Raw genomic sequence first — 56,231 nt, 5'->3', positions numbered from 1 at the left:
TGTGCAACTTTTTCATTTGTAAATATTTAGATTCTTAATTCAACCAACGAGTTATGAATGGTAAATTCCATTTATTCTCTACCTTTGTCATACGATTTTTAAATATCCTATAATAATGAAGAAATTTATCAAGGGATTCCGGTTTACCCCTTCCAATTATCCGGAAGCAATAGAAGAAAAAATACAGAAATACAGAAAACAAGGATACAAACTGCCACCACGTAAAGTACTCCGTACCCCCGAACAATTGGAAGGAATTCGTGAAAGTGCCAAAATCAACACAGCACTGTTGGATTATATTGCCGGAAATATCCGCGAAGGAATGTCCACCGAAGAGATTGACGTAATGGTCTATGACTTCACAACGGCTCACGGAGCCATCCCCGCGCCGCTCAATTACGAAGGATTTCCCAAGAGCGTTTGTACGAGTATCAATGATGTAGTATGTCATGGGATACCCAATAAGAATGAGATTTTGAGAAGCGGCGATATTATCAATGTGGACGTATCGACGATTTACAACGGATACTTCTCCGATGCATCCCGTATGTTTATGATTGGCGATGTAAGTCCCGAAATGCGCAAACTCGTTCAAGTAACGAAAGAATGTATGGAAATCGGTATTGCTGCCGCACAACCCTGGAAACAGTTGGGCGATGTGGGCGCCGCCATTCAGGAACACGCAGAGAAAAACGGTTTCAATGTTGTCCGCGACCTTTGTGGACATGGTGTGGGAGTGAAATTCCATGAAGAACCGGACGTAGAACACTTCGGACGTCGCGGCAGAGGCATGATGATTGTACCGGGAATGACCTTCACCATCGAACCGATGATTAATATGGGCACCTACGAAGTATTTGTGGACGAAGCCGACGGATGGACAGTCTGCACCGACGACGGATTACCTTCAGCCCAATGGGAAAACATGATTCTGATTACCGAAACCGGAAATGAAATTCTGACATACTGATGGAACTGACTCTACTTATCTTGATTGCCGTTTCAGTGATAATCCTGTTAGCATTATCACTGACAAAAGGCAACAATCAAAAACAAGCGGAACAATTACAAATGGCTTTGCGCCAGCAAATGCAGGAAAACCGGGAAGAACTCAACCGCAGCATCCGGGAACTGCGTATGGAAATGACACAAACGCTCCATCAGCATATGCAACAACTTCAAGACGCCCTGCACAAGAATATGATGACCAACGGAGAGTTGCAACGACAGAAATTCGATACAATGGCACGCCAACAGGAGACCCTGCTCAAGTCAACAGAGAAACGGTTGGATGATATGCGACTGATGGTGGAAGAAAAGTTGCAGAAAACACTGAACGAACGCATCGGACAGTCGTTCGAGATTGTCCGTTCGCAGCTTGAAAATGTGCAAAAAGGACTTGGAGAGATGAAATCGTTGGCACAAGATGTAGGCGGACTGAAAAAAGTATTGAGCAACGTAAAAATGCGGGGAACATTCGGCGAAGTACAACTTGGCGCATTATTGGAACAAATGATGAGCCCCGAACAGTATGACGCGAATGTCAAAACGAAAAAGAGCGGAACCGAGTTTGTCGAATTCGCCATCAAACTTCCGGGAAAAGATGACACCAACAGTACGGTCTATCTCCCTATTGACGCCAAATTCCCGAAAGACATATACGAGCAGTATTACGATGCCTTTGAAGCAGGAGATGCCGCTTTGATAGAATCCTCCGGCAAGCAGTTGGAAAGTACCATTAAGAAAATGGCAAAGGATATCCGTGACAAATATGTAGACCCTCCTTTTACCACCGATTTTGCCATCATGTTTTTACCTTTTGAAAGCATTTATGCGGAAGTGATACGAAGGACAAGCCTTGTAGAAACGCTTCAAAAAGAGTATAAGATTGTAGTAACCGGCCCAACAACGTTGGGCGCTATCCTGAACAGTCTCCAAATGGGCTTCCGTACGCTTGCCATTCAAAAACGTACCGGAGAAGTTTGGACGGTATTAGGAGCAGTCAAAACTGAATTCGGCAAGTTCGGCGGATTGCTTGAGAAAGTACAGAAGAACCTGCAAAGTGCCGGCGACCAATTGGAAGAGGTCATGGGCAAGCGGACACGCGCCATTGAACGGAAACTGCGGCAAGTAGAGCAGTTACCACATGAAGAGAGTCAGAAAATCCTACCGATTGACGGAATAGATGATGAGTTTGCAGATGAATAAAGTTCAAAGCAATTATAACTTAATAATCAACCAATTACAGCATCTATATGCGCTACGTGCAGGACATATAGATGCTGGACGTAGGCTCTATATCTCCTGCAAGTCAGCCATATATGCGGTGAAATCAAGTCCTATGCTCCCTTGCAAGCACTGCCCGAAGCACAACATACCCCAATAATCCGGAGAGTATGGAACCCGACAATACCCCGAACTTAGCCTGATTCAGCAGAACCGGATAATCTGTTCCGAAGGAGAGATTGGCAATGAAAAGCGATACAGTAAAACCGATTCCGCCCAACAATGCAACTCCGGCAAGATTCGCCCAAGTCATCCCCTGCGGTCTGGGAGTCACTTTGAATCTGATAGCGAGCCAAGTAAACGAATAAATACCGATGAATTTGCCCAACAGCAAACCGATTGCTACCGCAATACTCACGTTGCCCACCAATTCTCCTCCACCACTAAACACCACACCGGCATTGACAAAAGCAAAAAGCGGAAGAATCAAGTAGTTGACCGCCCCGTGCAAATTGTCCTCCAATGATTGCAACGGACTAATCACACGGTCGGAAGCCGACTCCACCTCTTTCAGTTTGGCAATCTGCTCATTGGTCAGCACAATGCTGCCCGAATCCATTGTCGGAAATTCGGCTATGGTCTGGCGGATTCGTTCGATGTATTTTCCCACATTCAGGCGGGGCTTTGCCGGAATAACAAAAGCCAAGATAACTCCGGAGATTGTACTATGAATACCCGACTGCAAGAATAAATACCAGATAACGACCCCGATTACCAAAAAGAAGACCTTATTTGTCGAGCCCCGTCTCCCGATGAAATAGAGCAGGACATAAAGCAAGGCGGCTATCAAAAGATAACTATACGCCACATGAGAACTATAGAAAATGGCAATCACCAAGATACCGCCGATATCATCGACTACCGCAAAAGCCGTCAGAAAGATTTTCAAACTCAACGGAACGCGGTTGCCCAACAAGCTCAACACACCCAATGAGAAAGCGATATCCGTTGCCATCGGGATGGCAAGCCCCTGCCCGCCAAGATTGCCCGGCGGACAAAACAACGCATATATAACCACGGGAGCCAGCATACCGCCGCAAGCAGCGATAAAAGGCAACACTGCCTTGCGGAAAGAAGAAAGTTCGCCGACCAGCAATTCCCGTTTAATTTCGAGCCCCACCAGCAAAAAGAAAACCGTCATCAGACCATCATTGATAAATTCAATCATCCTCAGATTCTCTCCGCCATGCGAGAGCAAGTTAAAACCGCCAATCTGCAAATGCAACTCATGCGACAGGAAGGCCTGATAGACCGGAGCCACAGAAGAGTTGGCAATGATGGCTGCCGAAATAGCAGCCAAGAACAAAAGGACACTCGCCGCAATATTCATCGACGAGAAGTTACGCATAGTCCGAATAATAGTCATAACGAAACGTATTTTGAATATCAGACGCGCAATATACGGATTTTCCTAATTACTGTAGCTTCTTAAAGCAAGATTTTTCACCCAAAGCACAAAAATACCGGTCAAAATCAGATTCAGCACCAAAGTAAGAACAGAAATCACCAGTGCAGGCCCGCCTAAGTTATACCCCAATGCAATGAAAATAATCCCCGCTCCTACCTCACCACGAGTAAACATACCGATGGAAAGTGCCAGCCGTTCGCTCAGTTTCCTGTTGTGATAGAAAAGCATCGGACAAAGTTTCCCTATATTCGACAGCAAGGAAACAACGACCACATGAAACATAATCATACCCCACGACATCATTTCCTGCGACCCTGTCACAGAGTGTACTCCCTCATGAGCTTCCGCAAAGCTCACTCCGACAAAATGAGGCATACTCATACCTACGAGAAACATGAATAGAAAAGAGATTCCGGCAGACACCTTCCGTTCCACAGGAGTGTCGTGTTCTCTATGTTTCATTATCATTCCAAGCACAAAGGCAGGCAGCAGCACTTCGATATGAATGCTTCCTTCCTCGCCATACAGTTCTTTACTTCCCAGATAAAGAAGCTGAGTAGCCAAGAATACTATCAACGAATAAAAAAGAATAGCCTTCCAGTCCTGGCGCCAATCATATTTATTCAACCTCTGCCACCCGACAGCCAACAGCATAAACACAATCACCACCACAATAACCAACTGCCAGCGCATACCAATCATCATTATTTGAAGGGGAATCATCAGAATAATCGTATCCAAGTCGTCAAAAATCGCCAACACCTGAATCTTCTTGTAAATCCAACTGGATTTCAATCCGATAGCCGCCAGCATCGTAAACAGGATACCGGCCGATGTAGGAGCGGCAAAACGGCTCAGCAGCAGATTCTCTTTCCATGCTTCCCAACTATTCCAATAGTCAGGCGGCAACAGCACAAATACATAATAAAGAGCAATCATAAACCACGGCAAAGCTGCTGTCACCATCGCAATGAAATAATCCTGGGCGTAGCTTTTCCACCGCACTTTATCGAGCACAAACTCCCGCCCCACATTAATCATGATAAAACCCAGACATACATAAAGCAGCACATTCGATATGGACTTGACAGTTCCATAACCCTCTCCCGACATCACCGGCAGAAATTGTGAAACAATGAGCCCCAACAGAAGGAAGCCCGAAAAAGACAGAACTTTTCTCATATTTATAATTGTTTGTTTTCCCCGATATAAAAAACTAACCGCAAGTCAATTTGTTCAGAACATTCTCTGAAAAACTGCTTGCGGTTATATGCTTAATCCAGTTTCAACACGGCAAGGAAGGCCTTCTGCGGAACTTCCACGTTACCAATCTGTTTCATTCGTTTTTTACCTCTTTTCTGCTTTTCGAGCAGTTTACGCTTACGGCTGACGTCACCACCGTAACACTTCGCAGTAACGTCCTTACGGACTGCCTTAATGGTTTCGCGAGCGATAATCTTGGCACCGATAGCTGCCTGAATGGCAATTTCAAACTGTTGGCGAGGAATAAGTTCCTTCAACTTCTCACACATCCGTCTGCCCATATCGTATGCATTATCAATATGCGTCAAAGTAGAGAGCGCATCTACCGGCTCCCCATTCAGCAGAATATCGAGTTTCACCAGTTTGGAAGTACGGAAGCCATTGGGCTGATAGTCGAACGAAGCATATCCTTTGGAGATACTCTTCAATTTATCATAAAAGTCGATAACGATTTCTCCCAAAGGCATATTGTAATATATCTCCACCCGATTGCCGGAGATGTACTCCTGTTTCAGCAGTTCACCACGCTTGCCCAAGCACAACGTCATGATAGGCCCTATGTAATCGGTGGTAGTGATGATGGACGCCTTGATATACGGTTCTTCGATATGATCTATTAATGTAGGGTCGGGCATACCGCCGGGGTTGTGCACCTCCTTCATGTTCCCTTGCTTATCATATATATTGTACGACACATTGGGCACAGTGGTAATCACGTTCATGTCAAATTCGCGATCCAACCGTTCCTGCACAATCTCCATATGAAGCAATCCGAGAAAACCGCAACGGAATCCGAAGCCCAACGCCAACGACGATTCCGGCTGGAAAGTAAGCGAAGCATCATTCAGTTGCAGCTTCTCCAAAGAAGCCCGGAGATCTTCAAAGTCTTCCGCCTCAATCGGGTAAACTCCGGCAAACACCATCGGTTTCACTTCCTCAAAACCGGCGATAGCGTTATCGCACGGGCGGGCAATATGCGTGATGGTATCTCCCACTTTCACCTCTTTGGAGGTCTTGATACCCGAAATAATATATCCTACATCTCCCGTACGAAGTTCGTTACGGGGCACCATATCCATTTTCAGCACACCCACTTCATCTGCATCATACTCTTTCCCCGTATTGAAGAACTTCACTTTATCTCCCTTGCGGATGATACCGTTCTCAATCTTGAAGTAAGCAATGATACCACGGAAAGAGTTGAATACGGAATCGAAAATCAACGCCTGCAAGGGTGCTGTTTCGTCTCCTTCGGGATGAGGAATACGCTCAATGACAGCCGCCAGTATCTCTTCCACCCCCATACCGGTCTTGCCTGATGCGCGAATCACTTCTTCGCGTTTGCATCCCAGCAGTTCCACAATCTCGTCTTCCACCTCTTCGGGGTTGGCACTTGCCATATCACATTTATTGATGACCGGAATAATCTCAAGGTCGTGCTCAATAGCCATATACAAGTTGGAGATAGTCTGTGCCTGCACCCCTTGCGATGCGTCGACAATCAGAAGCGCACCTTCGCAAGCAGCAATCGAGCGCGACACCTCGTACGAAAAGTCCACGTGCCCCGGAGTATCAATCAGGTTGAGAACGTACTTCTCGCCCTTATATGCATACTCCATCTGGATAGCATGGCTCTTGATGGTAATTCCTCTTTCTTTTTCCAAGTCCATATTATCGAGCATCTGTCCTTCGGTCACCTGGATGGTGTTGGTAAATTCCAACAGACGGTCGGCCAAAGTCGACTTGCCGTGGTCAATATGAGCGATAATGCAAAAATTGCGTATATTCTTCATGCTGAATTCTTGTTATTTTATCTTTTTCGGTGTGCAAATATACGTAAATGACGGAATAAAAAAAAATGCGTTGGTAACATTCTGACAATGTGCCGACGCATTTTTCTTATTGCTTAAGTGAGTTGCCCGCTTAGATCAATTTGATGAAGAGTTCACCTTCCACTTCTTCCACAGAGATTTTATCTTCTCTCAATAACCAGCCAAATCCGAGGAACAGGTCTTTGTCAATCAACTTGGTTGCTTTTTTCAGTTGTTTGGCAGTCATTCCCTCTGTTTCATTCAGTGCATTCCAGATTTTACCTGCGATTACACCTGCTTTTTCTTTCAACATTTGCTTTGAAATTTTAATTAAACATGATTCAAATCATCCGGTCATAAAAACTTTCAGATTTTATTTCAGCAGCAAAGATAGTTATTTTTATGTTGTATAACACTTTATTATTCGATTTTTCACCGGTTTTGTAATAAAAAAAGCATTTTTGCTTCATTTAGAATGCTTTTCGAGGTATTCGGCCCATATTCTTGCCGCCTCTTCCACCATTTTTGTACACGGACGTTTGCTATAATACTGAGCCGTACGCTCTTCCGGTATGGTGGAAACCGGCTCTTTAGGTTTCAATCCCAACAACTCGCCGCAAATCAGCGACCCGTTCCGTTTTTTAAACTCAGCCGCCAATTCCTGTACCACGGCATAGTTGGCAGCCTTCCCGGCGCGGTCTGCCGCTTCCGTTGCTCCGGTTTCCAACCCGGCAACGAGAAACATCCCGCAGGCAGCACCGCAAGTTTCACGCATCCTGCCTATCCCGCCACCAAACGAGGCACTCATGCGCAACGCCTGTTCTTGAGTAAAACCATACATATCCGCAAAGGCGGCAACCACCGACTGCGAACAGTTATATCCGCTTTTAAAAAGTTCCACTGCTTTCTGTATTCTCTCTTCCATACTTGTTACGTTTTTCATTTTTCCGCAAAAGTAGCAATTTTCATGAAAACAGCAGCATGATATTCAGCACCGACACTATAATCGCAATCGTATACAGCACAAACGTACTCCAACGGCTGTTCACATACTCGCCCATCACCTTCCGGGAAGAAGTAAGCCCCACCTGCAAAAAGACCGTGAAGGGTAACTGGATGCTCAATACCATCTGCGAGATAATCAACCCCTTGAACGGGTCGCCGATAAAGAAAATCAGCAACAAGGCGATTCCCAACGACAAAAGTACTCCAAGCTGCGAATGGCTGTCCTTAATGTGATAAGACTCGCCAAAGATACCCGCAAAGATAGAGCCTGCCGCCATTCCGCTCGTGATAGTGGATGAAATACCCGCCATCAGCAACGCTAATGCAAATACGATGGCAGCATGGCTCCCCAGCAAGGGGTCGAGCAGCGATTTTGCCTGTTGCAGTTCTTCTACCAGAATACCACTCTTGAAGAAAGTGGCGGCAGCCAGCAAAATCATCGCACTGTTTATCGCCCAGCCGACAATCATCGAAAACAGCGTGTCGAACAGTTCATACTTCAATACTTTCCTTATCGACGCAGCATCTTTCTTGTTATACTCGTGACTCTGTATCACCTCCGAATGGAGAAACAGATTGTGGGGCATCACCACAGCCCCCAACACACTCATAATAATCAGCATACTCCCTTCCGGAAACGATGGGGTGACCCATCCTACCGCAGCCACCTGCCAGTCGATGTCAACTAAAAACAACTCATAAATAAAAGACAACCCGATGACGGAGACAAATGCGATGATGGCACGCTCTATCTTTTTATATGAATTGGTAAAAAGCATAACGAAAACAAAAAGGGTTGTCAATACAGCACCCCATATGATGGGAATGTCCAACAGCATCTCTAATGCGATGGCTCCTCCCAGGATTTCCGCCAGCGAAGTGGAGATGGAAGCCAACACTGCCGTACCCAATATGGGTCGGGACACCCATTTAGGGGTATATTTCGTAGCAGCTTCCGACAGGCAAAGCCCGGTAACAATCCCTAAATGGGCAACATTGTGCTGAAGTACAATCAGCATGATTGTGGAGAGCGTAACCACCCAAAGTAGCGAGTAACCGAACTCGGAACCGGCAGCAAAATTAGAGGCCCAGTTTCCCGGGTCAATAAAACCTACGGTCACCAAAAGCCCCGGACCGATATATTTAAAAACATCCAGTCCACCCAAATGGCGTTTATGATCGCTACGCTTTAAGTCTTGTAGAATATTCTTCATTTCTTGCATAATAGTTTATCCAATACAAATATACCTATTAGTAACGACTGACATCCGGTTTTGGTTCAAAATACCGACAAATAGGTATAAAAAAGACACGGTTCACATGAATTCCACATAGTCTTTCATTCGATAGAAACCATGTTGTCCATGTAATCCGTGCCTGAAAAAGAGAAGGGCAGTTTTACCACCCTTCCGATAAAAATAAACTATGTCTCAATTAATATCCCATCTCATGCAATGCATGACATAGCTGATCGGGACAAGATGTCGGTCTGCCGCCACAGCGCACACCTTCAAGTTTGGCAATCACCTCTTCCGCTTTCATGCCTTTTACCAAGCGTGAAATCCCTTGCAGATTACCGTTGCAACCGCCCCAAAAGGCTACTTCCTTCACGATGCCATCCTCTACCTTCAGTTCGATGTTCGTACTGCAAGTACCTTTCGTCTTATAAACATACTCCATGACGCTTATTCCTCGCCTTCAGGTTTCATGTTTGTATAGACAGTCTGCACATCGTCAAACTCTTCCAGACGTTCAATCATCTTATCCAATGTCTCGCGCTGTTCGGGAGTCACATCCTTCATATCGTTGGGGATGTAGGTAAAGTCTCCACCGACATCTTCAAAGCCACACTCTTCCAAGTGCTTTTGAATAGCTGCATAGCTCTTCGGATCGCCGTAGATAGTGATTGTGCCTTCCTCTTCATCCTCGTCATATTCATCCTCTACATCATAATCGATAAGGTCAAGAATGAGTTCTTCCATATCCAAACCGTCCTTCTTCTTGAAAGTGAACATACATTTGTGGTCGAAAAGGAATGCGAGTGAACCCATCGTACCCAAGTTGCCGCCGAACTTGTTGAATACCGAACGCACATCCGCTACCGTACGAGTCGTATTATCGGTCAGCGTGTCTACAAAAACTGCAATTCCGTGAGGACCGTATCCTTCGTAAGTCATGCTCTTGTAGTCGCTTTGGTCTTTACCCATCGCATTCTTGATAGCACGTTCAATGTTGTCCTTCGGCATATTCTCACGCTTACAGGTAGCGATAACCGAACGCAGCGTCGGGTTATTTTCCGGTTCCGGGCCGCCTGCCTTCACAGCGATGGCAATTTGTTTACCCAGTCTCGTAAATGTCTTAGCCATATGGCCCCATCTTTTCAGTTTAGCGGCCTTTCTATATTCAAATGCTCTTCCCATTGGTTTATATTTTTTATAATAACAATTTTAAGTTTATCCGATTATCTTAACTTAGCGCCTAATTTGTCTTCCAGATTCTTCACCAGTTTGGACATGATTTTGTCAATCATCTTGTCGTTCAAAGTCTGGTTTTCGTCCTGCAACAAGAAACTCACTGCATAAGACTTCTTACCGGCTTCCAGATTCTTGCCTTCGTACACGTCAAAAAGTTCCACTTCTTTCAGCAGCTTCTTCTCCGTTTCGTAAGCAATCTTCTCTATTTCGGCAAACTGCACATTCTTGTCAAGCAACAAGGCAAGGTCACGTTTCACAGCCGGGAACTTGGAGATTTCCTTGTAGCTGACCTTCACCGAACGAATAGCCTTCATCAGCTCCTTCCAGTTGAGGTCGGCAAAATAGACTTCATTGTCAATATCGAAGGCTTTCAGCAACTTCTTGGTCACTACGCCAAAAGAGGCAAGACGCTTGCCACCTTTGGTATTCACAGAAAGCGCGGCGACAAAAATATCATCAGTCAGGTTGCCCACTACCAAGTTATGCAAATCGAGTCCCAAGCGTTTCAGTATGTTTTCCACATACGCCTTCAACTCATATACGGAACTGTTCTCGTCAGCGTGCGCCCATGAGTTGGAAACTTTCTTTCCGGTCAGCCACAAGCCCAAATGATAGTCTTCCGAATAAGGAGCCAATACCTTTTCTTCATTCTTCTTGTCTCCGTCGAAATAATAGCAGTTGCCGAATTCAAAGAACTTCAAGTCGGCGTTCTTACGGTTTGCGTTATGAGCAATACTTTCCAACCCGCCGAACAACAAAGTCTGACGCATAGCGTTCAAGTCTGTGCTCAAGGGGTTCAGCAACATTACCAGGCGGTTTGCCGGATAGGTTTCCAGACCCTCATAATAAGCAGCACGAGTCAATGAGTTATTCAATATTTCATTGAATCCGCAACCCACCAACTGCTCAGCAACCAGATTCTGCAATTTATTCGATTTATCATGTTCTCCCTTCGTAGTCAGACTGGACTTGAGGGTAGACGGAATTTCCACATTATTGTATCCGTAGATGCGAAGAATATCCTCAATCACGTCGCAATCGCGCTGCACATCCACCCGATAAGGCGGCACAGCCAATGTCAGTCCTTCCACCGTTTCATTCGTGATTTTCATCTCCAGGCTGGTTACAATGCTCTTGATTGTTTCCACCGGAATCACTTTTCCTATCAGAGAATTTACCTTCTCGTAAGCCAAGTCAACGATGAAGTCCTGTGCAGGAGCAGCATATATATCTTTGATATCAGAAGAAATCGTACCTCCGGCAAGTTCTTTCACCATCAACGCTGCCAATTTCAGGCAATAAATCACACCGTTCGGGTCGATACCACGTTCAAAACGGAAAGACGCATCCGTATTCAAGCCATGACGGCGCGCAGTCTTGCGCACCCATGTCGGATGGAAATAGGCACTTTCGATGAATACATCCGTCGTAGCTTCGGTAGAGCCCGAATCCAGTCCGCCGAATACACCGGCAATGCACATCGCCTCTTCGCGGTTGCAAATCATCAAATCGCGGTCGCTCAGTTTCCGCTCCACTTCGTCCAACGTGACAAACGGTGTTCCTTCGGGCATTGTCTTCACAATCACTTCGCCGCCTTTAATCTTGGCTGCATCGAAGCAGTGCAAAGGCTGGCCGAAAGCATGGACAATATAATTGGTAACATCCACTACATTATTGATAGGACGTACACCAATCAGGCGCAATTTATTCTGCAACCATTCCGGACTTTCCTTCACGGTCACTCCCTTCACGGTCACTCCGGCATAATGTGGGCAGGCTTCCGTGTTTTCCACCTTCACTTCGATATTCAACTCATGGTTTTCGACCTTGAAATCATCTACCGACGGACGTTGCAAAACCGCCTTTCTGCCATTCTGAATGAGATAAGCATACAAGTCGCGGGCCACACCGTAGTGAGAGCAGGCATCCGCACGATTGGGCGTAATGTCCACTTCAAGCACATAGTCGCTTTTGATATTATAATAATCTTTGGCAAGCGTACCCGGAACAGCCTCTTCGGGCAACACGATGATACCCGCGTGGTCCGTACCGATACCTATTTCATCTTCGGCACAAATCATACCGGTAGATTCTACGCCACGAATTTTCGATTTCTTGATGGTAAAGCACTCGTCGCCGTCATAAAGTTTTGTTCCTAAGGTAGCCACCACCACTTTCTGTCCGGCAGCCACGTTCGGAGCACCGCAGACAATCTGTACCGGCTCACCTTCTCCCAAATTGACAGTAGTAATGTGCAAATGGTCGGAATTCGGATGTTCCACGCAAGTCAGCACTTCGCCTATCACAAGTCCTTCCAAACCGCCTTTAATGGTTTGCACTTCTTCCACACCACCTGTTTCCAAGCCGATAGAAGTCAACGCGGCAGCCGTTTCATCGGGCGTCAAATCGAAGTTGACATACTCTTTCAGCCAGTTATAAGAGATATTCATATGATTAATTTTTTATTGTTTCTCAAAAGATTCGCAAAGTTAATAAGTTTTTTCGGTTGACCGAAAAGGATTAAAAGAAAATTGAATATTCAATGTCCGAAGAGAAGCAATTATCCCCTCGCCCTAAAACGGTAACGGCCCATCTCCTCCTATCGGCGGGGCAAACGGATTGTTTGTCTGCGGAGCGAAATCAGGTGCCGGTGGCGGCGGTACGGAAGCAGGGCTTCCCGCATTCATTTTAGACACCAGCATCGTTCCGGCAGGCTCACCCGGCATCGGAATAACCATATCATCCTCCGGATTCGAGAATCGGGTAAACTCACCCTTAAACCGAAGCAACACCTCACCTACCGCACCATTACGGTGCTTGGCTATCACAATCTCTGCCATACCGCGCAAGTCATTTCCACGGTCGTCCTGATAAATTTTGTAATACTCCGGACGGTGGATAAAGCACACCATATCGGCGTCCTGCTCAATGGCTCCCGATTCGCGGAGGTCGCTCAACTGCGGACGCTTGCCATCGATACCTTCACGGTTTTCCACACCACGGTTCAACTGCGACAGTGCAATGATTGGAATATTCAACTCCTTCGCCAGTCCCTTCAACGAACGCGAAATGGTACTTACCTCTTCCTGGCGGCTACCGAACGCCATACCGCTCGCATTCATCAACTGGAGGTAGTCGATGATAATAACCTTTACACCATGTTCGCGCACCAGCCGGCGCGCCTTCGTCCGAAGCTCGAACACCGACAAGGAAGGAGTATCATCCACATAAAGCGGTGCATCAATCAAATCCTTCAACTTATAGTCCAACTGCTGCCATTCGTAATTGGCCAATTGTCCGCTCTTGATTTTCTCACTCGGAATCTCGCAGACGTTCGTAATCAAACGGTTCACCAACTGGACGTTACTCATTTCAAGAGAGAACAACGCCACCGGATTCCGGAAATCAACAGCAATGTTCTTTGCCATAGAAAGCACAAAAGCTGTCTTACCCATCGCAGGACGGGCGGCGATGATGATAAGGTCGGAGTTCTGCCAACCGGAAGTCATCTTATCCAACTTGGTAAAACCGCTTTCAAGACCGCTCAGACCGTCGGTTCGTGCCGCCGCTTTCTGAATCAGTTTATAGGCTTCGTCAATCACCGGATTGATTTGCGTATAATCCTTCTTCATGTTCTGCTGCGAAATCTCGAAAAGTTTGCCTTCGGCCTCCTGCATCAAGTCGTCCACATCCAATGTCTCGTCAAAGGCCTTGCTTTGGATGTTACTGGTAAATGTAATCAGTTCACGTGCCAGTGACTTCTGCGCGATGATGCGCGCATGGTATTCAATGTGTGCCGAAGAGGCGACCTTACCACTCAGTTGCGTAATATAAAACGGTCCTCCCACTTCGTCCAGTTCTCCCCGTTTGCTGAGCTGTTCTTTTACCGTGAGAATATCCACCGGCTTCTGATTCACGGCAAGGTCGGTAATGGCTGCATAAATCAACTGATGCCGATGTTCGTAAAAAGATTCGGGACGAAGAATCTCGCTCACCAACGAATAAGCATCTTTCTCAATCATCAAAGCACCCAACACAGCTTCTTCCAGCTCAGGAGCCTGCGGCTGGATACGACCGTAATCATTAACAGGTTGTACTTTAGACTTTGTATTGCGGGTATTTTTTCTCTGTTCCGCCATGAAAATATTTAATTATTTTACGATTTACTACTTACGATGGAATCTGCCCTCTCAACGCTGCATTCTTCCATTCGGGACGGCAAAGATAAAATATAATCGTGAAGAATGGATAAAGAGAAATGAAGATTTTAGTAACTTTGCACTCGAAAAAGAAACAGCGCAGGAGGAACTAAGACGGGCGAAAAAAGAAATACAGACCGAGAAGACAGGATTTCAAGTGCTGAAAGACCCCACCACCGACGGGACGAGATTGGTTCTCGCCATTGACCGAAAGCCTATTGCTGAGTGGTTCAAGGAACAGTTCGAGAAGTTAAGGCAGAACATACGCCGACCAATACAACCACAAAGGAAAAGCAGAGGAATTTTAAAACGAATAATTAACTGTACCTCAGCAATTGAAATCAAGACAACCAAATTATTGTGGATTCTTATAGGATAAACCAGTAAAAAGTAGTACCTTTGTAACTGATATAATAGACTTTATATAAAATGGCTAAGAATAAACTTGTAGTTCCTTTTTTGAAATGGGTTGGAGGAAAAAGACAACTTATTCCAGATATTAAAAAGATGTTACCCAAAGGGGTAGCGAATCGTCCCTACTATGAGCCATTCATCGGAGGCGGAGCTTTATTTTTTGAACTTCAGCCAAAACAAGCAGTTATAAATGATTATAACGAAGAGTTGATTAATGTTTATACGGTTATAAGGGACAACCCAAATGAACTTATTGAGGATTTAAAGAAACATAAAAATACATCAGAGTATTTTTATGAAATTCGCTCTATGGATAGGCAACCTCTTTTTAAAAATCTTACCACTATCGAGCGAGCATCACGGATTATATATCTCAATAAAACTTGCTATAATGGATTATATCGGGTTAATAATGCTGGGGAATTTAATTCTCCATTTGGGAAATATAAAAATCCAAATATTGTCAATGAGCCTGTGATTAAGGCGGTAAGTAAATATTTAAATTCTGTTCGGATTCAAATATCAAATGGTGATTATGAGGCAATTTTGAGAGATATACCAACAAACTCATTTGTGTATTTAGATCCTCCGTATCATCCTATTTCAGAAAGTTCTAATTTTACAGGATATGTGCAGGGCGGATGGAGCGAGAGAGATCAACTTAGGCTAAGAGACGTTTGTAATAGATTAAATAACAATGGCATAAAATTTCTCCTATCAAATTCTGCATCTAATTTCATAAAAGAAATTTATGCAGAATACAATATTCATGTAGTACAGGCAAGTCGTGCTATAAATTCAAATTCTTCTAAAAGAGGGCAAGTTGATGAATTTTTAATTAGCAATTATGAATAAATCCAAAAATGACATAGCATGGGAGAAAATTTTTGAGAAGTATTGCATCTTGGACAAACTTGCTAATAATGAACGTATATCAATTTCTTCAACAGAAATTAATCAGTTTAGAGAAGCTCGTTTAATGACAAAGTTTGACCATAGTTCTCAACTTCCAAAATTGTTTATAGATCATAACTTATCAATATTACCGACATCTAGAGGTACGTATGAAATCGGAAAATTTAAAACTTTTTGTGATTTCAATAAAGATGATATAGAGATAACTCCTATTGATTTTCCAACTTTCTTGGAAAGTATAGATTATAAAGATATTACGAGTGAATCAATAGCCATAAATTGTGCTTTTGTATCTAAGATATTGCATGATTTTACTGGAGAGGAAAATCTGTTACCTACCGTTTCCGGTCGGATGAGTTCTTCTGTCTTTGATTTTACGATTAATTCAGGACAAAACATTTTAAAAATTAATGTTGATAATTCACAAATTGAAATAGACGGAGGGTATGAAGGAGATAGTTCTTTAAATTTGATTGAAGCCAAAAATTATATTTCAGATGATTTTCTGATTCGACAACTATATTATCCATATAGATTATGGAGTAATAAAATTGGAAAACGTGTTCGTCCAATATTCTTGACGTATTCAAATGGTATTTTCCATTTGAGAGAATATGAATTTGTTACGCCTAAATTATATAATTCCATCCGATTAATACAACATAAAAAATATGCAGTTCAAGAAGGAGGAATTAATGTTGAGAATATACAGAACATTTTGGATAGTATTCAAGTTGTAAAAGAGCCTAAGTTACCTTTTCCTCAAGCAGATAGCTTTGAGCGAGTAATTAATCTTTGCGAACTATTAAAACAAAAAGGATTTATTTGCAAAGATGATATTACGCAAAATTATGACTTTGATCACAGACAAACTGATTATTATTCAAATGCGGCAAAGTATTTAGGATTAGTAGAAGTTGTTCGTGAGAATCAACAAATAGGGTGTATTCTAACTCGTGATGGCTCTCGTATATTTAATCTGCCCATTATTGAACGGCAATTGGAATTTGTAAAACTTATATTAGCTCATACGGCATTTCAAAACACTTTAAAACTGTATTTTGATAAAGGCAATGTTCCAACAAAGGGCGAAGTAGTTGAAATAATGAAAAATGCAAAATTGTATAATATTGATTCTGAACAAACATACAAACGAAGGGCATCTACTGTTATATCTTGGATAAATTGGATATTAGAACTAATAGAGTAATAATTTAAAGAATAAGAATTATGGCTTGTGAAAAACAACATCGTTATGATCCTCAGTACAATAATTTACCTGTCGATCAAGGTGTAGCAGGAAGACATCGTTGTGCTTATAACATCCCCATACAATAAATATATATTGTATGGGGATGAGTAAATTAGAAAAATCGTATATTTATACTTTAGAAAGAGTTATTTGATAGCATAACACCGCAAATCATTGAAATTTGCACGGTTGCTAACTCGTTACCATTACTTCTCAAATAATTCGCTAAAGAATTATTCTTCAATCAGTTAAGTCAAACCATTGAAAATCTAAAATAACAAATATCCTTATGATTACCTTCCCGAACATTAAAATAAACTTAGGGCTTTCCATCACAGAGAAACGCCCGGACGGTTATCACAACCTCGAAACTGTGTTTTACCCGGTAGCCCTCGAAGATGCTTTGGAAATCCGGACTTCCTGCGAACCGGAGAAAAAAATAGCCCTCCACCAATATGGAATGGAGATAGCCGGCAATCCGGAAGACAACTTGGTAGCAAAGGCTTATTCGTTGCTGGACAAAGAATTCCACCTCCCTCCCATCGAGATTCATTTATACAAGCACATCCCTTCGGGAGCGGGACTCGGTGGCGGTTCGTCCGACGCGGCGTTTATGCTAAAACTTCTCAACGAACAGTTTCACCTGAATTTATCTGATGAACTATTGGAAACGTATACCGCTACTTTGGGGGCAGACTGCGCTTTCTTTATCAAAAACAGGCCGGTTTATGCCGAGGGAATCGGAAATATCTTCTCGCCAATCGAACTTTCACTGAAAGGTTACCAAATAATGATTGTAAAACCTGACGTTTTCGTTTCCACCCGCGAAGCATTCGCCAGCATCCGTCCCCATCGTCCCGAACATCCGGTCAAGGAGGCCATCCGTCGTCCGGTTTCAACATGGAAGGATATTTTAATCAACGATTTCGAGGCGAGCGTTTTTCCCCAATATCCCATCATCGGAGAAGTAAAGGAAGAACTTTACAGACAAGGAGCGCTCTATGCTTCTATGAGTGGTTCGGGTTCTTCCGTATTCGGTTTGTTTGCACCAGAAACAACTTTGCCGGAAATTGCCTGGGGAAAGGGGTATTTCTGCTTCACAGGAAAGCTGTAAAACGAAGAGAAAAAAAGGCGTGATAATTAGAGAATCACGCCACCACCCATTTCTCAATATTACGCATTTGCGCATTAAAATTCACTCCGATTTTAAACAATTGATGCTTACTTCCTGCCTCAAAAGGAAATGTATAATGTTTCTCATCAATCTGTCGCAAGGCTTCTTCCGCTGTCCCATCCAATTTAAACTCCATCACATAAATAAACTTATCTGTCTGTAAAACCAAATCGATACGTCCTTCACTTGTATGATATTCCGCCTTTACATAAAATCCGACCAATTTAAATACAATGAAAAGCACATTCTGATAATGTAATTCCAAATCACGAATAAGTTCATAAGGAGTATCGGCAAAGAAACTCTGGAGACGACGGAAGAAAGAATCGTAATCTCCCGACTCTATCTCACGAACAAATTTCCGTATTTCAAACTCCGTCTCTACTACATTAGTATTTGCATAAAAAGGAAGCAGAAATTTAAAAAAACCTTCCTCTACTTCACGATTCGGAAAACCTAAACTATAAATTCCGAACTCTTCATCATATCCTTTGATGGTAAGATAACCACTTTGATAAATGACCGGAAGAGGATTTTCCGATGCCGCATCAATACTATTCAACACGGCAGCACTGGTTTCCTCCTGCGCCATACGTCCCAAGTCATAGCGATGTTTTTTCAGCAATTCCACCAGATAAGTAGGAGTTCCAGTCTCAAACCAATAACTTCCAAACTCTTTATATTTAAATGTATTAAGCAGGCTGAAAGGATTGTATATCCCGATAGAATTGTGCGTAAAATGATAACCGTCGTAGTACTCACGCAGTTTATTGCAAAGCACATCATAAGCCATATTCTCCGCATCCGCCAATTCATGCAGCTCCTTTTCCAAGTTCATATGAAGTTCCTGCTCTGAAATCCCACAAATATCCATATATTGGCTCCGCATCGAGATGTCTTCGAGATTATTCAAATCGCTAAACACACTCACTTTACCGAATTTCGTTACTCCCGTCAGAAACGCAAACTTAATACAGCCATCCATTGTCTTAAGTACACTATAGAAAGCCTTCATCGTATTACGGAATTCTTTCTGAAGTTCCTCGTTACCTATCGCTTGCAACATCGGTTTGTCATATTCATCAATCAGAATAACAACGCGTTGCCCCGTTTGCTTGCAAGCACGCTCAATAATGCCACGAAAGCGCAATGCAAAAGTCGTTTCCGAAGGAGCCGTGCCATACTGTTGCTCCCACTTCTCCAGAGTGAAATTCAGAATACTGTTCAAACTCTCCGGCGTGTCATACCTTTCCGTATTCAAGTCAATATGAAAAATAGGATACACATTCCAGTCTTTCTCCAATTTTTCAATGGCCAACCCCTCAAAAAGTTCTTTCTTCCCCAAGAAATAGGCTTCAAGTGTAGAAATGAGCAGACTTTTCCCGAAACGACGCGGACGGCTCAAAAAATAATAGCTGCCAGTCTTCACCATCTGATAAATCAAGGCAGTCTTATCAATATAGAAATAACCGTCTTTCCGGATTTTCTCAAAATTTTGGACGCCAATCGGATATAATTTCTGCAATTCTTCCATATCAATCATATTTTCCACAAAGCTACAAAAAAATCTATTTCAATCCATTTTATTCCTCCATATATTCAAATACTTTATTTTCCACGCATCCAACATCTTTTCGCAAGCATCCGATAAAGCAGAAATCACTTAATCCATTTTGTCCCATATTTTCCTTAATCCTCTCACCGCCGGACAACGCCATTCCAACGTTTTCAAACTTGCCTGCGAAAACTGTCGCCAACACTATCCGCAAAAAACTTATTACGTGAGTTTTTTGCATTTTTCGAGCACACAGTTTTTCATCCCGAAGAATCAACAAGCGTTTTATCACCTGAATACAAGCAAGTTAATAAACACATTCTCTCTTCTTCCCCGCCAACGTGTCCTCCTTTTAAAAGGACATAAAGACAAAAGGACACTATAGTACTACAAAAAATTCCGATGTCGACAACGAAGTCTATTAATTGAGAGAGAAATTCCGGAACAGGACTCCTGTATTCCTCCAATAATACGTAAAACAATATTACCAATATACTAAATAAATATATCATTGAAGACAATGCTTCCTACATATATTCAGTGTCATACGTTCGCCTAACTCGAGGATAAATCCTGACAATATTCGTAATTTCACTCAAGAGTGGTCCAACCATTTCACAACAAACAAAGCGATTTATGTTAGCGCAATATACAATTTCAATGCTCGTAAGATTACACGTCATTTAAAACCACTTAACAAAGTATAAATCAACAAGATACTCCATAACCCTTGTATTAAGATGAATAAATAACAAATACGGTTGTCTTTTTGTCCTTTTGTCCTTTTGGAAAGCCGGAAAAACATCGGGAGATTTGAAAAAAACATCTTAATAATTGAAATCAAACATTGGGAAGTTTCGATACAAATCTTCCGATGTTTTCCCATTTTTGCTATCGGTGAAACATCCTGTACAGGGCATTAATTTCCTGCTAACCGATATAGAAAAATATCAGTATCCAGAAACGCAAATCATGGGGCTTACAACTAACGTTATAAAAAAATATCAACGATCTTCACAGACCGTTGATATCGTGGGAAATTCACGTCGCATTCACCCTCCGACGCCAGGGGTAGATAGAAATGCACCGTTGTGCTGTTTCTAATCTACAGATGTAGGAAATCATGCATCTTATAGCAAGAAGTTAGGGACCTACATTTTTTTCATCTCACATAATGGAACACTCACGTGCTCATTCATCTCAACATTTATTTACACCTAAAATTTTATTATCGTATTATTAAAAAATCAATGTTTATTCAAAGTTTTTCATATTCAGCATTTTAATAAACAATGATGTATGTTCAGTCGCAACTCTTTCTATATTAAAAAAAGCATTTACTCTCATCAAACTATTAGAAATGATTTTTTGCTTCAATTTTTCATTATAAAAAAGTTCTTTGATAGCTTTTGCCGCCTGCTCTACATTATCCATTTCCACCAACAAACCATTTACTTGATCTGTTATTAAATCAGGTATAGCATCCACCTCCGTTGCCACTATTGCTTTACCCAATTTCATATATTCGGCAAGTACCAAACCGAATCCTTCCCAACGAGACAATAGTACAGCCTGGTCAAATAAATTAGCATACGCAATCGGATTATCCACCCACCCCGTTATTACTATTCTTCCTGTCAATCCGAGTTCTTCGGCCAAACGTTCAATCTCTCCACGTTGTTCCCCATCTCCGACAATCAGAAAATAGGCATTCGGAATCATATCTTTCAGTATAGCAGCAACTCTCACAAAAATATCAGGAGCCTTTTGTGCAGAAATGCGTCCGACCATTCCTATCACATAAGCATCATCGGGGATATCCAATAAAGTACGCGTAACAAGAGAATGTTTCAACAGTTGTTCAATATTCTCAATGGAAATTCCATTAAAAATAACTTTTATCTTAGAAACATTTGCGATATGCTTTTGGATTGCCGATAGCTTTTCATAGTTGGAAATAACGATATATCGAGTAGTAAGTGGTGCAAGCATTCGTTCAAGCCATAAATAGATGTGACTTTTCAAACTCGACCTTTTCATATTAAAAGCCCATCCATGCGGATTGTAGACAAGAGGAATTCCCGTACCTATATTGGCAATACGTCCAATACCACCTGCTTTACTACTATGACAATATATTATATCAGGATGATGGTAGTTGATTAAACTACGCACAGAACTTATCGCTTTGGCATCACTCATCGGCGATAGAGAATTGCACATATCTATTTGCACAAACTCATCAACCAACTTTTCATAGTCATCCTTAGAATAATCAAACGAACAGACTAATATATGCTCAAATCGATTTCTGTCCATATACGCCAAAAGCATACGTAGATAACAATCAACTCCACCGGCGCATTGAACAATATGAAATAAACGGATTTTATTCATCAAAAATCAAATAGAATAACTATTTCAACCTATTCAATTCCAATTCAAATTTTTCTACAACAGCCTTCCAAGTAAAGTTTTTTCGAACACTTTCATACCCTCCTCTTCTGACTTTCTCATAGCAAGGCAAATTTTGTAATACATCTATACATATAGCAGCAAATTCCTCAGCAGATGAAGATGTAAGTAGTTCTTCCCCATTCTGAAAAGTTGTTCCTTCTATTCCTTTACTTGTAGAAACGACTAATTTACCATACCCCAAAGCTTCTAAAACTTTAACTTTTACTCCTCCTCCGTGTGACAATGGTATTACAACCAAATCCGTACGTTCATAATAGCCTTCTATGCTATCCAAAGTACCTGTCACAATTATATTAGGATTTTTTTCTGATATTTCCATCAATTCTTTAGACGGATCTTTACCTACAATATAAAACTTGGATGCTGGTATTTCTTTCTGAACAAGAGGAAAGACATTTTTAGAAAACCAAATGGCAGCTTCTTTATTTGGTGGGTAAGACATTTTCCCAAAAAATGAAATAGCATTACAAGAATCTTTACTTTCTTTATACTCATGTATCTCTGTCCCTATAGGAACCAATAATGTATTAGACTTACCAAATTTTCTTTCAAAAAATGCTTTATCTTCAATAGAAACAAATGTAAATAACTTAACACTCATTTCTCTATAACATCTTTCTTCATAATAGTATAACCTTTTTGACTCTACATTGTAAATCAGTCTTTTCAACGGATTAGTAATACTTTTAGCCAAATTGTTTAATGTAGCATACTCTATATTATGCTGACTTAAAATCAATTTATTAGAATTAAGAATTCTACGACTTATATTACCTAACATCTGTGGAAATTCAACTATTACCCAATCTATATTTTCTCTTTCAAAACATACATTTATATCCTTCTTCATTGATGCAATCCATCGAGATACACATACAAAAGGACCTTTTATTAATTTAAACAAAGCAGCACCTTTATTTCTTTTGTACAAATGTACTTCTTTACAATATTTCAACAAATCCGCTCTATATTCATATTCATCATCATTATCTACCACACAGAAAAAGTATATCTCATTATTTTGTGAAAAATACTCCAATCTTTTCATTACTACTATACGCCCCCCAGTATTAGCAGGATATGGGCATTCCGATGAAATCCAAATCACCTTCATATCACCCTCTTTACTTTATTTAATTTTATATATTTATTTTCCATCAATCACATCCGAATCATTTGCCGAAGTCCCCCATTGCATTTTCATCTTTACAGGTTTATAATTATCCTTTATGCGTATATGCACAAAAAATAATGCAATTACACAATAATCTAAGACTGAAGAAAACAGCAATTGAATAACAATTAAGACAAATAATACTTTAAATAAAATATTTCCTTTCTCCAATTTCTTTACAGAATACTTACACAATCTTAGATAGTTTCTGATAAACAAAAACGTTCCTATTATTCCCCAATATATACTACTTTGCCCCAAAAAAGACTTTGCCGTTACCGCATTGTCATTTCCATTATTTACCAAACTAATTATTTCATCAGAACGCAATGGCATATTTATCATATCAATAAGGTATAAATTATTTCGCATCATTTCTGGAAACAAATACATATACGTTTGAAAACCGGTACCCAGTGGAAAACAGACACCAATAGAATATCCTATGAACATTGAATAAAACCGGGTAACTACAGACGTATAATTCTCCAAATCATTCATAGAACTTTCAATTAATTTTGGAACAATAAATGATAATATATACCCTCCCCCAATTAAAAATCCCATCATCACGAGTATCCCCTTAAAACTGAATATATATTTTATATTTTGGAAAAAAAATAAAACACCAGAAATACAAACAATAGCCAATAATGTCTTTGAACCAGATAGTGAAATATGTAACCCTGCACATATTAACACCAATCCTAACAAAATTTTATTTTTTCGTATATAATAGGTATAAAAAACAGATAATGCAAAAAATACCTCTAACATTAATGCTGTTGCAGAAGATTCTGGAGTAAGCAACCGAATTCTATAATAAATATCAGCGTGCAACGTATGAAGATACGTAAATGCATATGGAGACTGGTTAAATTCAATTAATAATATTATTGTTAACAAAATAAATCCCCCAAAAAATGGCTTCAAAATTCGTTCTATAGTGTAGTTTCCTGCAATATTTATCAACAATAACAAGTAGCAAATATATGCTTGGAAAGTAAGCCAAAGTTTTATAAACTTAGCGAACAAAGATTCCCCCAATTGTGTATAAGAAATACCCAAGATAGGATAGATAAGAAATGCCACTAAACTTAAAATAGTTGTGACTTTAATGAGAAAACTAAACTGTTGAACAAAGCTATCAGTTTTATTTATTCTGTTTGTTAAAACAAACAACACATATAAACAAAGACTGATACATGGCAACATTGATTCTCCAAAAGCCCCCAAGTATATAGATAAAGGCGAATCTGTATATAGTGTCAAATATATGAGAAAACTATATAACCAATATAGCTTATTATTGATTATCGGCATATTACCAATTATTCAAATCATCAATTCGTACATTATAGATTCTATGCAAAAGATTTTTTGGCATTGCATATTTTATAATACGACTAATATAAAAACGAAATACATCAACAAAATACAACTTATACCGTTTAAAAAAAGAATAATTAAATTTTTCATGAATACGTAATACTTCTTTTCGAGATTTTGAATAGTTATTATATGTTGCTCCATCATCCATTTCTACAATTGCTATCGCAACATCTATATGTTTATATTTTCTGCCCTCCCAATAATACCCCAATAAAAGATTATAGTCAGCAGCCAGTTTCCATTTTATATCAAACCCTTTTTGTATCAAAATTCTCCGAACAAAAGTACTTTGATGACTAAACACCATATGATTCATTATTTGTTCTATATTACCAGCCTTTACCAGACGCTTACCAAATTTGTATTGATAAACAACATCTCCATAGAGAATATCCACATCATCCTTATAGCTATTAGCAAAACTTCTATTCAGAACCTCTTCATCTATAAAAATATCCCCGGCATTCATGAAATTTATCCATTCACCAGTTGCTTTTGCTATACCTTTATTCATAGCATCGTAAATTCCTTGATCCGGCTCACTCGTCCAATAAGCCAATCTATTGGTATATTTCTTGATAATATCCAATGTTCCATCCTTACTACCACCATCAATAACAATATATTCTACTTTGTCATATTGTTGGTTTAAAACAGATAACATTGTCTCTTCAATATTTGCAATAGCATTATAGCATATAGTGATTACAGAAATAATTGGCGTATTCATCATATTACAAGAAAAAATCATTAAATTCAATATTACTTAATATTCCCATCTCACATTCTCTTTCAACACTCTATCACTGTTCACAGCCACAAACTCTTTGTCTATACTACGACTAATTGTTGAATTGGCAGCCACAATTACATTATCCGAAATTTTCACTCCTTTAAGAACAGTACATCCAGAACCTATCCATACATGGTTTCCTACATTTAATTGTTTTTGAAGAATTTAAAATTTCGCCACTATTTATTGAAATTACTTTATGCCAATCCGTGTCCATTATAAGCAAATCCCACGAAAGATTGGTACAAAGTAACGTAGAACGACCTGTAACATTAAACTTTTTTCCCAAAGTCATTGTAGCATTTTTCCCTACCTCTACACAGCACCCTGAACCAATCCTTGCCTGACCAATGTACCTGCTATATTCCATATTGTCCGACAATTGTCGTCAACAAAGCCCAGGCTATGTTTTCCTATCTGAAGTATTTCCGTTTTCAATGGACAATCAAAAACTAATTTCCCCTTCCGAACATTCTTAAGATTTACCTTCCCAAATATAAGGATAGGAAAAAGTATTGCTTTATCAAACGGAAAAGTTACAAAATTGATATAAATCGTAAAGAATAAATTCAACCTTTTAAATTGAGTCAAAATATATTTAATAGACTTCATTAAAACTTGAGATTATATTATACACTCATGTAATTAATCATATCTAATACTTTTATCTTATATCCTCCTTGCATATCCGAAAAGTTAAACATTAACTTGTATGTATTTACTCCAAAAAGTATCAAATTCCCATTTTTCAAAAGCATGGCATCCAAATGGCAACTTTCCATTCAAATCATACAAATAAGATGGATTCACTTCGAATGAAAAGAAGGAAGCCTCCTCACATGATGGTAAATTCGCTCTTACTTTCCATGCCTGTACTGCCCATTTACTAAAATAGATATCCTCATTCAGCACACCCGATTTAATAAAATAGTTCAATGTATTTCTATAGCCTAAAGATTTCAATATAATTTTACATAAAGAAAGACATAACAAATAGACTTTTCCACAATTAGCATTTACCTGCTCAGTTAAATACATTTTCCACAAATAACTTGGGGTTAAATAAGGAAGCCATTTCCATCTCTCAAGTAATTTTATACAATATTGAATTCTACGCAAAGAAAATCCCCCATTACCAACGCCCAACATTTCTTTACTATACATAGGAGTTATACCTTTAGGAGATATATCTTTAAAAAAGGGACTACCTATATAATCATATCCTTTCTCACACCACATTTGTAATTCATCACGAAACACCCATGCATCTAATTGATATATAAGCATATAGTCATAATCACGAAATGCAGAGTAAAAATCAATATTATAACACAGTCTATTGTATCCTTCTACCGAAGTAAAAAAATGACGTCCAAAATACTTAACACTAACATTTTTAGAATATTCTTCTGCTATCCTCATATAGACAGTTAAGTCCAATTCCTCATAGGTCAATAGGCATAAATCAAAACTCTTAAGAACTTTGAGACATTGCCTTAAAGAAGCCAATTCTGTTACTTTGGGAACAACTTTATATACAGGAACTACGACAATGCAACTTTTCATTTCTTTATCAAGTCTCTAATAAACTTAATCCCTTTTTCACCAACTACGCTTTTTATCCTCTCTTTAATATGATGTTTCATAGAAGCTACAGCCATTATTTTCAAAGCCTCATTCTCATCAATATCCCGAGTAAAAACTTCAAAAACACAAGAATTATTAATAGCCGGATTGACAAAAGTTTCCATACTTGCTAAAAAAGTCTCCTTAGTATTCGCTGTAAGATAATCCATACCCAAATTACGAGCATAATCACAAACAAGTGTCGGCGATTGATTCCCATAATGCCCTGCTGCTGCAATATATTGATTTACGTCCTCTTCAAATATATGACCTGGATTCAGATGATGAGTAAATTCACATCCCTTACCGTTATTCACTAAAAGAATACGCAAATTATTTCCCAAATGTCTATTACCCAGCGCATTCATATCATAGAAAAAAGCCAAATCACCTATAACACAAAAATGAAGTTTATTCGGATTAACAAGCGATGCTCCTAACAAAGAAGATAATGTACCATCTGTACCAAATCCTCCAACATTACTTGCTGATTGGATTGAGTTTGATACCTCAAAGAAATTCCATGAACGAAGCGAAGTCAAAATACCAAAATGAATAATTGAAGATTCCGGTAGTTTAGGAGCCAAAGTTTTTGCCATCCATACATTGGAAAGAGGAAGTTCTGGTAATTCATCATACATTTTATTATACTCTGCCCGACATTCTTGTATAAAAGAAATACCTGGACAACAATCTTTGTTTGCGTAAGATTCAAAAAAATGCTTATCACTCATTTCAAAAAGATGAGTCAACTTACCATAACGGTCACGCAATTGTCCATCCTCATTGACACGCCAAACTTCTTTAGCGTAAGTTCCCATATTGAAATGGTCACCTGAAATTTCACCTAAATGAATCAGTAAACGAATATTTTCCAAACATTTAGCTCCTTTCAAAGAGAGCAATGCATCCAACTGTCGAAAGCGTCCTTTATACCCACTCGTATGATCACAAAAAACGATTGCATTATGATTTTCACAAAAACGGTCAATACTTGTTGTAACATCTTCGGTAAACGTTCGATGGGAACCTATAAATATAGCTATCTGACCTTGCGGTAAAGTAGGTAATTCATCATCATATGAAATACGTTTTATCACCTTAACAGAAGGTAAACAAGTCACCGAAAGATCACGACTATATACTGTTTCCAAATTTATATGCGCAGGACCTCCACCGTGAAGTGTCAAAGCAGATATAGCCTGATTGATTTTCAGCGCAGCACTATCAGCATCTTTATCATCACGAACCGTAGGTATATAAGTACTAAACGTCAAAATATCATTCGGATGCACACTACGATCAGTCACTTGGTCATATAGATTACCCAAACGACGTAAATCCTGTGTTCCTGTTACTACCAGAATAGGCAATTTACGATAGTATGCTTCTGTCAATCCAGGCATATAATTACGGGCTGCTGTTGCTCCTGTACAAGTAATCATAACAGGTTCACCCGATTCTTCCGCCATACCGCAAGCCATATAAGCTGCAGAACGCTCATCTACTGATGAATACATTTCAAAACTTCCATCATACATTAATGAAGCATTCAACATCATATTTGTACCACCTGGTGAAGTAATAACTCGCTTTATACGATGCTCTTTAAGTAACTTGACGAGAATCTGTATTCCTTTTTCACTTGAATAATGAGTATGCATCTTTATACTTTATGTTATTTATAAAACTTTCAAAAATATCAATCAAACGAATAACGCTTATCATAATCATCAACAGTTAAGTTCCCTAATCCTCCAGTCATAAATATTGTGTCTCCCACAATTGTACGTCCCATATCACTCACTAAAAGCACTGCCATTTGAGCAACTTCTTCAGGCATTACATAACGTTTTATGGGACTAGATTCTAAAGATATATCAGATTTCTCTTTTAGTTTCAGCATGGGAGTCATAGTAGGTCCAGGAGCTATACTATTCACGGTAATATCATATGTAGACAAAGATTTGGCAAGTCCCATAGTAAGTGCCCTTATTCCCCATTTGCTTAAAATATAAGGAGAATTAGCAGGACGGAGACACGAAGATGAAGATATATTAAGAATATTCCCCTGAATCTTATTATCAACCATATATTTACCAACAAATTGAGATAAAAAAAACGTTCCTTTCAAATTTGTATCTATTACCTTGTCAAAATCTTCTTCAGTGACATATGGCATAGACGTACTCTCTATTCCAGCATTATTTACTAATATATCTATCTTTTTCCCTGGCAAAGAATGCACAATATTTTCCCAACATGATTCAAAAGTATTTATTTCTATATTATTCATTTTGCATATATAAACCCTACCTGCAAACTTTCCATCTTCAAGCAATTCCTCTAATTTTTCTTGCAACGTTAATTGAGTTCTTCCTGTTATTATCACAGTTGCTCCTGCTTGTAAAAAAGCTCTAGCAATAGCAAATCCAATACCACTAGTTCCACCAGTAATCAACGCACATCTTCCTTCAAGCAAATGATTAGCTGTTAAGGTTATAATATTTGCAGTAACATGATTAACTGGAATTCCATTGAATATAAAAGTAAATAAACGCTTACAGTATGTTTTCAATCCCATAAAATTACAATTAATTTTCGATAGCACTTTTTAAAAAACTAACACATTCTTCTCGGTCATGAATCACTTTTAAGTTTATCAACTCATAAGAAATAGGTTGATAAAGTTTCAATTCTTTATTCTCATATATACGATGATTCAATCCATAATGTTCAAGAACATCATAAATACGCGAATTTTGAGATTTCTCGTCTGTATCTTGAAAACGTTTCAAAGCAATAAAATCTTTCTGCAAATTGATAGAAAATGCTATCGCATGAAAAGAATCAGTACAAATGAAAGAAGCACAAGACAGCAAACGAACAAATTCCTTAGGCCCAGCAGCATTATATATTTGTGCATAAGGTAATTGCATATATTTATTTTCCAAAGACGGAATAAGAATCACTTTTTCTATACCTAAGTGCTGTTTTATATCCTCCACTTGCTGCTGATACGAAGGATTATTCCCCACAAAATAGCACAAAATGAAACGAGATGGTATTTCAATCTCAATATCAGCCGTCATTGCAAAATCTAACCATTGAGCAGGTGAAAGTAAAAAAGTAGGGTCAACCACTTGAACAATATCAGTTCTACCCAACAATTCACTAATAATGGGAACAGCAGTAGTTTCACGCACACCAATATAACTAAATTTTGCAAGCAACTCCTTCACAATTGATTTATACGCTTCAGGAAAATCCCCCGTACCCATACTCGAAGCATAAGCAACTCTTTTGACATCTCCTGCAAAATCTAAAAAATAGAAAGGAGCAAAACTATGGTAACAATTCCAAATCTGATCACTACCAGTAATAAATGTCTGCGTTTCTTGAAGCAAACATCTATACTGTCTATTAGTATTAATTATCTGATGACAATAATTCTTTTTATTAAACTGACGTATTTTTCTCTGCTTCTTTGAAAAATATTCTCCTTTGATTAACTGTGAACATAAAATTCGACTAAGTTTCAACCATTTATAAATTCTTCCTCGAAAAGTAAGATCACTAGGTGTAAAACTATGAAGTATTGATACATTATACCCCATTTCACTAAGTTTCGAATGTAATGCGTAAGATTGTAAACTTGTACCAAAATTGCCAGTACCAAGCCAAGTAACGATACAAACTTTCATCTATTATTCCTTACTATAAATATGATAGAACTTATTCCTCACAAAATTTACCACCTGCACACGTTCAGACTTCTGTATACCTATAAAAAACATAGATACTAACAGTGATAAAGTACTCCCTCCCCCAACTGATATCAACCGTAAAAATCCTTCATCCATAATATTAATTAGTATTATCGGCAATATAAATGACAATACTGTAACAGGTATGATGCGCCCTATTACCTGCTTCAAGAAAGTATTAATAGGAAAACCAATTTGCTTATTCATAAGAATAAGACGTACATAAACAAGACAAGTGTAAATTACGATATATGTTACATAAGCCGAATATGCAGGCCATCCTAAATAAAATAAAAAATACGAAATAGGAAATACAAGCGATCCTATTAAACTCATATATATATAGTATCTCCGAATATGACCCACGGCTTGGGCAAGAGTTGTTAAAGGAGCTCCCGGAAGATCTACTAATATTCCTAACATTGTCAGTTGCCAAAATACAACTGTTTGCTCCGGAAATTCTTTCAACCATAAATGAAGTATATAATTTGCCTCTAATACAAATGGTATGAAAAAAAAAAGCATTAAACAATATGAGTATTTAGCTCCTTGGCGTACCGTAGAAAAACAAATATCAAGATTATTATCTGCATAAGTTTTAATAATCTGGGGATTAAGTGCCGTAGTAAAATTATTAACAAATTGCCGAACTGCATTTCCTGCCTGATTAGCGATTCCACGAGCTGTATTAATAGTTATTCCAAAAAAAAGATTAGATAGAATATCCACCCCATTCGTATTAAACAGATAAGCACCTGTCCCTAAGAAATTCCACCCAGCAAAACCTAACATATTCTTCAACAATGATTTGTTCAACACAAACACATATCTACACTCTGTGAATTTATGTGTGCAATACCAACCATAGATCAGACGTATCAATAATGAAGCTAAGGCAAGAAGAAATGCATAAAAAATCAATTTATCAATAGGTGATATAAACAATAAATAAACAACACTTAATTTCAATGACGCTTCTAATAAAGATATATATGCAAACACATCCATCTTTTCATAGGCTACAATTAAAGCATTATATGGCAAACTTATTAGATTAACAACAAATGTAAATAACGAAAACTGCATCACCCAATTTGCAGCGTATAGTCTATCCGATGGAATGTTCAATTGATAATTTAAAAACCATACACCTACTAATTCTACCAATAAGACTATTATAAGAGAAATTATTATTTGTATATTAAGGCTCATGGAAAAGACAGCACGTAACCTTTCCATATTATGGCATCCTAATTCAAATGTGATATAACGCGTAATGGAATTTGATAGTGATGCAGAAAAAACAGAAAACATCACAACAAACCCTCCAACCACATTATAAATACCATAATCTTCTATTCCTAATACATCTAAAATTACTCTTGATGTATATAAACCAACACACATAACTATAATTGTGCGTACATATAATAATAGCGTATTTTTAACTAACCGTTTATTATTATGATTTTCCATACATTAATTCCTCTAAATGTCTTCCGCCAAATACAATCAATAATCCAACTTAATACGCATTCTTCTCCCCCACAATCACATTCGCCACAGTCTTATAAATGATATATATGTCAAGCAGCATTGTCCAATGCTCCATATACCAAATATCAGCCTTTACGCGTTCCTCCATCTGTGAAAGTTCTTTCGTTTCACCGCGAAACCCATGCGTCTGTGCCCAACCAGTTACCCCTGGCTGAATGAAATGCCGCACCATATATTTATCAATTAAATGAGCATAAGTCTCCGTATGAGCCAACATATGAGGACGTGGGCCAACTATCGACATTTCACCCTTAAAGACATTGATAAACTGGGGAAGTTCGTCAATATTGGAACGGCGGAGGAAGTTACCGAATTTCGTTTTACGAGGGTCGTCAACCGTAGCCTGTTTGCTGTCGGCTTCATCGTTCACCTTCATCGAACGGAATTTGTAACACATGAAATCCACACCGTTCAGCCCCGTACGCATTTGTTTAAAGAATATAGGACCGGGAGAGGTCAGCTTTATGATAGTTCCGACAATGAGATAGACGAAGGGGAAAACGGTAACTAAAAAAATACCGGAGACTACAATGTCAAAGATACGTTTCAAAATACGGTTCTCCAACTTACTCAATGGTTCGTAACGCAAATTCAGAATCGGCATATTGCCAACCATACTGTGCCAAATGCGACGAGGAAAACCTTTGCAAACATTCGGTACACCATGAAAATAGAGCAAGTGGTTCTCGCAATAATTCATAATGGAAAAATTGTAGCGTCCCTCTTCCATTGACAAAGAGCAGAAAATATGCTTAACCCTCGGATGGGCGGACATAAATTCCGAAAAACCTTCAGGGTCGCCTAAATAGGTGCATTTCGACGAAAGATTTTCATCTGGTTTTATATCAAAATAGCCCACAACTTCGTACAATGAAGAAGCCAAAGAATTCTCCATCTCTTCATGCAAAACCTGCATATTATTGCCACCACCTATAAATACGGCATAACGTTTGTGTTTACCCTTAGCACAATAGGCTATCAGCACCTCGCGGATAATAACGCGATAAATGCTTAATACCAAAAAGAGTAAAAAGAAATAGGCAACAAAGAAAAGGAGAGAATAGATGGTGATTCCACTAAAGGTCATGACACACGCCCAAAAGATAGAAAAAGCCATCATATTCTGCAACACACGCAACACGAGTTGGTCAGGACGAATTCCCCGACTGTCCCATACTCTTCCACGTGATCCGGAACAGGCTAAATAACACAGGCTTAACGCTGTTATCATCCACGAGACTCTACAGGAAAAAGGCAACGAATGAAAAGTTTCTTCCCAAAGGAACAGGAGAAAGAACAAACACAAATTCAGAATGATCAAATCTCCTAAAACGGCAATAAATTCTATAAATTTATTGATTTGGCTGGTTGTTGATACCATATCATATTAGATTTTGATTTTAGGCACATACTTCTTTCAGTTTCTTCAGCATATCTTCGCCGAATAACTTCCAAGAGACAACAATACAAACAGATAGGAAAACAAAAACTAAAACATATATTTTTTTGCTGATTCCCGAAGGTTTCAGCGGAACAACAGCAGGTTCTACAACGGCAAACACAGGTTTCTCTTCCTGCACTTTGGCACGGGCAACCTGAAGTTGACTGGCAACCTGACTATACACCTGGTATGCAAGGCTCATGTCGTTCTGCAAACGTTCCTGCTCGGTGCGGACACTCTGCAAAATTAGATTATCATGAGAGTCTATATAAGCAGCATATTTCTTCTGCGCTGCGTAATATTCCTGCTGACGTTCTTTAAACAGTTTCTCAAGATAAAGACAATCCTCTTTGGCCTTGAAAGTACGATAATCGATGATGTATTCCTGCAACTTCTTAACTACAGAATCGGCCACAACAGCAGCAACCTTCGGATGCTGTAAAGTTACAGAAACGGTAGTCATAGAGGTTTTCTTATCTACAGAAGCGGTAATCTTTTTCTTTAATGATTCGAGCTTCTGAAACTTCTTTTTAGATAATTCGATTGTGCCCCGACTTGCTTTAGCTAACAAGACGGAATCCTCCTTTTCTTCAATAAACAAAGATTTCACACCATCAATTACCATACCGGGAAGTCCGACAACATACTCCCACCACGGAGAAGATTCTTCATCCAAATAAGAACTTAAGGATATCTCCTCACCCTCCAATACTGGAACTTTCATATCGGAAAGTTCCAGCAAAAAAGGAGTAGAAGATACAATATCAGCAGACAAAGAAGCATTTAAAGCATCAGTAACATCTCCCATAGCAACTCCACTTCCTAAAAAGGATGCAGCCAAACCGGATAAACCACCTTCTTTATTACCCATTTCAGGAGAAAGGGTGACTTCGACCGTGTACTGTTTAGGAATACTTATCGCAACGACAACACCAATCAACAAACCGATACCGGCAGCTTTGTAAATTTTCTTACGAATAGCGATAACCTTGCGAAGAAGCTCCATCAAATCGATTTCCACATCTTCATCCGCATACATATCCTGTCGTTGTTTTATCTCTTTGTCAGATGTTTGTTCCATCAAAGTAGCCATAATAAAGATATTCGTTATTTCTTGATTAAATTAGCAATAGAGGCAATCATCATACCCAATGAACTGAAGGAGGTGGCATATCCCAAGATATCACCCATGTTAGTACGTCTCTTCGATTTATTGGGAACGATAATTTCACAACCGGGTTCAATTTGTTTCTTGCCACTGCCTTTTACCTTCGTGACCTGTCCATTCATATAAACGATGAATTTCTTGCTCTTTCTGGCATTATCAGAACAACCACCCGCCTGGTTCAAATAGTAATCGATGTTCTTGCCTGCTACGTAAGTAACAGTATTCGGTACCATAACCGCACCGTTGATTTTAATCGTATTGGTACTCTTGGGAATAAAGACTACATCACCCTCGCGCAAGATAATATCTGCCGTACTGCCCGGATGCTGCAAGGCTTTCTCCAAGTCGATACCGACTGTAAAATGGTTTTCCACACGAATATCCAAAGAATCCATCATTGCCTCGCCCAACTGGCGGCTCATCAAACGGACTACATCTTCCATACGTTCCTTCTCGCCTTCAGTGGCTACACGGGTCAGTTTGGCACCACGCAGGTAGGCGTTTTTAGTGAAACCACCGGCTTTACGAATCAAATCCGAAAGGCGCTCCGCACGGTTGGTCATCGCGTAAGAGCCTTCAAAAAGAATTTCACCTTCGACAGATACGTTCTGTTGCGGTTGATAGCCCGGACTGCGACGCACATAGACTTCATCATAAGGTTGCAAAATGAAACCCGGTGTACCGTCAACAACAAAGCCCTCTTTCAAAGAGAAAGTATATGTTTGGCCGATGGTATCATTATCCATTGTACTACGAGGATTCCGGATTCTGCGGGATACATCCACACGAACAACAGAAGCAGCTTCGCGCAATCCGCCCGCCTGAATAATCAAATCTTCAAGAGTCATGTTATCCGCATAAGGATAGGAATCCGGTTTGGCCACTTCGCCGTGAATGATGACATTACCTCTATCTTCCAGGTCATGAATGCTGGGAATATAAAGGATGTCGTTTTTCATCAGAATAACGTTTGGCGAGGTACCATCCATGATGGATTTGATGTCTACAGGAACAACTGTAGTGGTAAGGTCTTCACGCTGACGATAAAGAACGGCACGATTCAGAAAGGCGTCACCAGTGAGTCCCTGGGCTTCGTTCACCAGTTCACGGACGGTATTCAGTTTTCCGGTCAACTGGTAGATACCGGGACGGTAAACGGCACCACGGACTTCAAGTTTATTGGTGAAACGGTTAAGGATGGCCTCGGCGGTCACGACATCGCCGTTTCGCATTTCATAGACACTATAATCAAAATCCTTTACCGTATTTACTTCATACTCCTGACCGTTCTGACGCACGATGCGCAAAGAACGGGTATAGGCATCGGCATCAAAACCTCCGGCATAAGTGATAAGAGTGGAGAGTTTTTCGTCTTTCTTCATCTCAAAGCGCATCGGGCGTTTTACTTTTCCGTCAATCTTGACCAAGATATCATAAGCAGGAACAATCACGACATCGCCTTCCTGAAGGCGGATATCATCTTGAATGTTGCCTTTCATAATAAACTGATAAACATCGACCGTGGCAATGTTCTTACCGTTACGTACCAGTTGTACATTACGCAAACTGCCTATGTCACTGACTCCACCTGCACGATAAAGCGCATGAAAGACTGTGGAAAAAGAAGAAAGCGAATAAGTACCGGGCTGGACAACTTCACCCATCACATTAATCTGAATGGTACGTATGCTACCCAAAGTCAAACGAATGTCGGAGGTGGGATCGTCCGCATTATCCAGTCCATTGTATATTTTGTTTAATGTTCTTTTAAGATAATCATTGGCTTCGGCAATGGTCATACCGTTCAAATTGACGGGACCTACCTTTTGGATATTAATGGTGCCATCGGGAGATATCCGTTGGCGAATGGTGTTCTGACTGGCGCCCCAAATATCGATAATCACTTCATCACCGGGTCCGAGACGGTAATTTAAAGGAGTAGCGATATTGACACTGGGTTCAAAAGTCAGGTTACGTGTATTGAAGATGTTTCTTCCGAAAACCTCGTTGCCCCGCGCAAGGTCTTGAATATTCGGTTGGTCTTCAAGCATATTGGAAGTGTCTTCCTTCATTTCTTCACGAAGGCGCGATTCGTTGACCTCCGTACCCGTAGAGTTTGAGCCATTGACGTTGTTCTGTTGCTCATAAAGCTGTTTCACACGCATAGCCTGCTCTTTAGTGACACCTTTACGGGCTAATTCAGAAGCCAACTGTTTTTGTTCTTTCCCTTGTCTGATTCCCTCTTTGACATATTCCAACACTTGGGAATCGCTCATGTTTTGAGCAGTCACAGGTGTGGCGCGCAACACCGACAAAAGGATGAGCGCTCCCATTAGTTTTCGTATTTTCATTGATTAATTTTGAATGTTAATTCAATCGATAATGCTAAACCGGCTCCACACATCCTGCCGGAATATCTACACAGGCACATCCTAACATTTTGAGTCGGACTGCAACTTTTGATTTCCCATTTATTTCGACCAATTCCCCTTCCAATCCTGTCAACGGTCCTTTTATCACACGTATTTTTTTCCCCGACACCAACGGCGACGTACTCATACTAATCGTTTCGTCCGAATAGTCGAGCATAAATTTAAAACGCGACATCTGCTGGTCGGGAATCACAGCCGGAGTACTCTCCCCACGCAGTACCATATAGCGGCTGATTGCAGATAAGGTTAACACTTCTTTTTGTTCGTATGGGTCAACGTGGACAAAAATCATCATCGGGAGTATAACCCGGTCGACAACTTTGCGACGGTCGCTCCATTTATGAATTTCTTGTTGAACAGGAAGGAAATTTTCAATGCCCATTTTAGTGAGGCGCTCACTTGTTTTTTTCTCATGACATACACGCACAATGGCGACTAACCAGCGTTTAGAGTGCGCTACGCTTCTGCCAATCACATCTGTTGGCAGAACTTTTTGATCGTCATTTTTGCTAATGATCATATTTTTACCCCATGCTTTTTTCATTGCAAGTTAAGCAATGAAATAATTCCTGCTGCAAAGATAGATAAAAAATTCAATAAGAAACAAGAGATAGAGGCTTTCTTTTTTAAAAGTAAGTTGTTATTTACAAGCACAATCCTATATCATGCAGGTTACAGGACATATAGATTGTACAAGTCAGATATATAGATGCTGGGAGTTGGGCATATATACGCTGGAAGTTGGATATATATATCCTGCGATTCAGTTATATAGCGAGAGGAAATGGCAAATAATGTTTTTTAAACAAGGGAATAAAAAAAGAGGCTGAATAACTTTTTATCGTCAAACAGCCTCCTACTCTTATTTTATCAGAATTCCCCCGAATTCATCTACCATTTATAATTAATACCGAAACTGAGCAATTCTTTCAACTGAAAGTAACTATCACCTTCGGTCGGTTTTGAGCTATCATCAAAACGGGTATGTACATAAAGTTTAGTGGAGAGATAACGGTTCAGCACGAAGTTGAAAGTATTTTCCCATTCAACACGTGCCCAATGATAGTTGGTCAGATAGTTGAGACGGGACTCCAATGTTACGGCAGAGATAATAGTCCAATTGAAAGTTGACTGCAACTGTGAACCGAAATCATTCTTTGAGCACTTTCCCTTCTCCAAACCGAACTTGGTTTCGTCCACTTCCGAACTGCCGATATAGCGTAAGTTATAAGTCAACGGCGCCATAAAGACGGAAAGGTTGAATTTCTTCTTGCTCAACTTGTAGTCCATACCGACACTGACCGCTAAATCTGCCGGCGACATAAATGTGGAAACCAAATCTTCACTATTCGCCTTATAGCCATTGAAGAACTGAGTCTTAAACTCCGAGGAGATGGTATAATACCAATTTTTAAAAGCCCGCAGACCTAATTTGTTATACAAACGAAGCTGGTCGGTGTTAAACAGATATTTATGACATTCGTCGGATGGAGTGGATGTCATACCCACTTTGGCTTCAAGCTGGTTCTCAAACAGGACTTTTTCATTGTCATTATAATTGGCGAAAACCTGAAAGGTTGCCAAACCGGAGAAGTTGCTTTCACCTCCCTTGTACCAGTTGTCCGAAAGGTGGTTCTGGCTGATTTGCAACGAACCGCTACCACCTGTCACCCACCAGTTGGGACGGCTGATTTTCATATTCGCCTGACCTACATTGTCATTCATATCTTCCCGTTGGAACAGATGGACAACACTGGCTTTTGGAGAAATCTTCGGCTTCACATCGCGACGAAAGACATCACGGCTCATGATACGGTCTTCCGTAGTGACTACCAATTGTGGGTTGTGCAAATAAAGATCCATCAAGGCGTTGTTCACCATCACATTGACGCGCTGAGTCTTGGTAAACGCCAATGTATCATACGGAAGAAGTTCGGCAGTCAGTTGAGGAATCGTGTCCGGCAGTACGGATTTCCATTCCAACTTTGAATATTGCTCCATCGGGGCATAATAATAGGCCAACGGAGTAAACAGACGGAAATAGTCAGGGTCTGACGGAATGTAGCGCGCCGGTACAGACAAATCATTCAGATAATCCAACTGCGCAATATACTTATTATATAAATAGGAAACCGTATCCAACTTCGGAGTCGGACCTGACATATCAAGTTTGAGCATTAAATATTTTTGAAGTTCTGCCGAAAGGGTATCGGCTTTCATTGTTTTGTTCTTTGCCACAACTTTCGAGGATTCGACCGCCTTTAAAGGTTTGACCACCGTAGGGACAGATTGCACCGAGTCGGCCAGCTGTACGGAATCATCGACAAGTTCCTGCGCGGAAAGCGGTAATGACAACAGTGACAGGATAAAAGCTGAACATAAAGTAGTAATTCTCATCATATTTGTCTATGGTTTAGGCTGCAAAGCTACATTATTTTGTTCAGAAATCATAGGAATCTTTTAAAATTGCATTTTTTAATAAATTTGTAGAGGGCAAAAACTGCGTACTTCCTCTTTTTTTTATACTTTTGCGCTTTTTAAGTTTATAAGAAAACTACTAAGTAAACAATTTTAAAACAGTTATAGCTGTGGGAGAAACAAAGTATATTTTCGTCACCGGTGGCGTTGCCTCTTCTTTGGGAAAAGGTATCATTTCGTCCTCCATCGGTAAATTGCTGCAAGCAAGAGGTTATAATGTAACCATCCAAAAGTTTGACCCGTACATCAACATTGACCCGGGAACATTGAATCCTTACGAGCACGGAGAGTGCTACGTAACCGTAGACGGTCATGAAGCCGACCTCGACTTAGGACACTATGAACGTTTCTTAGGTATCCAAACGACAAAGGCAAACAATATTACTACGGGACGTATCTACAAAAGCGTTATCGACAAAGAACGTCGTGGAGACTACTTGGGCAAGACAATCCAGGTGATTCCACATATCACGGATGAAATTAAACGGAATGTAAAGCTGTTGGGCAACAAATACAAGTTCGATTTTGTGATTACTGAAATCGGCGGTACGGTAGGCGACATCGAATCCCTCCCCTACCTCGAAAGCATCCGTCAGTTGAAATGGGAACTCGGCAAGAACGCTCTTTGCGTGCATCTGACTTACGTTCCTTATCTTGCTGCTGCCGGAGAATTGAAAACGAAACCGACCCAACACTCTGTGAAGGAACTGCAAAGTGTAGGTATCCAGCCGGACGTATTGGTGTTGCGTGCCGAACATCCGTTAAGCGACGGACTGCGCAGAAAGGTTGCACAATTCTGCAACGTAGACAACAAAGCCGTAGTACAGTCTATTGACGCAGAAACTATCTACGAAGTACCTCTGTTGATGCAGGCACAAGGGTTGGACAGCACCATCCTTGAAAAAATGGGTTTGCCCGTAGGAGAAACTCCGGGACTCGGTCCGTGGCGTAAATTCTTGGAACGCCGTCACGCTGCAAAAGCGAAAGAACCGGTCAATATTGCATTGGTTGGAAAATATGATTTACAGGATGCTTATAAATCAATCCGCGAGGCTTTATCACAAGCCGGTACTTACAACGACCGCAAAGTGGAAGTTCATTTCGTGAACAGCGAAAAACTGACTGACGAGAATGTGGGCGAGGCACTGAAAGGTATGGCGGGCGTCATGATTGGTCCGGGATTCGGCCAACGTGGTATCGACGGCAAGTTTGTAGCCATCAAATATGCACGTACGCATGATATCCCAACTTTCGGTATCTGTTTAGGTATGCAATGCATCGCCATCGAATTTGCACGCAACGTATTGGGATATGAAGATGCCAACTCACGCGAAATGGACGAAAAGACTCCGCACAACGTGATAGACATCATGGAAGAGCAGAAAGCCATCACGAATATGGGCGGCACGATGCGTCTGGGTGCATACGAATGCGTATTGCAGAAAGACTCCAAAGCTTACCAGGCTTACGGACAAGAGCACATCCAAGAACGTCACCGCCACCGCTATGAGTTCAACAATGACTACAAAGAACAATACGAGGCTGCCGGTATGAAATGTACAGGTATCAACCCGGAATCGGACTTGGTGGAAATTGTAGAAATCCCGACATTGAAATGGTTTGTCGGAACGCAATTCCATCCGGAATACGGCAGTACGGTATTGAACCCGCACCCGTTGTTCGTAGCGTTTGTGAAAGCAGCTATCGAAAACGAAAAAACAACGGTGAACGAGTAACGGCACACGGTAACAAACCGATAGTCTGTAATTTTATAATTTGTAATTAAAAATAAGTAATGGATAAAAATACCATCACAGGTTTCGTTCTGATAGGCATATTATTGATAGGATTCAGCATTTACAGCCGTCCGAGCAAGGAACAGTTAGCTGCACAGCAGAGATACTACGATTCGATTGCCATCGTACAACAGCAGGAGGAAGCGTTGAAAGCGAAAACGGAAGCCGCACTGGCAAGCAGCAGAAAAGAGAATGCTGCATCGGCCACCGACTCTTCCGCACTGTTTTTCAATGCTATGCATGGAACCGATAGCAAAGTCAGCATCCGGAACAATGTAGCAGAAATCACTTTCACCACCAAAGGAGGACGTGTGTATTCGGCAATGCTGAAAGACTACATGGCACAGGACAAGCAAACTCCGGTTATGCTGTTCGACGGTAACGATGCTTCGATGAACTTCAACTTCTACAACAAGGAAGGTGCCATACAAACAAAGGATTATTTCTTTGAAGTTGTAAACAAGACGGATAGCAGTGTTACTATGCGCTTAGCTGCGGACAGTGACAGCTACATCGACTTCATCTACACGTTGAACCCCGACAGCTACCTGATGAACTTTGAAATCAAAGCAACAGGTATGGCAAACAAATTGGCAGGTACCAACTATGTAGACATCGACTGGTCGCAACGCGCCCGCCAGCAGGAAAAAGGATTCACTTACGAAAACCGTTTGTCCGAGCTGACTTACAAGGTTACAGGAGACGACGTAGATAATCTCTCAGCCTCCAAGAATGATGAGAAAAAACTGGAAAAGCACATCGATTGGATAGCTTTCAAGAACCAGTTCTTCTCGTCTGTTTTCATTGCCGAACAGACCTTCGACAAAGTGTCTCTCAAATCGGTCATGGAACAGCAGGGAAGCGGATATATCAAGGATTATGCAGCCGAAATGAACACCTTCTTCGACCCGACAGGCAGCGAACCGACAAAGATGCATTTCTATTTCGGCCCGAACCACTTCAAGACACTGAAAGCCTTAGATAAAGGCCGCGACGAGAAATGGGAACTCCACCGTCTGGTTTACTTAGGCTGGCCGCTGGTTCGTTGGATTAACCAGTTTATCACAATCAACGTATTCGACTGGTTGTCGGGCTGGGGACTGAGCATGGGTATCGTATTGCTGATTCTGACCATCATCGTGAAAGTCGTGGTTTACCCGGCTACGTGGAAAACTTATATGTCTTCCGCCAAGATGCGTGTGTTGAAACCGAAAATCGATGTCATCAACAAGAAATATCCGAAACAGGAAGATGCAATGAAAAAACAGCAGGAAATCATGAGCCTTTACAGCCAGTATGGGGTAAGCCCGATGGGAGGCTGTCTGCCGATGTTATTGCAGTTTCCTATTCTGATGGCTTTGTTCATGTTCGTGCCGAGTGCCATCGAGTTGCGCCAACAGAGTTTCTTGTGGGCCGACGACCTTTCGACCTATGACGCGTTCATCACATTCCCGTTCCATATTCCGTTCTTGGGCGACCACATCAGCTTGTTCTGTCTGCTGATGACGGTGACCAACATCCTGAACACGAAGTACACCATGTCGATGCAGGATAACGGTTCGCAACCACAGATGGCTGCCATGAAATGGATGATGTATCTGATGCCGCTTATGTTCCTGTTTGTCCTGAACGACTATCCTTCGGGGTTGAACTACTACTACTTCGTGTCGACCTTGATTAGCGTAGGTACGATGATTCTGCTTCGTAAAACAACTGACGAAACCAAACTGTTGGCCATTCTCGAAGCGAACAAGAAAGACCCGAAACAAATGAAAAAGACCGGATTTGCTGCCCGCCTGGAAGCGATGCAAAAGCAACAGGAGCTATTGCAACAGCAAAGACAGAATAAGAAATAAGGAATACATCCTATACATTCTGAGAAAGCCGGACATCCTATCGGGGTTGCCCGGCTTTCTTTCTATAAAACAAAGTACGATGAAAACCAAATATACTTATAAACAAATATGGACCATCGCCTACCCCATCCTAATCAGCCTGATTATGGAGCAGTTGATAGGTATGACCGACACCGCCTTTCTCGGACGGGTGGGCGAGATTGAGTTAGGAGCGTCCGCCATCGCCGGCGTTTATTACCTTGCCATCTTTATGTTGGCTTTCGGCTTCAGCATCGGAGCACAAATATTGATTGCCCGTCGCAACGGCGAAGGAAACTACAAAGAGATAGGGCTTATCTTCTATCAAGGCATCTACTTCCTGCTGACGGTGGCAGTCGCCCTATTCACGCTGTCCGTAGTCTTCTCGCCGTATATATTGAAGAACATCATTTCTTCACCACACATCTACGATGCGGCCGAGAGTTATATACATTGGAGGGTTTACGGATTCTTCTTCTCGTTTGTCGGAGTAATGTTCCGCGCGTTCTTTGTGGGCACTACGCAAACCAAGACACTGACACTGAACTCCATTGTAATGGTGCTCTCGAACGTAGTATTCAACTACATCCTGATATTCGGCAAGTTCGGCTTCCCGCAACTGGGCATTGCCGGTGCCGCAATCGGTTCTTCGCTTGCCGAAATGGTTTCGATGATTTTCTTTATCATCTACACATGGAAGCGAATCGACTGCAAGAAATACGCATTGAATACACTCCCCCGGCTGCGTATGCAGATGTTGAAACGCATTCTCAACATTTCCGTCTGGACGATGATTCAGAACTTCGTTTCCCTCTCTACCTGGTTTATGTTCTTTCTCTTCGTCGAACATTTGGGAGAGCGGTCGCTGGCCATTGCCAACATCATCCGCAATGTATCGGGAATTCCGTTTATGATTGCAATGGCCTTTGCTTCCACTTGCGGCTCACTGGTCAGCAACCTTATCGGTGCGGGCGAACAGGACTGCGTACGGGGAACCATCAGACAGCATATCCGCATCGGATATATGCTCGTTACACCGATATTGTTCTTTTTCAGTCTGTTTCCCGATTGGATACTGAGCATTTATACGGACATACCGGAATTGAGGGAGGCTTCCGTTCATTCGCTTTGGGTGCTGTGTGCCGCCTATGTGGTGTTAGTCCCTGCCAATGTATATTTCCAGTCGGTATCAGGAACAGGAAATACGCGGACTGCATTGGCAATGGAACTTTGCGTATTGGCTATCTACATCGCCTATTCGGCCTATTTCATCCTCTACCTGCGGATGGATGTCGCCTTTGCCTGGACAACAGAAAGCGTGTACGGCTTCTTCATACTCATCTTCTGCTGCCAATATATGAGAAAAGGAAATTGGCGGCAAAAGAGAATCTAATCGGACAGCCTTGTCATCTTTATGGTGCCTAAAGACAAGTAAAATCGTTTTATTATCGTATATTTGTCCGATTATTCCAACAGAAAAACTACTAAACAATGATTTAAGAATATGAGACAAGCTAATTTATTTATGATGTCAGCAGCAATGTTGTTAGCAGCCTGCGGAGAAACCAAAGAGGCAGGCAAGACGGAGCAGGTACTTATCAAGAAATTGGACATTAAGATTGAAGAGAAGCGCATGACTCCCGAAGCGCTTTGGGCAATGGGACGCATCGGCGGCTTTTCGGTATCGCCCGACGGAAAGAAGATTGTGTACACGGTAGCTTACTACAGCGTACCCGAAAACAAGAGCAACCGCGAAGTCTTTGTGATGAACGCAGACGGAAGCGATAACCAGCAAATTACCCATACACCCTATCAGGAGAATGAGGTGACATGGATTAAAGGAGGAACCAAACTCGCCTTCTTAAGTAACGACAACGGAAGCAGCCAGCTTTATGAGATGAATCCCGACGGAAGCGGCCGCAAACAACTGACCAACTACGACGGCGACATCGAAGGATACGCCATCTCGCCCGACGGAAAGAAACTCCTGTTCATTTCGCAGGTAAAGACGAAAGAAAGCACAGCCGACAAACATCCGGACTTGCCCAAAGCAACCGGTATCATCGTGACCGACCTGATGTACAAACACTGGGACGAATGGGTGACGACCGCTCCGCATCCGTTCGTTGCCGATTTTGACGGTAACGGCGGCCTTTCCAATATCGTGGATATCCTGGAAGGCGAACCGTACGAAAGCCCGATGAAGCCCTGGGGCGGCATCGAACAGCTTGCCTGGAACACGACTTCGGACAAGATAGCCTACACCTGCCGTAAGAAAACAGGACTCGAATATGCCGTTTCTACCAATTCGGACATTTACATCTACGACCTCAACACCAAGAAAACGGAAAACATCACCGAGGAGAACAAGGGATACGACACAAATCCCCAATATTCGCCCGACGGCAAGTATATCGCCTGGCAAAGCATGGAACGCGACGGTTATGAAGCCGACCTGAACCGTCTGTTCGTCATGAATCTGGAGACGGGAGAGAAACGTTTTGTCAGCAAAGCATTCGAATCGAATGTGGATGCTTTCGTATGGAGCGAAGATGCCAAGAGCATCTATTTCACGGGAGTATGGCACGGAGAATCACACATTTATGCGCTGGATTTGGCGAACGATTCAGTAAAAGCGATTACTTCGGGAATGTACGACTACGAAGGTGTGGCGCTTTTCGGAGACAAGTTGCTTGCGAAACGCCATTCGATGAGTATGGGCGATGAAATTTACGCAGTGGCCTTAGACGGTACGAGCACTCAGTTGACACAGGAGAACAAACAGATTTACGACCAACTGGAAATGGGTAAAGTGGAAGGCCGCTGGATGAAGACAACAGACGGAAAACAGATGTTGACATGGGTGATTTATCCTCCCCAATTTGACCCGAACAAGAAATATCCTACCCTGCTATTCTGCGAGGGCGGTCCGCAGAGTCCGGTCAGCCAGTTCTGGTCTTACCGTTGGAACTTCCAGATTATGGCAGCCAACGATTATATCATCGTTGCTCCCAACCGTCGCGGTTTGCCGGGATTCGGCGTAGAATGGAACGAACAGATTAGCGGTGACTACGGCGGCCAGTGCATGAAAGACTATTTCACGGCCATTGACGAGATAGCGAAAGAACCGTACGTAGACAAAGACCGTTTGGGATGCGTAGGCGCCAGTTTCGGAGGTTTCTCCGTATATTGGTTGGCAGGCCACCACGACAAACGCTTCAAAGCCTTCATCGCTCACGACGGTATCTTCAACATGGAGATGCAATACCTGGAAACCGAAGAGAAATGGTTTGCCAACTGGGATATGGGCGGCGCATACTGGGAAAAACAGAATCCGGTGGCACAGCGCACTTTCGCCAACTCTCCTCACCTTTTCGTTGACAAATGGGATACTCCGATTCTTTGCATTCACGGAGAGAAAGATTACCGCATCCTCGCCAATCAGGCAATGGCTGCTTTCGACGCTGCCGTGATGCGCGGCGTGCCTGCCGAACTGCTGGTTTACCCCGACGAAAACCATTGGGTACTGAAACCTCAAAACGGGGTTCTGTGGCAACGCACATTCTTTGAATGGTTGGACAAATGGGTGAAGAAAGCACCTGTGAAGTAAACCTCCGGCCCATACGGCCTACACCTTGACAGGTAAAAACAGCGAAGGCTCCGTACTCAATCGTGCATTGAGTTCGGAGCCTTCTGCATGGATGCAGGTCTGGTCGTTTTTAATGAACAATCGACCGCTCTCCTCCCCTCAAACGACCCGCAATAAACGTCTCCTTTATCGGAGATAAACTTCTCGGAAAGTAACGGCAATCTTTTGTTTTACCAATTACAAACTATAAATGCAAGTTTCATTTTTATAAACGCAACCTTCGTTTTTATAAATGAAGCCTTCGTTTATAAAAACGAAGATTGCGTTTATAGTTTATAAGTAACCGGCCAGAACTTTATATATAAAAAATAGGTTGTTTGCCATTAAGCGACAGTAACTTTATTACCAATGCTTTACAGGCAAACAACCCATCGTTGACACACATTTCTATGTTATCGCTATTGTTGTCGCGAAGTTGATTCCGGTTAAGAACAGTGCCAGCCGTGCAAATACGGCAGATGCCAGCCAAAAGCCGGAAGGTTGAGAATGATGATACCGGCGGCCAATATCCACAGAATCAGCAGCGACCATTTCAAGCCTGCCCCCATCGGCGACCAATGGAACAAACGGCGAAGAATGGTATAAAGGAAACCTCCCAACGGAATGCCAAGCAAAGCGACTGCGGAAATCGTACTCAGCAGTGTCATGACGGGAGACAGGGAAGCAGCCATCGGAATGCAACCAACAGCCGGCAGCATCTCGTAAAAGAATGCACCGCCACTGACCGCAACCACAACCCCAGCAAACACCAAAGCCACCAACGCTACCGCAAGCACAAACAGCACAGGGCAACAGATTATCACCAAAGCTACCAGGAATATCTTAAAGAGAACGGCTGCAATGGAGACAAACACATCACCTACCTTCTGAAGAAACGTGCGGGGTTTGCCCGAATTCATATAATTATTGACTCCATCTGCCACCCGCTCGAAACCGTCGGTCACCGTTTTGCCGATATTTTCAATGGTCACCGCTTCTCCGCGCATACTCAGCTTTTCGGCGGCCGTATGGGCCTCCGGAATGACAATCCATCCGATAAGGTAAAGGATAATCATCGGGCAGTAAGGGATAAAGACCAGAATAATCATCAAGATACGCACCAAAGTAATATCCCAGCCAAAATAAGCAGCCAATCCTGCTGCTATACCCCCGAGCAGTTTATTGTCCGGGTCGCGAAACAAACGTCGCGGAGCAGTGGCGGTACGCGGGCAACCCGGGTCGGCCGAAGCGGTCTGTTCCGCTTTCTTCCGGGCGTCGGCTTCGTCGTCGGCAATCTCGAAATCTTCAGGCTTCCCTACGCGGGCTATGATTTCTTCCACATCCTCCACTGTTACGACTTGCTTGCCCTGCGCTATTTTCTCGGCAAATAATTCGGCAATACGCATTTCAATATCATTTACGATTTCTTCCGCACCTTCCTGTTTGCGAAAGTAATGCTTCAGATTAGACAGGTAATTGTCTAACAAGCGATAGGCATCATCATCTATATGATAGACCGTTCCTCCTAAATTGATGGTCAATGTCTTTTTCATTTTATTTCTTCTTTTTCTAATTATCTATTGGCAATATGATTCACTGTCTCATTCAATTCTTTCCAGGAGATTTCAAGCTCTCCCAAAAAGGCTTCTCCGGCTTCGGTGAGTTTGTAATATTTGCGCGGGGGGCCTTGTGTAGATTCCACCCATTCATAACTCAACAGGTCGTCATTTTTCAGCCGGGTCAACAAGGGATACAAAGTCCCTTCCACTACAATCAGTTGGGCTTCTTTCAATTTCTGAATGATGTCGGAAGCATAAGAAGGCTCCTTATGCAGTAAAAGCATGATGCAATATTCAAGCATACCTTTCCTCATTTGAGATTTTACATTGTCTACTTTCATTGTTCTCTTCTTTTGTATGGCACAAATATATGTATTACTTTAGTACCTTGCATTACAAAGTACTATAAATTAATAATAATTAAAAGTTTAGAGAGCGTACACCTTATTATAAAAAGAAATAATAGCTATATTTGCGCGCGTTAAACCACAAAAAGAAAATACATATGTTCAGTATTCGAAAAGCAACGGTTGCCGATTGCGAACTTATCAACCGGATGGCAAAGGAAGTTTTTCCCGCCACTTACAAGGAAATCATCTCTTCCGAACAATTAGACTATATGATGGATTGGATGTATGCTCCCCGGAATATTCTCAAGCAAATGGAAGAAGAGGGACACATCTATTTCATCGCCTATAAGGACAATGAAGTATGCGGATATGTCTCCGTACAGCAACAGGAGAAGGATGTCTTCCATCTTCAGAAGATTTATGTCCTCCCCCGCTTTCAAGGCGCACACTGCGGCACTTTCTTATTCAGAGAAGCGATAAGGTATATCAAAGAGGTGCATCCGGAACCTTGCCTGATGGAGCTGAATGTGAATCGTCACAACAAGGCCTTGCTGTTTTACGAACACATGGGTATGAGGAAGCTGAGAGAAGGTGATTTCCCGATTGGAAACGGATATTACATGAATGACTATATCATGGGATTGGACATCTGATACAAAAAAGGCTTGCAACCTACGCTGCAAGCCTTTTTTGTATGATTACATCCGGGCAAATACCCGCTATACATTAAGCTACTTTTTCGAGTTTCTTCATGATTGTGAACATGAACAGTGCCGAAACAAGGCACAATACGATGAATACACACCATACCTGCCACAACGGCAATGAAGTACCCCACAGGAATGAACCGACAGCAGTCAGCATATTACCGATGGCAGTAGCCACAAACCAGCCACCCATCATCATACCTTTGTATTTAGGAGGAGCCACTTTCGATACAAAGGAAATACCCATCGGAGAAAGCAGCAATTCGCCGAATGTCAATATCAGATAAGTTGAAATCAACCAGTTGGGAGAAACAAACGTAGCAGTGCCCGCTGCTGTGGCAGCAGCCTGCTCACCCGAGCTGGGCAGACCCAACGAACCGACAGCCATAATCAAGAAACCGACAGCAGCTACCAACATACCCAAAGCAATCTTACGCGGAGCCGAAGGTTCTTTACCTTTTTTAGCCAGGAAGCCAAACAAAGCGATAGACACTGGAGTCAAAGCTACCACAAAGCAGGGATTGAATTGCTGGAAAATAGGAGCCGATACAGCTATGGATTCGGGCAATACGCTGTATTTATAAATCAAACCGCCCACGGCAGCCAAAATGACAAGGGTCGAAACGGCTTTGCCTTTGCTTGTCTTGCTTTGTACCAAAGAGAAAAGAGCATACACAATGAATATGCAAAGCAACAGATTGGTTACATCGAAAGCCATACTCTCCAATCCGGTAGAGCTCTTCGCCGTAAACTCATCGGCAAACATGGTCAAAGTCAAACCGTTCTGATGGAAAGCCATCCAAAAGAATATCACTACCGCAAACACCAGACACAATGCCACAATACGTTCTTTGGTTTCGGCAGCAGAAATCTCCTGTCCGCCAGCCTGTTCTGTCTTGCCGGCAGCCTTGCTTCCTCCTTCTACATGACGGAATGTGCTACGGAAAAAATAATAAATGGCAATAGAAACAATAAGCGATACACAAGCTACTGCAAATGCAAAATGGTAAGAGTCGCTTTCGCTCACTCCCCACGCATTCTGGGCATACTTCATAATTTCCACAGCTGCCGTCGGAGCAAAAAGCGCACCGATATTGATTGCCATATAAAAGATAGAGAAAGCGGAATCACGTTTTGCAGCATACTCCGGCGAATCATACAGATTGCCTACCATTACTTGCAGATTGCCCTTGAACAAACCTGTTCCGCAACTAATCAGCAACAAAGCGGCTCCCATACCGGCCACCGCAGCCGCACCCGTACCCAAAGGTAAGGAAAGAAATAAATAACCCAGGAACATAATAATAATACCAATGGTCACCATTTTACCATAGCCGAACTTATCTGCCATGATACCACCCACGAAGGGAAGGAAATAAACCAGCCCCAGGAAAGTACCGTAAATAGTACCTGCCACTTCGGGCGAGAAACCAAAGTTCGCTTTCAAAAACAATACAAACACTGCCAACATGGTATAGTAGCCAAAACGTTCGCCCGTGTTAGCCAAGGCCAAAGCGTATAGCCCTTTCGGTTGTCCTTCAAACATATAAAAATTACATTAAGATTAATAAAAATTGATATTTCCTGCAAATATATACTTTTTTTAATTCATTCAAAGAATATGCGGTCATATTTACTCCATAGAGCCTACAATTTATTCCTCAAACAAACGACATATTTCCGCTTTCGCTTCACGAATCAAATCCGACGGAGCCAATTTTAACTGAAGTCCCCTTACACCGGCACTTACAAAAACGGATGAAAAATGCAGGCAGGTTTCGTGTATATAAGTAGGAAAATGCTTTTTCATGCCGATAGGAGAACAGCCGCCACGGATGTAGCCGGTAAGCGGCAGAAGTTCTTTCACAGGTATGAGGTCACACTTCTTATTACCGGAAGCCTTAGCTGCCAATTTCAAATCGACTTCGTGTTCGCCCGGAATGACACAGACAAAATAACCGCTTTTGTCGCCGTGCAGAACCAGCGTCTTGAATACCTGTTCTATGTTCTCACCCAAACTGGCTGCCACATGAATGGCACTCAGATCGTTTTCGTCTACCTCATAAGGAATCAGTTCGTAGGTTACTTTTGCCTTGTCCAACAACCGTGCGGCATTCGTTTTATTGATTTTCATTTTTGTTGTATTTTTAAAGGTGAGATAAGTCACAATTCTTCGCGAAGAAACTTAGGTGTATATCCCTTATGGCTCTTCGCAACCTCTTCAGGTGTACCGTAACTCAGGAGTTCCCCCCCACCCTTACCACCTTCAGGGCCCATATCAATGATGTAATCCGCCATTTTTATCACGTCCAGGTTATGCTCAATGACAATAACCGTATTGCCTTTGTCCACAAGTTTGTTCAGCACGCCCATCAGTACCCGTATATCTTCGAAATGGAGTCCGGTGGTCGGTTCGTCAAGGATATAAAGAGTTTTGCCCGTATCTCTTTTCGAAAGCTCTGTTGCCAGTTTCACACGTTGGCTCTCACCGCCGGACAAAGTAGTGGACGATTGTCCCAACTTGATATATCCCAAGCCTACATCTTGCAGTACTTTGATTTTATTGAGAATTTGCGGCACGTTTTCAAAAAATTCCACGGCACGGTTGATGGTCATGTCAAGTACGTCGGCAATGGACTTGCCTTTGAAGCGGACTTCCAACGTCTCGCGGTTGTAACGCTTGCCGTGACAGACTTCACAAGGCACATATACGTCGGGAAGGAAATTCATTTCAATGGTCTTATAACCGTTTCCCGCACAGGCTTCGCAGCGACCGCCCGCAACATTAAAAGAGAAACGGCCCGGTTTATAGCCACGAATTTTCGCTTCCGGCAATCCTACAAACAGGTTACGAATGTCTGAGAACACTCCGGTATATGTAGCCGGATTGGAACGCGGCGTACGCCCGAGCGGCGACTGGTCGACATTCACTATTTTATCTATATTTTCCAGTCCTTCGATAGCATCGTACTCCAATGGGTCTTGTAACGAACGGTAGAACTTCTGCGAAAGAATGGGTTGCAATGTCTCATTAATCAAGGTGGACTTTCCGCTTCCCGACACTCCGGTTACACAAATCAACTTCCCTAACGGAAACTCGACAGTCACATTTTTGAGGTTATTACCTTTTGCCCCTTTCAGGCAGATTGATTTTCCGTTTCCCTGCCTGCGTTCGGCGGGGACTTCTATCTTCATCTTACCGTTCAAGTACTGGGAAGTCATCGTTTCGGTCTTCAGCATCTCCTGGGGCGTTCCAGCAAAGACCACTTCCCCACCCAAACGACCGGCTTTCGGACCCATATCAATGACGTAATCGGCAGCCAACATCATGTCTTTGTCATGTTCCACTACAATGACGGAGTTGCCCATATCGCGAAGTTCCTTCAATGAATTGATAAGACGCAAATTATCCCGTTGATGCAGACCGATACTCGGCTCGTCAAGAATATAAAGCACATTCACCAACTGGGAGCCTATCTGTGTGGCAAGACGAATACGCTGGCTCTCTCCACCGGAAAGACTGACCGAACTGCGGTTTAACGCCAAATAGTCCAGACCGACATCCAACAGGAATTTCAAACGCGTACGAATCTCTTTCAGAATCTCTGCGGAGATTTTCTTCTGTTTATCGGAAAGAAACTCATCGACTTTCATCAGCCAGTCATATAGTTCGCTGATGTCCATATTTGCTAATTCATTGATATTTTTATCGTGAATACGGAAATGAAGTGCTTCCTTATTCAAACGAGCTCCTTTACATTCGGGACAGACAGTGGCTTTGGCAAATTGTTCCGCCCATTTCTGCGCCGTGGCGGAAGCGTCTTTCTCTTGCAACATCTGAATGTACTTCACAACGCCCTCGTAAGTAACGAAATAGTCGGAAGAAGTACCGATCAAGGAACTCTTGATTTTAATCCGTTCATCAGAACCATATAGAATTTCGTCAATCGCATCGTCTGGCAATGCTTTCACCGGAGTTTTCAATGTCGCATCATACTTTTCAAGCAACGCGCCTATTTGCCAGAAAATCATAGCATTCTTATATTTGCCCAAAGGGGCTACGGCGCCTTCATAAATAGAGAGTTCACGGTCGGGAATTACCTTGTCTACATCAATTTGATTGACTATCCCCAACCCCTTACACTTCGGGCACGCTCCCTGCGGAGAGTTGAACGAGAAATTATGAGGGGCCGGTTCACGGTAAGACAATCCGGTGACCGGACACATAAGACGTTTACTATAATGACGGGTACTTTCGGATTGGGCATCTAAAATCATCATCAGGCCGTCTCCTTGACGCATGGCAGTTGCCACACTCTGTTTCAGACGGCGGTCATCCTTTTCCGCCACCACCAATTTATCAATAACGACTTCAATATCATGACTTTTATAACGGTCGAGTTTCATTCCATGAGTTATCTCACGCACTTCACCGTCCACCCGTACATACAAATATCCTTTTTTGCGTACCTGCTCGAACAGTTCCCTGTAGTGTCCCTTACGTGCACGCACCAAAGGAGCAAGAAGATATATTTTCTTTCCCTTGTAATCTTTCAGAATCAGGTTCAGAATCTGTTCTTCCGTATATTTCACCATCTCCTCGCCGGAAAGGTATGAATAGGCCACTCCCGCGCGGGCATAGAGCAGACGGAGATAATCGTATATCTCAGTTGTTGTTCCCACGGTCGAACGCGGATTTTTGTTCGTTGTTTTCTGTTCAATGGAAATCACCGGACTCAAACCGGTTATTTTATCGACATCCGGACGTTCCAAGTTACCTAAGAAGTTGCGGGCATAGGCCGAAAAAGTCTCAATATAACGGCGTTGACCTTCTGCAAAAATGGTATCGAAAGCCAAAGAAGATTTACCACTGCCGCTCATTCCGGTGATGACAGTCAGACTGTTGCGGGGTATTTCAGCATCAATATCTTTCAGATTGTGCACACGCGCACCGTACACATTAATATATTCTGTTTCCTGCATATTCATATCTTCCATAAATGCTGCAAATTTAGTGTTTCCACCCGAAATATGCTTCTAAAAAAGCACAATATTATTTTCTTAACTCAAATCTTATGAAGATATAGGGCTTTATTTGTACCTTTGTTGCTTGATTTCAAGAACCAATAGTTATAATTTAATGAAACCGATAAACCGAATATTCTTATTTCTGCTTTTCATAAGCGTTTCATACGTTGTCTGCCGTGCACAGGAGAATCAATCCTATTTCCTGCATACCATTGAAAAAGGACAAAGTTTATATTCCATCGCAAAGATGTACAATGTCACCACATCAGACATCGTCAGTCTGAACCCCGGTTGCGACGAGAAAATCTATGCCGGACAAACCATCAGGATTCCCAAAGGAAAAGACGGCCGGAAAGGAGAAACATTCCATACGATTCAAGCCGGAGAGACATTATACAAACTAACAAGTATGTATAATATATCCGCCAAAGATATCTGCGAAGCCAATCCCGGATTGAGTGCCGAAAATTTCCGTATCGGACAGGTTATCCTGATTCCGCTAAAAAAGGAGGAAAAGCCTGTCGCCGTTCAAACGCCTGTCGAACCTGAAAACATTCAAGGGCCGGTAGTTCCCAGATGCAAAGATATGCACAAGGTGAAACGCAAAGAAACAATTTTCAGCGTGAGCCGTGAATACGGAATTAGCGAACAAGAACTGATTGCCGCCAATCCCGAACTGAAACAGGGAATGAAAAAGGGACAATTTCTTTGTATCCCCTACCCGACGGCAACTACCATGCAACCCACCCCGAAAGAGGACCCTTACGCCATACCGCCCAGCAACAATGAACTTTTCAACCAGAGTAAAGAGGCACCCAAAATGATGACTACCATCAAAGCAGCATTAATATTGCCTTTCTTGGAAGAACAGCGTATGGTGGAATATTATGAAGGTTTCCTTATGGCAGTAGACAGCCTGAAACGCACAGGTACTTCACTCGACTTGTATGTATATGATAGTGGTAAAGAGGTTTCTACATTGAATACGATTCTTGCCAAGAACGAGATGAAAACAATGGATATCATCTTCGGTCCGATGCATCAAAACCAAATAAAAACTTTATCCGACTTCGCGGAAAAAAATAACATCCGCTTAGTAATTCCTTTCTCCAAAAAGGGCGAAGAGGTGTTCAATAATCCTTCCATTTATCAGATTAACACACCGCAATCTTACTTATACTCGGAAGTTTATGAGCATTTCACCCGCCAGTTCCCCAATGTCCACGT

Annotated in this window: 43 protein-coding genes and 1 pseudogene; 13 read left to right on the top strand and 31 right to left on the bottom strand. The window is 41.6% G+C overall.

Annotated features, from left to right (window positions below; translation table 11 throughout):
- Positions 1–115 precede the first annotated feature (115 nt).
- Both map and rmuC read left to right on the top strand, forming a co-directional pair.
- Positions 116–970, top strand: a complete 855-nt coding sequence (map, locus tag QZ331_RS08220) for a type I methionyl aminopeptidase (protein ID WP_294629446.1) — start codon at positions 116–118, stop codon at positions 968–970.
- Positions 970–2,208: a DNA recombination protein RmuC gene (gene rmuC / locus QZ331_RS08215; RefSeq protein ID WP_294629445.1), complete on the top strand. Its 1,239-nt coding sequence runs from the start codon at positions 970–972 to the stop codon at positions 2,206–2,208. The genes map and rmuC overlap by 1 nt, the downstream gene beginning before the upstream one ends.
- A 124-nt stretch (positions 2,209–2,332) precedes the next feature.
- Here rmuC and nhaA read toward each other — a convergent pair whose 3' ends face one another.
- The 10 genes from nhaA to dnaB form a co-directional block, all read right to left on the bottom strand.
- Complete coding sequence (nhaA, locus tag QZ331_RS08210) at positions 2,333–3,652, bottom strand: Na+/H+ antiporter NhaA (RefSeq protein ID WP_294629444.1); 1,320 nt, start codon at positions 3,650–3,652, stop codon at positions 2,333–2,335.
- A 45-nt stretch (positions 3,653–3,697) separates the two neighbouring features.
- Positions 3,698–4,876 (bottom strand): sodium:proton antiporter, encoded by a 1,179-nt coding sequence (locus QZ331_RS08205; RefSeq protein ID WP_294629443.1) that lies wholly within the window; start codon positions 4,874–4,876, stop codon positions 3,698–3,700.
- 92 nt (positions 4,877–4,968) lie between these two features.
- The gene (gene lepA / locus QZ331_RS08200) at positions 4,969–6,750 is read right to left on the bottom strand and encodes a translation elongation factor 4 (protein WP_294629442.1); all 1,782 of its coding nucleotides are present in this window, start codon (positions 6,748–6,750) and stop codon (positions 4,969–4,971) included.
- Positions 6,751–6,880: 130 nt separating this feature from the next.
- The gene (locus tag QZ331_RS08195) at positions 6,881–7,081 is read right to left on the bottom strand and encodes a winged helix-turn-helix domain-containing protein (RefSeq protein ID WP_294629441.1); all 201 of its coding nucleotides are present in this window, start codon (positions 7,079–7,081) and stop codon (positions 6,881–6,883) included.
- Between the two features lie 153 nt (positions 7,082–7,234).
- Entirely contained in the window at positions 7,235–7,693 is a 459-nt protein-coding gene (locus tag QZ331_RS08190; RefSeq protein WP_294629440.1) for a C-GCAxxG-C-C family protein, read from the bottom strand.
- Positions 7,694–7,733: 40 nt separating this feature from the next.
- Positions 7,734–8,987: an Nramp family divalent metal transporter gene (locus QZ331_RS08185; protein WP_294629439.1), complete on the bottom strand. Its 1,254-nt coding sequence runs from the start codon at positions 8,985–8,987 to the stop codon at positions 7,734–7,736.
- Between the two features lie 220 nt (positions 8,988–9,207).
- Entirely contained in the window at positions 9,208–9,453 is a 246-nt protein-coding gene (locus QZ331_RS08180; protein WP_294629438.1) for a TIGR03905 family TSCPD domain-containing protein, read from the bottom strand.
- Between the two features lie 5 nt (positions 9,454–9,458).
- The gene (locus QZ331_RS08175; RefSeq protein ID WP_294629437.1) at positions 9,459–10,193 is read right to left on the bottom strand and encodes a YebC/PmpR family DNA-binding transcriptional regulator; all 735 of its coding nucleotides are present in this window, start codon (positions 10,191–10,193) and stop codon (positions 9,459–9,461) included.
- Positions 10,194–10,234: 41 nt separating this feature from the next.
- Positions 10,235–12,697, bottom strand: coding sequence for a phenylalanine--tRNA ligase subunit beta (pheT, locus tag QZ331_RS08170; protein ID WP_294629436.1), 2,463 nt, complete (start codon positions 12,695–12,697; stop codon positions 10,235–10,237).
- A gap of 123 nt (positions 12,698–12,820) precedes the next feature.
- Positions 12,821–14,386 (bottom strand): replicative DNA helicase, encoded by a 1,566-nt coding sequence (gene dnaB, locus QZ331_RS08165; RefSeq protein ID WP_294629435.1) that lies wholly within the window; start codon positions 14,384–14,386, stop codon positions 12,821–12,823.
- A 196-nt stretch (positions 14,387–14,582) separates the two neighbouring features.
- Here dnaB and QZ331_RS14455 point away from each other — a divergent pair.
- The 4 genes and pseudogenes from QZ331_RS14455 to ispE all read left to right on the top strand — a co-directional run.
- Positions 14,583–14,750: pseudogene (locus QZ331_RS14455) on the top strand (mobilization protein); the annotation flags it as partial.
- 125 nt (positions 14,751–14,875) lie between these two features.
- Positions 14,876–15,715: a DNA adenine methylase gene (locus QZ331_RS08155; RefSeq protein ID WP_294629433.1), complete on the top strand. Its 840-nt coding sequence runs from the start codon at positions 14,876–14,878 to the stop codon at positions 15,713–15,715.
- On the top strand, positions 15,708–16,985 hold the full coding sequence (locus tag QZ331_RS08150; RefSeq protein WP_294629432.1) for a transcriptional regulator: 1,278 nt from the start codon (positions 15,708–15,710) through the stop codon (positions 16,983–16,985). The genes QZ331_RS08155 and QZ331_RS08150 overlap by 8 nt, the downstream gene beginning before the upstream one ends.
- 331 nt (positions 16,986–17,316) lie before the next feature.
- Positions 17,317–18,141 (top strand): 4-(cytidine 5'-diphospho)-2-C-methyl-D-erythritol kinase, encoded by an 825-nt coding sequence (gene ispE / locus QZ331_RS08145; protein ID WP_294629431.1) that lies wholly within the window; start codon positions 17,317–17,319, stop codon positions 18,139–18,141.
- A gap of 34 nt (positions 18,142–18,175) precedes the next feature.
- On the opposite strand, the gene QZ331_RS08140 is transcribed toward ispE, so the two are convergent.
- Positions 18,176–19,735 carry an ATP-binding protein gene (locus QZ331_RS08140; RefSeq protein ID WP_294629430.1) on the bottom strand — a complete coding sequence of 520 codons (1,560 nt, stop codon included), beginning with the start codon at positions 19,733–19,735 and terminating at the stop codon, positions 18,176–18,178.
- 139 nt (positions 19,736–19,874) lie between these two features.
- Between QZ331_RS08140 and QZ331_RS08135 the strand changes: the two genes are divergently transcribed.
- Positions 19,875–20,141 carry a primase C-terminal domain-containing protein gene (locus tag QZ331_RS08135; RefSeq protein WP_294629429.1) on the top strand — a complete coding sequence of 89 codons (267 nt, stop codon included), beginning with the start codon at positions 19,875–19,877 and terminating at the stop codon, positions 20,139–20,141.
- Between the two features lie 869 nt (positions 20,142–21,010).
- Here QZ331_RS08135 and QZ331_RS08130 read toward each other — a convergent pair.
- The 15 genes from QZ331_RS08130 to QZ331_RS08065 form a co-directional block, all read right to left on the bottom strand.
- A complete protein-coding gene (locus QZ331_RS08130) occupies positions 21,011–22,153 on the bottom strand; it encodes a glycosyltransferase family 4 protein (RefSeq protein WP_294629428.1) in 1,143 nt (380 codons plus the stop codon).
- Between the two features lie 19 nt (positions 22,154–22,172).
- On the bottom strand, positions 22,173–23,348 hold the full coding sequence (locus QZ331_RS08125) for a glycosyltransferase family 4 protein (RefSeq protein ID WP_294629427.1): 1,176 nt from the start codon (positions 23,346–23,348) through the stop codon (positions 22,173–22,175).
- A gap of 33 nt (positions 23,349–23,381) precedes the next feature.
- The gene (locus tag QZ331_RS08120) at positions 23,382–24,731 is read right to left on the bottom strand and encodes a hypothetical protein (RefSeq protein WP_294629426.1); all 1,350 of its coding nucleotides are present in this window, start codon (positions 24,729–24,731) and stop codon (positions 23,382–23,384) included.
- Position 24,732: 1 nt separating this feature from the next.
- The gene (locus QZ331_RS08115; RefSeq protein ID WP_294629425.1) at positions 24,733–25,533 is read right to left on the bottom strand and encodes a glycosyltransferase family 2 protein; all 801 of its coding nucleotides are present in this window, start codon (positions 25,531–25,533) and stop codon (positions 24,733–24,735) included.
- A gap of 33 nt (positions 25,534–25,566) precedes the next feature.
- A complete protein-coding gene (locus QZ331_RS14450) occupies positions 25,567–25,758 on the bottom strand; it encodes a DapH/DapD/GlmU-related protein (RefSeq protein WP_365976073.1) in 192 nt (63 codons plus the stop codon).
- 531 nt (positions 25,759–26,289) lie between these two features.
- Positions 26,290–27,159: a DUF5672 family protein gene (locus tag QZ331_RS08110; protein ID WP_294629424.1), complete on the bottom strand. Its 870-nt coding sequence runs from the start codon at positions 27,157–27,159 to the stop codon at positions 26,290–26,292.
- A complete protein-coding gene (locus QZ331_RS08105) occupies positions 27,156–28,883 on the bottom strand; it encodes a thiamine pyrophosphate-binding protein (RefSeq protein ID WP_294629423.1) in 1,728 nt (575 codons plus the stop codon). The genes QZ331_RS08110 and QZ331_RS08105 overlap by 4 nt, the downstream gene beginning before the upstream one ends.
- A 38-nt stretch (positions 28,884–28,921) precedes the next feature.
- Entirely contained in the window at positions 28,922–29,803 is an 882-nt protein-coding gene (locus tag QZ331_RS08100; RefSeq protein ID WP_294629422.1) for an SDR family oxidoreductase, read from the bottom strand.
- A 10-nt stretch (positions 29,804–29,813) separates the two neighbouring features.
- Positions 29,814–30,923: a polysaccharide pyruvyl transferase family protein gene (locus QZ331_RS08095; protein WP_294629421.1), complete on the bottom strand. Its 1,110-nt coding sequence runs from the start codon at positions 30,921–30,923 to the stop codon at positions 29,814–29,816.
- A 3-nt stretch (positions 30,924–30,926) separates the two neighbouring features.
- Positions 30,927–32,462: an oligosaccharide flippase family protein gene (locus tag QZ331_RS08090; RefSeq protein ID WP_294629420.1), complete on the bottom strand. Its 1,536-nt coding sequence runs from the start codon at positions 32,460–32,462 to the stop codon at positions 30,927–30,929.
- 49 nt (positions 32,463–32,511) lie between these two features.
- Complete coding sequence (locus QZ331_RS08085; RefSeq protein ID WP_294629419.1) at positions 32,512–33,924, bottom strand: undecaprenyl-phosphate glucose phosphotransferase; 1,413 nt, start codon at positions 33,922–33,924, stop codon at positions 32,512–32,514.
- Positions 33,925–33,943: 19 nt separating this feature from the next.
- Positions 33,944–35,077: a Wzz/FepE/Etk N-terminal domain-containing protein gene (locus tag QZ331_RS08080; RefSeq protein WP_294629418.1), complete on the bottom strand. Its 1,134-nt coding sequence runs from the start codon at positions 35,075–35,077 to the stop codon at positions 33,944–33,946.
- A 14-nt stretch (positions 35,078–35,091) separates the two neighbouring features.
- Positions 35,092–37,503: an SLBB domain-containing protein gene (locus QZ331_RS08075; protein WP_294629417.1), complete on the bottom strand. Its 2,412-nt coding sequence runs from the start codon at positions 37,501–37,503 to the stop codon at positions 35,092–35,094.
- Between the two features lie 34 nt (positions 37,504–37,537).
- Positions 37,538–38,104: a UpxY family transcription antiterminator gene (locus QZ331_RS08070; RefSeq protein WP_294629448.1), complete on the bottom strand. Its 567-nt coding sequence runs from the start codon at positions 38,102–38,104 to the stop codon at positions 37,538–37,540.
- A 371-nt stretch (positions 38,105–38,475) separates the two neighbouring features.
- On the bottom strand, positions 38,476–39,984 hold the full coding sequence (locus QZ331_RS08065) for a DUF3078 domain-containing protein (RefSeq protein ID WP_294629416.1): 1,509 nt from the start codon (positions 39,982–39,984) through the stop codon (positions 38,476–38,478).
- Positions 39,985–40,172: 188 nt separating this feature from the next.
- Here QZ331_RS08065 and QZ331_RS08060 point away from each other — a divergent pair, with 188 nt between their 5' ends.
- From QZ331_RS08060 to QZ331_RS08045, 4 genes are all read left to right on the top strand, one after another.
- Positions 40,173–41,798, top strand: coding sequence for a CTP synthase (locus QZ331_RS08060; RefSeq protein WP_294629415.1), 1,626 nt, complete (start codon positions 40,173–40,175; stop codon positions 41,796–41,798).
- A gap of 59 nt (positions 41,799–41,857) precedes the next feature.
- Positions 41,858–43,714: a membrane protein insertase YidC gene (gene yidC / locus QZ331_RS08055; RefSeq protein ID WP_294629414.1), complete on the top strand. Its 1,857-nt coding sequence runs from the start codon at positions 41,858–41,860 to the stop codon at positions 43,712–43,714.
- Positions 43,715–43,793: 79 nt separating this feature from the next.
- A complete protein-coding gene (locus QZ331_RS08050) occupies positions 43,794–45,125 on the top strand; it encodes an MATE family efflux transporter (RefSeq protein ID WP_294629413.1) in 1,332 nt (443 codons plus the stop codon).
- A gap of 111 nt (positions 45,126–45,236) precedes the next feature.
- Complete coding sequence (locus tag QZ331_RS08045) at positions 45,237–47,342, top strand: S9 family peptidase (RefSeq protein ID WP_294629412.1); 2,106 nt, start codon at positions 45,237–45,239, stop codon at positions 47,340–47,342.
- Positions 47,343–47,806: 464 nt separating this feature from the next.
- Here the strand turns inward: QZ331_RS08045 and QZ331_RS08040 are convergent, their stop codons facing one another.
- Entirely contained in the window at positions 47,807–48,913 is a 1,107-nt protein-coding gene (locus QZ331_RS08040) for a PspC domain-containing protein (protein WP_294629411.1), read from the bottom strand.
- Positions 48,914–48,933: 20 nt separating this feature from the next.
- Positions 48,934–49,260 (bottom strand): PadR family transcriptional regulator, encoded by a 327-nt coding sequence (locus QZ331_RS08035; protein WP_294629410.1) that lies wholly within the window; start codon positions 49,258–49,260, stop codon positions 48,934–48,936.
- Between the two features lie 164 nt (positions 49,261–49,424).
- On the opposite strand from QZ331_RS08035, the gene QZ331_RS08030 reads away from it, so the two are divergent.
- Positions 49,425–49,922, top strand: a complete 498-nt coding sequence (locus QZ331_RS08030) for a GNAT family N-acetyltransferase (protein WP_294629409.1) — start codon at positions 49,425–49,427, stop codon at positions 49,920–49,922.
- Positions 49,923–49,995: 73 nt separating this feature from the next.
- Here QZ331_RS08030 and QZ331_RS08025 read toward each other — a convergent pair whose 3' ends face one another.
- The 3 genes from QZ331_RS08025 to uvrA all read right to left on the bottom strand — a co-directional run bounded on the left by QZ331_RS08025 (position 49,996) and on the right by uvrA (position 54,959).
- The gene (locus QZ331_RS08025) at positions 49,996–51,522 is read right to left on the bottom strand and encodes a peptide MFS transporter (protein ID WP_294629408.1); all 1,527 of its coding nucleotides are present in this window, start codon (positions 51,520–51,522) and stop codon (positions 49,996–49,998) included.
- 108 nt (positions 51,523–51,630) lie between these two features.
- Positions 51,631–52,110 carry a Cys-tRNA(Pro) deacylase gene (gene ybaK, locus QZ331_RS08020; protein ID WP_294629407.1) on the bottom strand — a complete coding sequence of 160 codons (480 nt, stop codon included), beginning with the start codon at positions 52,108–52,110 and terminating at the stop codon, positions 51,631–51,633.
- Between the two features lie 29 nt (positions 52,111–52,139).
- Positions 52,140–54,959 (bottom strand): excinuclease ABC subunit UvrA, encoded by a 2,820-nt coding sequence (gene uvrA / locus QZ331_RS08015; protein ID WP_294629447.1) that lies wholly within the window; start codon positions 54,957–54,959, stop codon positions 52,140–52,142.
- A gap of 157 nt (positions 54,960–55,116) precedes the next feature.
- Between uvrA and QZ331_RS08010 the strand changes: the two genes are divergently transcribed.
- Positions 55,117–56,231, top strand: a 1,115-nt coding sequence (locus QZ331_RS08010) for a LysM peptidoglycan-binding domain-containing protein (RefSeq protein WP_294629406.1), incomplete at its 3' end; no start/stop codon positions are given.

This window comes from uncultured Bacteroides sp. (assembly GCF_910586915.1).
Taxonomy (GTDB): domain Bacteria; phylum Bacteroidota; class Bacteroidia; order Bacteroidales; family Bacteroidaceae; genus Bacteroides.
The sequence above is the reverse complement of the archived record's forward strand: the minus strand, read 5'-3'. Positions and strand labels throughout refer to the sequence as shown.

What these genes read in the sequence shown, in the direction of transcription:
- map (WP_294629446.1), top strand. Translation starts at nt 116, where the DNA reads ATGAAGAAATTTATCAAGGGATTCCGGTTTACCCCTTCCAATTATCCG.
- rmuC (WP_294629445.1), top strand. Translation starts at nt 970, where the DNA reads ATGGAACTGACTCTACTTATCTTGATTGCCGTTTCAGTGATAATCCTG.
- nhaA (WP_294629444.1), bottom strand. Translation starts at nt 3,652, where the DNA reads ATGACTATTATTCGGACTATGCGTAACTTCTCGTCGATGAATATTGCG.
- QZ331_RS08205 (WP_294629443.1), bottom strand. Translation starts at nt 4,876, where the DNA reads ATGAGAAAAGTTCTGTCTTTTTCGGGCTTCCTTCTGTTGGGGCTCATT.
- lepA (WP_294629442.1), bottom strand. Translation starts at nt 6,750, where the DNA reads ATGAAGAATATACGCAATTTTTGCATTATCGCTCATATTGACCACGGC.
- QZ331_RS08195 (WP_294629441.1), bottom strand. Translation starts at nt 7,081, where the DNA reads ATGTTGAAAGAAAAAGCAGGTGTAATCGCAGGTAAAATCTGGAATGCA.
- QZ331_RS08190 (WP_294629440.1), bottom strand. Translation starts at nt 7,693, where the DNA reads ATGGAAGAGAGAATACAGAAAGCAGTGGAACTTTTTAAAAGCGGATAT.
- QZ331_RS08185 (WP_294629439.1), bottom strand. Translation starts at nt 8,987, where the DNA reads ATGAAGAATATTCTACAAGACTTAAAGCGTAGCGATCATAAACGCCAT.
- QZ331_RS08180 (WP_294629438.1), bottom strand. Translation starts at nt 9,453, where the DNA reads ATGGAGTATGTTTATAAGACGAAAGGTACTTGCAGTACGAACATCGAA.
- QZ331_RS08175 (WP_294629437.1), bottom strand. Translation starts at nt 10,193, where the DNA reads ATGGGAAGAGCATTTGAATATAGAAAGGCCGCTAAACTGAAAAGATGG.
- pheT (WP_294629436.1), bottom strand. Translation starts at nt 12,697, where the DNA reads ATGAATATCTCTTATAACTGGCTGAAAGAGTATGTCAACTTCGATTTG.
- dnaB (WP_294629435.1), bottom strand. Translation starts at nt 14,386, where the DNA reads ATGGCGGAACAGAGAAAAAATACCCGCAATACAAAGTCTAAAGTACAA.
- QZ331_RS08155 (WP_294629433.1), top strand. Translation starts at nt 14,876, where the DNA reads ATGGCTAAGAATAAACTTGTAGTTCCTTTTTTGAAATGGGTTGGAGGA.
- QZ331_RS08150 (WP_294629432.1), top strand. Translation starts at nt 15,708, where the DNA reads ATGAATAAATCCAAAAATGACATAGCATGGGAGAAAATTTTTGAGAAG.
- ispE (WP_294629431.1), top strand. Translation starts at nt 17,317, where the DNA reads ATGATTACCTTCCCGAACATTAAAATAAACTTAGGGCTTTCCATCACA.
- QZ331_RS08140 (WP_294629430.1), bottom strand. Translation starts at nt 19,735, where the DNA reads ATGGAAGAATTGCAGAAATTATATCCGATTGGCGTCCAAAATTTTGAG.
- QZ331_RS08130 (WP_294629428.1), bottom strand. Translation starts at nt 22,153, where the DNA reads ATGAATAAAATCCGTTTATTTCATATTGTTCAATGCGCCGGTGGAGTT.
- QZ331_RS08125 (WP_294629427.1), bottom strand. Translation starts at nt 23,348, where the DNA reads ATGAAGGTGATTTGGATTTCATCGGAATGCCCATATCCTGCTAATACT.
- QZ331_RS08120 (WP_294629426.1), bottom strand. Translation starts at nt 24,731, where the DNA reads ATGCCGATAATCAATAATAAGCTATATTGGTTATATAGTTTTCTCATA.
- QZ331_RS08115 (WP_294629425.1), bottom strand. Translation starts at nt 25,533, where the DNA reads ATGATGAATACGCCAATTATTTCTGTAATCACTATATGCTATAATGCT.
- QZ331_RS08110 (WP_294629424.1), bottom strand. Translation starts at nt 27,159, where the DNA reads ATGAAAAGTTGCATTGTCGTAGTTCCTGTATATAAAGTTGTTCCCAAA.
- QZ331_RS08105 (WP_294629423.1), bottom strand. Translation starts at nt 28,883, where the DNA reads ATGCATACTCATTATTCAAGTGAAAAAGGAATACAGATTCTCGTCAAG.
- QZ331_RS08100 (WP_294629422.1), bottom strand. Translation starts at nt 29,803, where the DNA reads ATGGGATTGAAAACATACTGTAAGCGTTTATTTACTTTTATATTCAAT.
- QZ331_RS08095 (WP_294629421.1), bottom strand. Translation starts at nt 30,923, where the DNA reads ATGAAAGTTTGTATCGTTACTTGGCTTGGTACTGGCAATTTTGGTACA.
- QZ331_RS08090 (WP_294629420.1), bottom strand. Translation starts at nt 32,462, where the DNA reads ATGGAAAATCATAATAATAAACGGTTAGTTAAAAATACGCTATTATTA.
- QZ331_RS08085 (WP_294629419.1), bottom strand. Translation starts at nt 33,924, where the DNA reads ATGGTATCAACAACCAGCCAAATCAATAAATTTATAGAATTTATTGCC.
- QZ331_RS08080 (WP_294629418.1), bottom strand. Translation starts at nt 35,077, where the DNA reads ATGGCTACTTTGATGGAACAAACATCTGACAAAGAGATAAAACAACGA.
- QZ331_RS08075 (WP_294629417.1), bottom strand. Translation starts at nt 37,503, where the DNA reads ATGAAAATACGAAAACTAATGGGAGCGCTCATCCTTTTGTCGGTGTTG.
- QZ331_RS08070 (WP_294629448.1), bottom strand. Translation starts at nt 38,104, where the DNA reads ATGATCATTAGCAAAAATGACGATCAAAAAGTTCTGCCAACAGATGTG.
- QZ331_RS08065 (WP_294629416.1), bottom strand. Translation starts at nt 39,984, where the DNA reads ATGATGAGAATTACTACTTTATGTTCAGCTTTTATCCTGTCACTGTTG.
- yidC (WP_294629414.1), top strand. Translation starts at nt 41,858, where the DNA reads ATGGATAAAAATACCATCACAGGTTTCGTTCTGATAGGCATATTATTG.
- QZ331_RS08050 (WP_294629413.1), top strand. Translation starts at nt 43,794, where the DNA reads ATGAAAACCAAATATACTTATAAACAAATATGGACCATCGCCTACCCC.
- QZ331_RS08045 (WP_294629412.1), top strand. Translation starts at nt 45,237, where the DNA reads ATGAGACAAGCTAATTTATTTATGATGTCAGCAGCAATGTTGTTAGCA.
- QZ331_RS08040 (WP_294629411.1), bottom strand. Translation starts at nt 48,913, where the DNA reads ATGAAAAAGACATTGACCATCAATTTAGGAGGAACGGTCTATCATATA.
- QZ331_RS08035 (WP_294629410.1), bottom strand. Translation starts at nt 49,260, where the DNA reads ATGAAAGTAGACAATGTAAAATCTCAAATGAGGAAAGGTATGCTTGAA.
- QZ331_RS08030 (WP_294629409.1), top strand. Translation starts at nt 49,425, where the DNA reads ATGTTCAGTATTCGAAAAGCAACGGTTGCCGATTGCGAACTTATCAAC.
- QZ331_RS08025 (WP_294629408.1), bottom strand. Translation starts at nt 51,522, where the DNA reads ATGTTTGAAGGACAACCGAAAGGGCTATACGCTTTGGCCTTGGCTAAC.
- ybaK (WP_294629407.1), bottom strand. Translation starts at nt 52,110, where the DNA reads ATGAAAATCAATAAAACGAATGCCGCACGGTTGTTGGACAAGGCAAAA.
- uvrA (WP_294629447.1), bottom strand. Translation starts at nt 54,959, where the DNA reads ATGCAGGAAACAGAATATATTAATGTGTACGGTGCGCGTGTGCACAAT.